The sequence below is a fragment of the Spirochaeta dissipatitropha genome (assembly GCF_054657935.1).
In genome coordinates, this window is record NZ_BAAHXT010000015.1 from 1 (window position 1) to 57,671 (window position 57,671).

Annotated in this window: 50 protein-coding genes (1 of these 50 running past the window's edge); 10 read left to right on the forward strand and 40 right to left on the reverse strand. The window is 47.6% G+C overall.

Features of this window, described 5'->3' with window-relative positions; genetic code table 11:
- The 9 genes from ACYQ2L_RS14770 to ACYQ2L_RS14810 all read right to left on the reverse strand — a co-directional run.
- Positions 1–224 (reverse strand): hypothetical protein (locus ACYQ2L_RS14770; protein WP_460057294.1); only part of this gene is annotated, 224 nt, incomplete at its 3' end.
- Positions 221–1,558 (reverse strand): hypothetical protein, encoded by a 1,338-nt coding sequence (locus ACYQ2L_RS14775; RefSeq protein WP_460057296.1) that lies wholly within the window; start codon positions 1,556–1,558, stop codon positions 221–223. The genes ACYQ2L_RS14770 and ACYQ2L_RS14775, both read right to left, overlap by 4 nt.
- Before the next feature lie 10 nt (positions 1,559–1,568).
- Complete coding sequence (locus ACYQ2L_RS14780) at positions 1,569–2,408, reverse strand: hypothetical protein (protein ID WP_460057298.1); 840 nt, start codon at positions 2,406–2,408, stop codon at positions 1,569–1,571.
- A 377-nt stretch (positions 2,409–2,785) separates the two neighbouring features.
- Entirely contained in the window at positions 2,786–3,442 is a 657-nt protein-coding gene (gene aat / locus ACYQ2L_RS14785; RefSeq protein ID WP_460057301.1) for a leucyl/phenylalanyl-tRNA--protein transferase, read from the reverse strand.
- Between the two features lie 70 nt (positions 3,443–3,512).
- Positions 3,513–5,813: an ATP-dependent Clp protease ATP-binding subunit ClpA gene (clpA, locus tag ACYQ2L_RS14790; protein WP_460057304.1), complete on the reverse strand. Its 2,301-nt coding sequence runs from the start codon at positions 5,811–5,813 to the stop codon at positions 3,513–3,515.
- A 15-nt stretch (positions 5,814–5,828) separates the two neighbouring features.
- Positions 5,829–6,134: an ATP-dependent Clp protease adapter ClpS gene (gene clpS, locus ACYQ2L_RS14795; RefSeq protein WP_460057307.1), complete on the reverse strand. Its 306-nt coding sequence runs from the start codon at positions 6,132–6,134 to the stop codon at positions 5,829–5,831.
- 19 nt (positions 6,135–6,153) lie between these two features.
- The gene (locus ACYQ2L_RS14800; protein WP_460057309.1) at positions 6,154–8,208 is read right to left on the reverse strand and encodes a hypothetical protein; all 2,055 of its coding nucleotides are present in this window, start codon (positions 8,206–8,208) and stop codon (positions 6,154–6,156) included.
- Positions 8,209–8,213: 5 nt separating this feature from the next.
- Complete coding sequence (locus ACYQ2L_RS14805) at positions 8,214–8,897, reverse strand: tetratricopeptide repeat protein (protein ID WP_460057311.1); 684 nt, start codon at positions 8,895–8,897, stop codon at positions 8,214–8,216.
- A gap of 42 nt (positions 8,898–8,939) precedes the next feature.
- Positions 8,940–10,121, reverse strand: coding sequence for a galactokinase (locus tag ACYQ2L_RS14810; RefSeq protein ID WP_460057313.1), 1,182 nt, complete (start codon positions 10,119–10,121; stop codon positions 8,940–8,942).
- 78 nt (positions 10,122–10,199) lie between these two features.
- Here ACYQ2L_RS14810 and lnt (ACYQ2L_RS14815) point away from each other — a divergent pair, with 78 nt between their 5' ends.
- Positions 10,200–11,759, forward strand: a complete 1,560-nt coding sequence (lnt, locus tag ACYQ2L_RS14815) for an apolipoprotein N-acyltransferase (protein WP_460057315.1) — start codon at positions 10,200–10,202, stop codon at positions 11,757–11,759.
- Positions 11,760–11,835: 76 nt separating this feature from the next.
- On the opposite strand, the gene ACYQ2L_RS14820 is transcribed toward lnt (ACYQ2L_RS14815), so the two are convergent.
- The 8 genes from ACYQ2L_RS14820 to rpsT form a co-directional block, all read right to left on the reverse strand.
- Positions 11,836–12,081 carry a type B 50S ribosomal protein L31 gene (locus ACYQ2L_RS14820; RefSeq protein ID WP_460057318.1) on the reverse strand — a complete coding sequence of 82 codons (246 nt, stop codon included), beginning with the start codon at positions 12,079–12,081 and terminating at the stop codon, positions 11,836–11,838.
- A gap of 20 nt (positions 12,082–12,101) precedes the next feature.
- Positions 12,102–13,889, reverse strand: coding sequence for a transcription termination factor Rho (gene rho / locus ACYQ2L_RS14825; RefSeq protein ID WP_460057320.1), 1,788 nt, complete (start codon positions 13,887–13,889; stop codon positions 12,102–12,104).
- A 118-nt stretch (positions 13,890–14,007) separates the two neighbouring features.
- The gene (locus tag ACYQ2L_RS14830; RefSeq protein ID WP_460057322.1) at positions 14,008–14,424 is read right to left on the reverse strand and encodes a bactofilin family protein; all 417 of its coding nucleotides are present in this window, start codon (positions 14,422–14,424) and stop codon (positions 14,008–14,010) included.
- Positions 14,425–14,452: 28 nt separating this feature from the next.
- A complete protein-coding gene (locus ACYQ2L_RS14835) occupies positions 14,453–14,674 on the reverse strand; it encodes a tetratricopeptide repeat protein (RefSeq protein ID WP_460057324.1) in 222 nt (73 codons plus the stop codon).
- A complete protein-coding gene (locus ACYQ2L_RS14840; RefSeq protein WP_460057326.1) occupies positions 14,674–15,417 on the reverse strand; it encodes a response regulator transcription factor in 744 nt (247 codons plus the stop codon). Before ACYQ2L_RS14840 ends, ACYQ2L_RS14835 begins: the two co-directional genes overlap by 1 nt.
- A 9-nt stretch (positions 15,418–15,426) precedes the next feature.
- Positions 15,427–17,049, reverse strand: coding sequence for an apolipoprotein N-acyltransferase (gene lnt, locus ACYQ2L_RS14845; protein WP_460057328.1), 1,623 nt, complete (start codon positions 17,047–17,049; stop codon positions 15,427–15,429).
- A 3-nt stretch (positions 17,050–17,052) separates the two neighbouring features.
- Positions 17,053–17,355 carry an HU family DNA-binding protein gene (locus ACYQ2L_RS14850; protein ID WP_460057331.1) on the reverse strand — a complete coding sequence of 101 codons (303 nt, stop codon included), beginning with the start codon at positions 17,353–17,355 and terminating at the stop codon, positions 17,053–17,055.
- 18 nt (positions 17,356–17,373) lie between these two features.
- Positions 17,374–17,643, reverse strand: a complete 270-nt coding sequence (gene rpsT / locus ACYQ2L_RS14855; protein WP_460057333.1) for a 30S ribosomal protein S20 — start codon at positions 17,641–17,643, stop codon at positions 17,374–17,376.
- Positions 17,644–17,751: 108 nt separating this feature from the next.
- Here rpsT and ACYQ2L_RS14860 point away from each other — a divergent pair, with 108 nt between their 5' ends.
- From ACYQ2L_RS14860 to ACYQ2L_RS14870, 3 genes are read left to right on the forward strand one after another with little or no spacing between them, the layout of a single operon-like run.
- On the forward strand, positions 17,752–18,495 hold the full coding sequence (locus ACYQ2L_RS14860; RefSeq protein WP_460057335.1) for a lysophospholipid acyltransferase family protein: 744 nt from the start codon (positions 17,752–17,754) through the stop codon (positions 18,493–18,495).
- Positions 18,492–20,243, forward strand: a complete 1,752-nt coding sequence (locus ACYQ2L_RS14865) for an ABC transporter ATP-binding protein (RefSeq protein ID WP_460057337.1) — start codon at positions 18,492–18,494, stop codon at positions 20,241–20,243. Before ACYQ2L_RS14860 ends, ACYQ2L_RS14865 begins: the two co-directional genes overlap by 4 nt.
- Positions 20,240–22,351: an ABC transporter ATP-binding protein gene (locus ACYQ2L_RS14870; RefSeq protein ID WP_460057339.1), complete on the forward strand. Its 2,112-nt coding sequence runs from the start codon at positions 20,240–20,242 to the stop codon at positions 22,349–22,351. Before ACYQ2L_RS14865 ends, ACYQ2L_RS14870 begins: the two co-directional genes overlap by 4 nt.
- A gap of 16 nt (positions 22,352–22,367) precedes the next feature.
- Here ACYQ2L_RS14870 and ACYQ2L_RS14875 read toward each other — a convergent pair whose 3' ends face one another.
- The 4 genes from ACYQ2L_RS14875 to ACYQ2L_RS14890 are packed head-to-tail and all read right to left on the reverse strand — an operon-like array spanning position 22,368 to position 25,186.
- On the reverse strand, positions 22,368–23,267 hold the full coding sequence (locus ACYQ2L_RS14875) for a PSP1 domain-containing protein (protein ID WP_460057341.1): 900 nt from the start codon (positions 23,265–23,267) through the stop codon (positions 22,368–22,370).
- 29 nt (positions 23,268–23,296) lie between these two features.
- On the reverse strand, positions 23,297–23,791 hold the full coding sequence (locus ACYQ2L_RS14880; RefSeq protein WP_460057344.1) for a YaaR family protein: 495 nt from the start codon (positions 23,789–23,791) through the stop codon (positions 23,297–23,299).
- Positions 23,792–23,804: 13 nt separating this feature from the next.
- Positions 23,805–24,266 carry a bactofilin family protein gene (locus tag ACYQ2L_RS14885; RefSeq protein ID WP_460057346.1) on the reverse strand — a complete coding sequence of 154 codons (462 nt, stop codon included), beginning with the start codon at positions 24,264–24,266 and terminating at the stop codon, positions 23,805–23,807.
- An 8-nt stretch (positions 24,267–24,274) separates the two neighbouring features.
- The gene (locus ACYQ2L_RS14890) at positions 24,275–25,186 is read right to left on the reverse strand and encodes a M23 family metallopeptidase (protein WP_460057349.1); all 912 of its coding nucleotides are present in this window, start codon (positions 25,184–25,186) and stop codon (positions 24,275–24,277) included.
- 254 nt (positions 25,187–25,440) lie between these two features.
- Here ACYQ2L_RS14890 and ACYQ2L_RS14895 point away from each other — a divergent pair, with 254 nt between their 5' ends.
- The 5 genes from ACYQ2L_RS14895 to purD all read left to right on the forward strand — a co-directional run bounded on the left by ACYQ2L_RS14895 (position 25,441) and on the right by purD (position 30,597).
- Positions 25,441–26,208, forward strand: a complete 768-nt coding sequence (locus ACYQ2L_RS14895) for a TatD family hydrolase (protein ID WP_460057352.1) — start codon at positions 25,441–25,443, stop codon at positions 26,206–26,208.
- Between the two features lie 114 nt (positions 26,209–26,322).
- Positions 26,323–27,750: an amidophosphoribosyltransferase gene (gene purF / locus ACYQ2L_RS14900; RefSeq protein ID WP_460057354.1), complete on the forward strand. Its 1,428-nt coding sequence runs from the start codon at positions 26,323–26,325 to the stop codon at positions 27,748–27,750.
- Between the two features lie 20 nt (positions 27,751–27,770).
- A complete protein-coding gene (gene purM / locus ACYQ2L_RS14905; protein ID WP_460057356.1) occupies positions 27,771–28,727 on the forward strand; it encodes a phosphoribosylformylglycinamidine cyclo-ligase in 957 nt (318 codons plus the stop codon).
- 3 nt (positions 28,728–28,730) lie between these two features.
- Positions 28,731–29,324 (forward strand): phosphoribosylglycinamide formyltransferase, encoded by a 594-nt coding sequence (purN, locus tag ACYQ2L_RS14910; RefSeq protein WP_460057358.1) that lies wholly within the window; start codon positions 28,731–28,733, stop codon positions 29,322–29,324.
- A 13-nt stretch (positions 29,325–29,337) separates the two neighbouring features.
- Positions 29,338–30,597, forward strand: a complete 1,260-nt coding sequence (purD, locus tag ACYQ2L_RS14915) for a phosphoribosylamine--glycine ligase (RefSeq protein WP_460057360.1) — start codon at positions 29,338–29,340, stop codon at positions 30,595–30,597.
- Here purD and rlmB read toward each other — a convergent pair.
- The 16 genes from rlmB to ptsP all read right to left on the reverse strand — a co-directional run bounded on the left by rlmB (position 30,575) and on the right by ptsP (position 53,731).
- On the reverse strand, positions 30,575–31,375 hold the full coding sequence (gene rlmB / locus ACYQ2L_RS14920) for a 23S rRNA (guanosine(2251)-2'-O)-methyltransferase RlmB (protein WP_460057362.1): 801 nt from the start codon (positions 31,373–31,375) through the stop codon (positions 30,575–30,577). The genes purD and rlmB overlap by 23 nt on opposite strands.
- A 35-nt stretch (positions 31,376–31,410) precedes the next feature.
- Entirely contained in the window at positions 31,411–31,842 is a 432-nt protein-coding gene (locus tag ACYQ2L_RS14925) for a hypothetical protein (RefSeq protein ID WP_460057363.1), read from the reverse strand.
- 49 nt (positions 31,843–31,891) lie between these two features.
- On the reverse strand, positions 31,892–33,019 hold the full coding sequence (gene dnaJ, locus ACYQ2L_RS14930; RefSeq protein WP_460057364.1) for a molecular chaperone DnaJ: 1,128 nt from the start codon (positions 33,017–33,019) through the stop codon (positions 31,892–31,894).
- Between the two features lie 38 nt (positions 33,020–33,057).
- On the reverse strand, positions 33,058–34,986 hold the full coding sequence (gene dnaK, locus ACYQ2L_RS14935) for a molecular chaperone DnaK (RefSeq protein ID WP_460057365.1): 1,929 nt from the start codon (positions 34,984–34,986) through the stop codon (positions 33,058–33,060).
- Between the two features lie 47 nt (positions 34,987–35,033).
- Positions 35,034–35,654 carry a nucleotide exchange factor GrpE gene (gene grpE, locus ACYQ2L_RS14940; RefSeq protein ID WP_460057366.1) on the reverse strand — a complete coding sequence of 207 codons (621 nt, stop codon included), beginning with the start codon at positions 35,652–35,654 and terminating at the stop codon, positions 35,034–35,036.
- Between the two features lie 91 nt (positions 35,655–35,745).
- On the reverse strand, positions 35,746–40,869 hold the full coding sequence (locus ACYQ2L_RS14945) for a SpiroCoCo family coiled-coil protein (RefSeq protein ID WP_460057368.1): 5,124 nt from the start codon (positions 40,867–40,869) through the stop codon (positions 35,746–35,748).
- A gap of 37 nt (positions 40,870–40,906) precedes the next feature.
- Positions 40,907–41,566, reverse strand: a complete 660-nt coding sequence (locus ACYQ2L_RS14950; RefSeq protein ID WP_460057371.1) for an HAD family hydrolase — start codon at positions 41,564–41,566, stop codon at positions 40,907–40,909.
- A 6-nt stretch (positions 41,567–41,572) separates the two neighbouring features.
- A complete protein-coding gene (locus ACYQ2L_RS14955; protein ID WP_460057373.1) occupies positions 41,573–42,607 on the reverse strand; it encodes an energy transducer TonB in 1,035 nt (344 codons plus the stop codon).
- A gap of 2 nt (positions 42,608–42,609) precedes the next feature.
- Complete coding sequence (locus ACYQ2L_RS14960; protein WP_460057375.1) at positions 42,610–43,020, reverse strand: ExbD/TolR family protein; 411 nt, start codon at positions 43,018–43,020, stop codon at positions 42,610–42,612.
- Positions 43,020–43,628: a MotA/TolQ/ExbB proton channel family protein gene (locus tag ACYQ2L_RS14965; RefSeq protein ID WP_460057378.1), complete on the reverse strand. Its 609-nt coding sequence runs from the start codon at positions 43,626–43,628 to the stop codon at positions 43,020–43,022. The genes ACYQ2L_RS14960 and ACYQ2L_RS14965 overlap by 1 nt, the downstream gene beginning before the upstream one ends.
- A 28-nt stretch (positions 43,629–43,656) precedes the next feature.
- Complete coding sequence (locus ACYQ2L_RS14970) at positions 43,657–45,354, reverse strand: hypothetical protein (RefSeq protein WP_460057380.1); 1,698 nt, start codon at positions 45,352–45,354, stop codon at positions 43,657–43,659.
- A 2-nt stretch (positions 45,355–45,356) separates the two neighbouring features.
- The gene (locus ACYQ2L_RS14975) at positions 45,357–48,272 is read right to left on the reverse strand and encodes a tetratricopeptide repeat protein (RefSeq protein WP_460057381.1); all 2,916 of its coding nucleotides are present in this window, start codon (positions 48,270–48,272) and stop codon (positions 45,357–45,359) included.
- Positions 48,273–48,354: 82 nt separating this feature from the next.
- Positions 48,355–49,254: a hypothetical protein gene (locus ACYQ2L_RS14980; protein WP_460057383.1), complete on the reverse strand. Its 900-nt coding sequence runs from the start codon at positions 49,252–49,254 to the stop codon at positions 48,355–48,357.
- 52 nt (positions 49,255–49,306) lie between these two features.
- Entirely contained in the window at positions 49,307–50,617 is a 1,311-nt protein-coding gene (locus ACYQ2L_RS14985) for a MerR family transcriptional regulator (RefSeq protein ID WP_460057386.1), read from the reverse strand.
- Entirely contained in the window at positions 50,617–51,993 is a 1,377-nt protein-coding gene (gene der, locus ACYQ2L_RS14990; RefSeq protein WP_460057388.1) for a ribosome biogenesis GTPase Der, read from the reverse strand. Before der ends, ACYQ2L_RS14985 begins: the two co-directional genes overlap by 1 nt.
- A complete protein-coding gene (ptsP, locus tag ACYQ2L_RS14995) occupies positions 51,971–53,731 on the reverse strand; it encodes a phosphoenolpyruvate--protein phosphotransferase (protein ID WP_460057391.1) in 1,761 nt (586 codons plus the stop codon). The genes der and ptsP overlap by 23 nt, the downstream gene beginning before the upstream one ends.
- A 27-nt stretch (positions 53,732–53,758) precedes the next feature.
- Between ptsP and ACYQ2L_RS15000 the strand changes: the two genes are divergently transcribed.
- Entirely contained in the window at positions 53,759–54,616 is an 858-nt protein-coding gene (locus ACYQ2L_RS15000) for a GerMN domain-containing protein (protein WP_460057393.1), read from the forward strand.
- A 34-nt stretch (positions 54,617–54,650) separates the two neighbouring features.
- Here ACYQ2L_RS15000 and ACYQ2L_RS15005 read toward each other — a convergent pair whose 3' ends face one another.
- The 3 genes in view from ACYQ2L_RS15005 to rny are tightly spaced (at most 8 nt apart) and all read right to left on the reverse strand, a layout consistent with a single transcriptional unit that may run on beyond the window.
- On the reverse strand, positions 54,651–55,391 hold the full coding sequence (locus ACYQ2L_RS15005) for an SAM-dependent methyltransferase (RefSeq protein WP_460057395.1): 741 nt from the start codon (positions 55,389–55,391) through the stop codon (positions 54,651–54,653).
- 8 nt (positions 55,392–55,399) lie between these two features.
- Positions 55,400–56,194: a TIGR00282 family metallophosphoesterase gene (locus tag ACYQ2L_RS15010; RefSeq protein ID WP_460057397.1), complete on the reverse strand. Its 795-nt coding sequence runs from the start codon at positions 56,192–56,194 to the stop codon at positions 55,400–55,402.
- Positions 56,191–57,671 carry the 3' portion of a ribonuclease Y gene (rny, locus tag ACYQ2L_RS15015; RefSeq protein ID WP_460057399.1) on the reverse strand. Its footprint extends 49 nt past the window's final position, so the window shows 1,481 of its 1,530 coding nt (coding positions 50–1,530); its start codon lies off the right edge, out of view; the stop codon is at positions 56,191–56,193. Before rny ends, ACYQ2L_RS15010 begins: the two co-directional genes overlap by 4 nt.

Below are 57,671 nucleotides of genomic sequence, written 5' to 3' on the forward strand. Positions count from 1 at the left end.
TCCGGATCCAGTGCCAGAACCCGGTGGCCGAATACATCGGCATAATACAGCACACCGTCTTCCAGCATAATCTGTTGATTAGAAGCCCCTCCCACATCAACACTCCAGAGCACAGGCAGTCGGGGATTCCCGACTACCTCCTCTCGGCCCAGAAAGTCACAGCCAGACAGGCACAGCAAGAGTACTATGACACAACAGGCTGGGAATATAATGGCCTTGATCATTTAACTATATCTCCCTTCATGGTCCCGGCTATATCACCCAGAATACGCAATCGATCAAGAAACTCATATAGCACACCACCTTCTTCGATCTCTCCACCATTCATTCCCTTGAACTGGGTAGCCCCTTCACCCCAGACATCTTCATGCCACAAGGCAGATGCATGATTAATAGTATCCAGCTCAACATGTCCATTCTGAAAGGGAATCGGGCGTCCACCGATCTCGTTCAGGGGCCAGTATTGATCATTGGCAGTAATAAAACCATCGCTTTCTTGCTGCCCGATGAGGTCTCCCCAACGTTTTGTAATCTGATTAGGATCCATCCAAGCTCGTGCATTAGCGGCATATCCGGCATATTGCTGATAGCGATTTGCCCGTCGTATATGGGTATGATACGGTTTTCTATTCCAAAACGCACCCCATGCAACGGCGGCTAATCCTCTTTCCTGAGCAGATCGGCCAGTCCAGTAGGACTGAGCTGACGCCATCTGCCCCCACACAAGCACATGTCCTGCACGCAGTGCTGCATTGTTGGAAACAACATTAAACTCCCCTAATGGTCCAAGATTAACAGGTGGAACCAGATTATCAGAACCCATATGGTCAACAATCAGGTGTCGAGGATGATTCTGCTTACCGACAATCTGTCCGACATAGATAGTTTCAGGAATACCCGGAATTACGGCACGAGTACCGGGTATACGGATACGTATAAGACGGCCAAATAAAGTGTACTCATGGTAATCCCAGTCGATATCAGAAATTGCACTTCTAATAAAATCACTTTCAGGATGTAGGTCTGCGACACCAGCAGAGGCTACCAGATTCTCTACCATGGCTGCTGGGCCTGCTTCTGCACTGAACCCCATTCCAGCCAGCCCGTCACTCACACCCTTACTTATAACTGTGCTGGAATTCAGAGTGTTTTTTCCCATACTTTGAAATGATCTAAAACCCATATCGAATGTTCGATATACCGAATTGAGCTGTGCAGCCAATACACTAGAACCTCTTGACAGAGCAGAATACCCACGTACAGGTGCAGTTATGGCAATTGCAGCCTTGACGTCATTGCTTTGGCCTTTCAAACCGGCGTAACCAAGGGCTCGTAATCCCCCCATACTCTGGCCAATAATAACCTGGCTGCTGGCATCCCCGTATTCTTTATGAATATAGTCAACCTGGCTAGCCATGGGCATGTTATCAACTTTCTGTCCATCAAGACTTGAACCAACACCTTCCAGAAACAGAAGTGTGTCAGTATCCTGACTAAAAACAGATCCCCCGAGAACACAAAGTGCCATTACAATAAGAATTAGTGCTATTTTTTTCATTGATTACCCCTTAAAACAAACGAAAATAACGTTCCTGCACGTTATTCAGACGAATATCATCGTACTCACGGATATAATAGGTGGTTGAATTCAATGATGACGGATCTCCTAGTGACAGCTCCATATCATATATAGCATAACCTGCCTGTATGAACTCATTCAGCTGTTCCTCTGTAATTTCTTCGATATCATCAATACTTTCATACCATGGCATTGTACGATCAGAAATATCCAGAACCTTTTCGTCCTCAACAGCCACTGCCATTGTTTCTCTGATTGGAATCATCAGACCATCGAACTCCTGGTATTCAATGGATGTTGTCGTTGTTTCAGTAACACCATCTATACGGACCACTGTTTCGTCACCGGTATATACCTGATCAGTTATACTGAAAAAGAGACGGTGACTTAGCAGTTGTTCTCCAATTTCCGCACGTAATTCATCGACGGGAAGCTCAACCGTCAGGGTACCTGAGACGGGATCTTCCAGCAAACGATATTGCAGTCGGTTGAATTCATGTTGAATTTCTTCCAGAGGTATACGCTGAAACAATCCAACTGAATCAGCATCCGATACCTCATGTCCGTCATCCAGTACTTCGCGGTAGAAAACTTCTGAGGAATTCCGGTCAAATATGATAATTTCCTCTTCGTTCAATATAACTGAACGCATTATAAAATTATCAGTCGGATCAGCTTCAAAATCCAGTCTGGTCAAGAGCTGATTATCGACTATCTTTTGATGGATAGAATACGTAGATTCTATTTTTGAACCAGGCAGCCTTGCATTAAATGTTACCTCGCGGACATTTTGTGAAAAGCTGTGTACAGGATCTCCCTTAGTACCCAAATTAAGAATAGCTACTGTATGAGGGTCAGATTCAATCTGCTCGCCCCCCCCCAGCTACCAACATCACAGCCCAACACTACTGTGATAACTAAAACGAGAAAAATACCTTTTTTCATACAATCCTCCGCAAAATAGTATATCGCGTCCAGCAAGAGCCAACACTTTTTCGAATAAATTTTATTAAAAAAATAAATAAAGGTGCGGTAGCATGTTTTTTATTAATGATGGAGCTTTTTGCAAAATTACATTTTGCATGGGCATTCGCAAGATTATAAATTCTCAAGTTGTTTACATAAAACAACTTGAGAATTCGCTACTAATGCGAGGAGGAAATTGCACGTAATTTTGCAATTTCCTCGATGGTTTATTAATATATTTCAGCAAAGCCTGCAGGGCTGTAAGGGAATGAAGCGGCTTCTGTGCTTTGAAAGAAAGTCAAAGTATTCTTCCCGGGGAATCTCGTCAGCGCCGAACAGAGAGAGATGATCGGAATACACCTGACAATCAATCATGCTGAATCCCTGTTCGAACAGGTGTGAAGCCAATACTGCGAAGGCAGTTTTGGAAGCGCCAGGTAACAGCGAAAACATTGAATCACCTACGAAAATGCTTCCTGTCCTGACTCCATACAGACCTCCGGCAAGTCTACCGCTTTCCCGACACCAGGCTTCAGCCGACCAGACATATCCGTGCCCGGCAAACTGTACATATGCCTCGACCATTTCCTTAGTGAGCCAGCTGCCGTCCTGTCCCGGTCTGGGGACCTCCATGCAGGCCTGTATTACTGCCCGTGTATCCTGATTCAGTGTTACAGAAAACTGATTATTTTTGAGTTCACGACGTATCGATCGGGAGAGGCGGAAGGTATCTGCCTCTATGACAAAGCGCATTGCCGGAGAGCACCAGCCCAGCGGATTTCCCTCCCAGGGAAAGAATCCCTGCCGATAGGCTGCAGCCAGACTCACGGGGTGAAGGTCTCCTCCGGTGTACCACATATCCTTATCCTTTGCCTGCTCAGGAACCGACATCGGCATGTACTGCTCCGGGGGGAGTGGATCAGAGGGTAATGCTATAAAACCAGGAAGTGGCTCATAATCAAGGGGGTCAAACAGAGCTGCCCCCGTCGCTTTCGAATTCGAACACAAATTCCGATTCCTGATTGAGATCTACAAGAACTGAACCACCTTCGGAGAGTTTACCGAACAAGACCTCATCGACAAGCCGGGATTTGATATGTTCTTCCACATAGCGTCCTATAAAACGTGCACCGAACTCAGGGGAATATGCCTTGAGTGCAATGTAGGAGACGGCCTTGTCACTGAGCTGAATACTGATGTTGCGATCAGATGCCTGCATGGCAAAGCCCGTGATTTCCTTGCGGACAATATCCTCAATGACTTCCTGTGGCAGCCGCTCGAATACAACTGTCTTGTCGAGCCTGTTTCTGAACTCGGGACTGAAGGCTTTCTCGACCGCATCATCAATAGCAGCACTGGTTATGGTCTGATTGCCGAAACCAATCATGGACTTTCCGATTTCACGTGCCCCTGCATTCGATGTCATAATCAGAACAACGTTCCTGAAATCGGCCTGACGACCACTGTTGTCAGTCAGCGTTGCATAATCCATAATCTGCAGCAGGATATTAAAAACATCCGGATGTGCTTTTTCGATTTCATCCAGCAGTACAACGGCATGAGGAGTTTTTCTCACTGCATCTGTCAACTGTCCGCCTTCCTCATAACCTACATAACCTGGAGGACTCCCGATCAGTCGTGAAACTGTATGTTTTTCCTGATATTCACTCATATCAAAACGCAGTAGTGCTACGCCAAGCTCATCAGCCAGTGATTTGGACAACTCGGTCTTCCCTACACCGGTAGGACCGACAAAGAGAAAAGAGGCTACCGGTTTGTCAGCGGTTCTGAAACCGGCTCTGGAACGCTTGACTGCCTGAACGACCGAATGCACAGCTGCATCCTGTCCGAATATTTTCTGAAGCAAGCGTGCCTCAAGCTCCTTGAGCTGGACGCGTTCATCGCTGCTCACCCGGCGCTCGGGAATCTTTGCCATTTTGGCAACGACCTTTTCAATAAGCTCGGAGCCAATCAGTACTGGATCACCTTCAGTTTCGTTCTGCAAACCCTGGATTCTGGTATAAGCACCACACTCGTCTATTACATCGATTGCCTTATCCGGCAGCGATCGTTCAGCAATATACAGTGAAGAAAGATGCACCGCAGACTTCAGGGCATCCGGTGAGAATTTCACCCCGTGGAATTCCTCATATTTCGGGGCAAGTCCCTGCAGAATTTCGACGGCTTGCTCTTCTGTTGGTTCAGCAATTTCGATTTTCTGGAATCTGCGTGTCAATGCACGGTCTTTTTCAAAGTGCTTTCGGTATTCCTCATAGGTTGTGGAGCCAATAACCCGCAAATCACCCTTCGCCAGGGCAGGTTTCAGCATGTTGGATGCATCCATGGAACCGCCTGAAACAGCTCCTGCGCCGACTATCGTATGGATTTCATCAATAAACAGTATAACCTTCTCTTTTTTCTGCAGAGCGCCCAGAACCTGTTTCAGCCTTTCTTCAAAGTCTCCACGGAATTTGGTACCAGCAAGCAGGGAACCAAGATCCAGAGACAGCAGGGTATAATCCCGCAGGAGCATGGGTACACGCTCTTCAACAATAGCCTGTGCCAGGCCCTCCGTGATAGCGGTCTTTCCGACTCCAGGGTCGCCGAGATGAACCGGGTTATTTTTCATTCTCCTACACAGAACCTGAATCGTCCTTTCAAGTTCTTCTACCCTGCCGATAAGAGGCTCGAGCTTTCCCTGTCTGGCTTGTTCGGTGAGGTCATCAGTATATTTCAGAAGTGGGTCACGTTTGTTCCGTCGCGACCTGCTATGTTCATCTTCGTCATATTCTTCATCGAATTCTTCATCTGAATCCGAGGGAAAATCCATATCATCTTCCTCGAGCTCTTCCATACCATGTGCGACAACCTGAAGGAGATCAAGGCGGCTGACTCCGCTGCTTTTTATAAAATACGCGGCAAAGGATTCTTTTTCGTCGAAAATAGATACAAGTATTTCTGCTATATCTACAATTTCTTTTCCGGCAGACTGGCAATGAAATACTGCCCGTTCGATAATATTCTGAAAACCCACGGTCTGTCCGGGGTCAACATTACTGACGACGGGGACTGCATCCACGAGGTGGTAATGAAGTGATTCCCTGAGTTCCTCGGGATCAGCTCCTGCTTTTTTCAGAATAAAACAAGCCGATTCAAAATGTGTTGCTGCGTAAAGAACATGTTCCGGTGTCAGATACTCATGTTTTCTCTGCTTGGCTTCCTGATAGGCCTGATTCAGGATTTCCTGTACTTCGGCATCTATATGCATATAATAATATCCTTGTTAGGCTTCTTCCACACTGGTTTTCAAGGGAAATTCCATTTTACGTGCAAGTTCGCTTGTCTGACGCACCTTGGTCTGAGCCACGTCATAGGTATATACACCAACCTGCCCCCGCCCCCGCTCATGGACCTCAAGCATAATCTTCGTTGCCTGTTCACTGTTTTGATGAAATATTCTCATCAATACTTCGACAACGAACTCCATCGGTGTGTAATCATCATTGTGCAGCACAACCCGGTACATTCGCGGTTTCTTGACACGGGTAGAGCTGCGTTCCTGTACATTAGTACTAAAATCACTGCTCATAACTACTGTAATATACTCATTAAAACTCTAGTGGGGCAAAGTATCCGGACTCATCTCGACCTGACTGCTGCATCAGCAAAGTCTCGATCGAGACAGGCATATACCTGCGTCCAAAATCAGTATCGGACTCAGTAATATATCTGAGTGTATACCAGCCACTGGGCTTATTTCGAATGTGATCGACAATTGGCTGTACTCCGCGAGGATTCGAGTTTCGGATGATGATTCCGCCGGTTTCTTCACTGATGTACCGCAGTTTGTCATCAATCATGCCTTCACCTATGGCTAACACGGATAAGGTAATATTATTCTGCGCATAATATGCGGCAAGTTCAATTGAACCATAGTTCATGAACTCCGGAAGCTGCCTACCTGATTCACTCAGCAGTATCACATGACGGCGTCCCCGGGTACGGATTACTTCATCAGCAGCATAACGCAACGCCGAATCAAGCGCACCGGGACTCTCACTATTCAGGGTCTGAAGCAGTCTGTTGGCAGCAGTATCCCCGGCAATCCGGGTAGATGCCAGAGTTATCGGATTAGCTGCATTTGCCACAAGCCGGAATGTATCATTACCCTGGGACAAAGCGTAGAGATTACGAAGCGCTGATGCGGATGTATCAGGGAATCCCCCGGATATATAATCAATATCGATGAGTAGCGATGTATGCGCTGTTTGATTTCTCCATCCCTGATAAACCATTTCTACCTGCCGGCTTGTGCTTACCGTATCAGAAATAATAAAATTCCTGCGATCAAGTCCGACGACCGGATTTCCGTTTCGATCCTCGACTATCAGATCAATGATCAGTTCGGGGAAATTATCGGCATGAATTTTCTGTACTGTCACATGCATTCCGGAGTATAGCTGTGAAGCCCGGGTAAACAGGAAAAGATTCTCTGAATGATGATCAACTGCAACAATGTTTCCGTTTCTGTCCTTGACGGCTGCAATCAATTTCTCTGCAGATGAATCGGATATCCGGGTAAAACTTCCATTATCCGGCTGATACTGAATAATCCGGTTATTCTGTACCAGTAGTAGTGTATTATGATCATAGATTTCCATAAAATCGATATGACCAAAATCAGGATGAGTAACAGATCTGAGGTGGTTACCTGAAGAATCGAATACCTCAATCTGCTCGCGTCCTGAATCGGCGACCCACAACTCGTCCCGCCACCAGATCAATCCGGTTGGACGCTGAAGACCCCTGAAATTTCCAGCTGCCGAGCCTATGGAAAAAAGGAAATTTCCATCCAGATCATATTTATGTACCCGTCTATTACCCCAGTCGCTTATATATACATGATCAAACTGATCCATACTCATATATTGCGGACCGAGAAAATTACCATTTCCTGTTCCACGCTCACCGAAACTGGAAATACGGCTTCCCGAAGGATTCAGCAGAGAAATTCTGTCAGCCAGAAACTCACTTACCAGATAATTCCCGTTGTCCAGCGGAAGAACATCGTACGGGCCATCAAGGCCGGTTATTCCACCCAGTAATTCCAGCCGGCGGTTACCGTTCACGTCGACCTGCACAATCCTGTGATTTCCGAATGCAGTTACAAGCGTAGACCCGTCGGGTAGAGCCCTGACCGAAGTAGGGCGACGGAATATAGTATAATCCGGATTATGTCCACTGATTGCAGCCGACATTATATAGCGGTCTGCCGTAGATAAAAGCCGGGAAAGCCCCATGCGTTCCCGCAGAATTTCCATACGCTGCTGTAACGCGATTCCGGCATCACCGAGCCGCTGCATCTCCTGCCATTCATCGAGAGCAGCATCCAGAAAGCCGGCCTGGGCATAAGCCCTTCCAAGCCAGTTTCGTACGAGAACATCGTCAGGAGAGGCCGTTAACGCACGCTGAAAGGCAAGTATCGCATCATTAAAGTATCCGGCATGAAATGCCAGTACTCCATAACGAAATTCCTCCTGGGTTTCCAGTTCAGCAAAGGAAGGGAGCTGCTGGGAATGTGCAGCAACTGTAATAAGTACAGAAATAACCATTGTGAAAAAAAGTCGTAAAGCTAATGCCGGAATTGTTCTCGTTCTATTCATACCAGCTATACCTTTTCTGCAGACCGGGAAACCTCTGCCCAGTGCTTTTCGACTTCTGCTCTGCGTGATTCTGACTGATCAGCAAGAAGCTTACGTGCGGTACCAAGATACCGCAGGGCTTCACGTGTATTTCCGCATTTGTAGTAGGCCCATCCCAGGGAATCAATATATGCGGAGTTCTCCGGATAGGCTTCGTATGCTTTTCTGCAGTACTGCAGAGCGAGCTGTACCTTGATCTCCTGATCTGCGAGAATGAAGCCGAGAGAATTCAGGGCATTGGCGTTTTCAGGATCCAGCTCCAGGGCTTTCTCCAGCAAACTGATGCTCTGTGCTATTTTTTCCTGTTTATATAACGCAAAGGCTAGCGCAGAAAACACCTTGGGTGATTCATAGCCCTCCTCTATCAGCTGTGAGAATTCGAACTCTGCCAGACGATAGCGTCCGGTAGTTGCATATATAAAACCAATTACCAATCTGCCCTGAAAAAGACGGGCAAAATCAAGATCGGAAGCAGCCACCTGCTCGAGATAAAGCAATGCCTCATCGTATTGCTTGAGCTGGGCATAGCACAGACCGAGATAGTAAGCTTGTTCCGGATAATCATCGGGCTTGGCATCAATTCCCAAAAAGTAATTCAGTGCCTGTTCAATCTGCCCTTTCTTGTATAAGCGGATCCCCTCCCGCATCATATACGCTCCCGCTGGTATTTTAGTAGTGAAAAAGCAACTCCGTCAATCAGCTCCTGCTTTATCTTCGGCAAAGTAATCGCTTTCAATCAAGGCACCGCCGGCCAGCGACAAGAGACGCCAGTTCGGCGTGAATCCAAAAATCCGTTCATATTCCTGCAGCTTCTCCATATATTCATCAATAGCGTCATGCTGAACCAGAAGAACGATGGAGGCAGATGCGTTTATACCTGTGCGTCGGCCCCCGAGTACACCCGAGACAGCATCGCGCCGTCTGACCAGCCAGTCGATCTCAGGGTTTGATATTTCGTACAGATCCCTGAGACTGTCATGAGAACGATACAGACAACGGCCGAATCTTGCAGCATCACGCTCCTGAAGAGCGAGAATAGCCTCGGATAAGCGTTGTTCATCATCACGCAGATGCTTGCAGCCTCTTCGTACATCTTCCGGCATGGAGCCCATGCCCTTCGGAATTCCGGTTTCTCCGGATCTCAAAAGCCCGTCAGGGATCATTCGCTCGTTCAATATATCAACACAGCCCTGAGCTTCCTTCAGCCGTTGTTCCACCATTTCCCGCTCTTCAGCGGTTATAGGTACCTGAGGATCAACCCAGAGTATTTTCGTATCCGGAAGTACAAATGGCACAGTACTGCTGGAGTCACTGCTTGAATCCCAGATCATAAGAGAACCGGGCTCGGAAAGAAGAGCCGCTGCACACGAAGCCTTACCGGAAGACAGATCCTGGAACACAGATTCAGCTTCGACTGAAATTCTGATTAATTCATCAGCACTCATTGAAGTCTGCAGAAGTCTGTCGAGAGCAACCGCAGTAGCAACACAGATCGCACTGGAGCTCCCCAGACCGACCTGATTCGGGACGTCGCCGCCTATTGTCACCTCAAGGCCCGGAACCTTGATCCCCCGCTCCATAAACCCGAAGATGACCCCTTTGCTGTTATTAGCCCAGCGATCTTCCCTCCGCCATTTCAGAGTACTGATTGAGGTTTTCTTGCGTTCATCGAAAGTTTCCGAGTAGAAGCGAAGACTGGTATCCTTGCGTACGCTGACAGCCACGGTCATTCTTTCTTCCAGCGCACCGATAAGCACCCGTCCACCGGCTGATTCGGAGTGCTCACCCAAGAAGGAGATTGTACCTGGTGCAGAGATAGCGAGATCCGGAACTGCGGAAAACTCGCGACGATGTGCCGTGACTACTTTGTTCATGCTGTTAGTACTATACCTGATTTCAGAACTTTTTTCAAAACTATAGATGAATTTTCAGCTTCTGGTATACTACATGTCATGACTATATACCTGCTGACAATATTTAGTGCTGTTTTGCTGCCCTTAGGCCTCCCAAACCCGATATTTTCCTTCGGACATCCCCTTATCGGAATTTTTTCACTTGTCCCATTATACATTGCTTTACGGAAATGTAACAGTTACCGTAGTGCAAGTTTTTCCGGGATACTTTTTGGTGCTGTTTCGACTGTATTAGGCAGCTTCTGGCTGGCTTTTTTCAGGGATTTCGCATTCTGGACAATCGGCGGAGCTGTAGCCGGTTATATGATATACAACGCCCTGCTATTCCCCTTCCTCTATCGGAGCCTGAAATCCCGCCTCCCCTTTCGTGCAATCTGGTTCACCATGATATGGACTGCATACGAGCTACTGAAATCGACGGGCTTTCTGGCGTACCCCTGGGGTCTGGCAGCCTACAGCTGGAACGAAGTCATGCCTATGATACAGCTGGCATCTATAACGGGGGTATATGGCATCAGCTTTCTGCTCGTACTGGCAAACAGCAGCATTGCGGAGTGGATAATGAGAGTCAAAGCCTCGGAACAGCGTCAGCTGCATGAACTGACTGCGTTTCTGGCTGTTGTTTTTTCAGCAGCCATTCTTTTCGGTACTTTCCGCATGGCCCTCATTCCAGAGCCTGATACAAAACTGGACATGCTGCTTGTGCAGAATAATGGAGACTCATGGGAACCAGGCGCATTCCTGGACGAGCTGACAGATCTTCAGAATCTTACCATACAGGGGTTGCAGCTCAGGGAAACAGATCCGGATCTGATCGTCTGGAGCGAGACAGTACTCAGATACGCTATTCCAGAGAGTCTGAACTTCTACACGAGGAATCCTCAATCCTACCCCTTCACTAACTTTATGGCAGATCTTCCATCTGATCTCCTCACCGGAGCTCCTTTTGCCATTGATGCATCGCGCGGTGATTTTGTAAATGCAGCAATACTACTGGATCGAAATGCTGTAGTACAACAGGTTTACGGCAAGCAGCAACTGGTTCCATTTGCGGAAACAATTCCTTTTTTCGAGTATCCAGCTGTCAGAGACTTCTTTATAAATGTTATTGGCCTGAGATCCATGTGGCTCAGCGGAAAAGAAAACCGGCTCTTTGAAATCAGTGATCCTGAGGGCCGACTTCTGAATTACGCAACGCCAATATGTTTCGAGGATGCCTTCTCAAGTATTACCAGAAGTATGGCAAGAGATGGGGCCGATTTTTTTATTAATATTACGAACAACTCCTGGTCACAGACTGACAGTGCCCAGACACAGCACCTGGCAGCAGCTCGATTCAGAAGCATAGAAACAGGCAGAACCCTGGTGCGATCAACGAATTCCGGCTATACAAGCATAGTAGATCCATGGGGAAGAGTTACTGATTCACTGCCGATGTTTGAACAGGCGGTCATGCGAAGCGATGTAGCGCTGTATCTGCCTCAGAGAGAGACAGTATTTATGCTTACAGGGGAATTGTTCGCCATACTCTGCCTCGTCATCTCTATTGCAGCACTTTTTGGAGTAAGAAAAAAGCCTTCAGGGCTTTATCAGCTATGAAGGCTTTATCGTAATAGGAATCAAACTATATTAGAATATTGCAGATATTAATTCTGCAATATTCTCATCCGAGATTCTATTTTTTGATATTGTATTTGCGGTTAAATCGCTCAACACGACCAGCAGTATCAACAAGCTGCTGCTTGCCTGTGAAAAACGGATGGCTAGCACTGCTTATATCAAGCAGATACATGGGGTATTCCTTACCTTCGTGCTTAATGCTTTCTTTTGTCTCAACTGTAGATTTAGTGACAAATATAGTACCGGTGGCACTGTCTTTGAAAGCTACCTCACGATAGTTCGGATGCAGATCTTTTTTCATAATACATTAACTCCTTACAGCTATTCCATACTTCCCGAAGTATTCATGGATCTCAGGAACGCGTCATTATTCTTGGTTTTCCTCATTCTGTCAATCAGCAGCTCAAGAACTTCGGTATCATCCATTGGATTGATTACCTTACGAAGAACCCACATTTTGCTCAACTCTTCTTCGGTAAGCAAAAGATCTTCTCGTCTGGTACCCGAGCGTTTAATATTGATCGCAGGATACAGCCGGCGGTCAGCAAGACGTCTGTCAAGACTGACTTCCATGTTACCGGTGCCCTTGAACTCTTCAAATATAACCTCATCCATCCGGCTTCCGGTATCTACCAGAGCAGTTGCAACAATGGTCAGACTGCCGCCGCCTTCGATATTACGGGCAGCTCCGAAAAAGCGCTTCGGTTTGTGTAGAGCATTGGAGTCAACACCACCGGAAAGTATTTTACCGGATGTCGGAACAGTCTGGTTATACGCACGTGCCAGTCTGGTTATGGAATCAAGCAGAATAACAACATCCCGGCCATGCTCGACTAGACGTCTGGCTTTTTCCAGAACCATCTCAGCAACCTGTACGTGCCGGGTTGCCTGTTCATCAAATGTAGAAGCAATTACCTCTGCATCGACATTTCGCTGCATGTCAGTAACCTCTTCAGGCCGCTCGTCAATCAACAGAACGATCATATACACTTCAGGATTATTGATGGTTATTGCATTTGCGATTCGCTGAAGCAGAATCGTCTTTCCGGTACGGGGAGGTGACACAATCAATCCGCGCTGTCCCTTACCAATAGGGCAAAACAGATTGATCATTCTGGTAGACACCTCACCATCTGTAGTCTCCATATTGAGTCTGGCGTCTGGGTACAGAGGAGTCAGATTGTCAAATGGGATTCTGGTCTGTGCAACACTTGGCGGATCATAGTTAACACTTTCAACGCGAAGCATTGCAAAGAATCGCTCACTGTCTTTCGGCGGCCTTATCTGACCATATACAGTATCACCTGTCTTGAGGTTGAATAGCCGTATCTGGGATGGACTGACATAAATGTCATCCTGTCCGGAAAGGTAGGAGTTCTGGGGAGACCTCAGAAAACCATATCCGTCAGGCAGAATTTCCAGTGAGCCATACGCATAAATGGTGCCGTTTTTATCGGTATGTGCCTTGAGAATTGCAAAAACAACTTCCTGCTTCTTCATAGCCATGAAGTTTTCCTGGGACAGACCAAGCTTGGCTGCAAAATCCCGGAGCTCCTTCATGCTCATATTGATCAGGTCGTTAATGCTGAGGGCGCGATCCTTGGAAGCGGCGTCCTCATTATTCCTTGTACCATGATTACGCTGGTGCTGATTTCCTGCCTTTGATCGGGCTTTTTTGGTGCCGCGTGACTGCTGGCTTCTCTCTTCACCGGAATCATTCGAGGATTCATCATCGGAAGAACTGTTATCGGAATCAGCAGGAGCAGAAGCCTGACTGCTTCTGGCGGAATCATCCTTCTTGAGTTCAACCCTGATTTTCTTCTTTTTTACACGCTTTTTTTCGAGGGGCTGTTCGGATACGTTATTAGCGCTTTCACGAACAGAAGTATCCGGGGCAGCCTCGGGTTTACTGCTGTCTGCAGCCCGGGCTTCATCTAGGGATTCAGATTCATCAGAAGTCTGGTCGTTGCCTGAGGCTGTAATTTCGGCCTCAATCGGTTCAGATTTCGCTGACTGATCATCCTGGCTTAAATCAAGCTCGGCCTGATATTCTTCGGAATTGGAAGAACCTGTCTCGTCTTCTTTCCGTTGTCGTCGAATAACTGCCATTCAATTCTCCATTATAATTGGGGTATCTCAAAAATTGCAGGAACAATAAAAATCGGGTTTAGTTTGAGTACTAGCTGCAGAGCCATAACGATACTTATTCCCTCGATATTTGTCAATATCAGGATTTACTGAATCCCTGCACTGATTCCTTGAGCTGTCCAACAGGCGCAGAAAAAATATCTACAGCATCACTGTTTTTGATCATCTGGCATTTTCCTTCAAAAGAAACGCCATCCTCAATCCGTACGGCTGAGGTCTTAACATTACCATAAATCCTGGCTGAAGGCAGCATTTCAACACGCTGACTGGCCTCGATGTTACCACGGATCATGCCTCCGACTATTACATTCTCGGCTTTAACGTCGGCAATAATCTCTGCTCCATCGTCTATGTACAATAAACCTCTGGATTCAATCTGTCCTTCAAAACTACCCCTGATCAATACGGATTCGGAAAAACTGAGATTGCCTTTCATCCGGACTGTCTTTCCGATTCGGGTAGCTGTTTTAGGTATCATTCGATTGTCGTGGGACACTCATTGCTCCTTGCAATTTATCGGGTATTTACTTGCTGGTCATCACGAAAACACCGTCCCAGTCTTCCGGCGGCGGATTTTCTGTATAAAGCTTGCATCTGGCATAATATACCTGGGACGGTCCGTCATTCGGATCAATCTTGAGCGCTCTGGAAAAGCACTTCAAAGCCTCGGGAAACATCATCATTTTGTAATGATTCCGTCCTTCTGCAAACAGATCAAGTACCTGTTTTTTTTCTTCGGAGATCATCATCCCTCCCCGTTCAACCCCATTTTCGATTGGGCCATGTTCGAGATATGCTCCTGATATTTCTGTTCAAGCATATCCAGAGTCACCTCACTGGCTTTAATCAGATTGTCCTTGCTGGTAAGCTCATCTATTTCTTCATGCAGGGCATCGAGGGTTGCAATAGTCTTGTTTGCCTCGAGCTCAACCAGTTCACAAAAGGCCCGCACACGATTCTCGTCAGACACATCGAGAGTAGTTGACTCACGAATCAGGACCTCTATGGGTTTCCTGAGATGATTCGTAAAATACACCAGTGAATTATTCAGGGACTCTATAAGAGCCAGCCTGCGTTCCCGCTGTACCAGCTGCCGAGCAAGATCCCGCTGCCTTAATACAGCCTTGATCCTGGCAAAGACCTCAGAAAAATTGAAGGGTTTGGTAATATAATCTTCGATTCCAAGCTCGAAACCCTCTATCTTGTCCTGAACATCCTGCATGGCGGAAAACATCATGATCGGAATATCACTGTACTCGGACCATTCAGGATCGGTTTTCAATATTCTTGTTACTTCCCAACCATTCATCCGCGGCATAATATTATCGAGAATAATAAGATCAGGAGTGCTCTCCCGAACCTGCTCTAAAGCTTCTTCGCCATTTTCAGCAGTCAGAACATCGAATCCGAGCTTGCTCAGCATTACATTAAAAAAATCAAGGTTAATCTTCTCATCATCAACGATGAGAATCCGCTCTTCGTTTTTCATACCATTCCCTTATTCATTGTGTCCCTGTTTCAGTGTTTCTGTCAATTGCAAGATTTTGATTACTGCAGCGATAACCAACAGTACTGCAGCCGTGATAACAAACACGTAAGCAAGCCAGTCACCATAAGCAGTATATACGGTATCCGAGCTGGTGTATACCGGAACATCAACAATCAGATGCCCCTCCACAAAAGCTGGCAGTGTGTCTACTATTCTGCCATTCGGATCAATAAGGGCTGTAATCCCTCCATTCGTTGAACGCACCATGCTACGTCGCGTTTCAGCGGCTCTGAACACAGCCATCGCCATATGCTGCATTGCGGACGCAACTGAATGAGCCCAGGAGTCATTAGTCAGATTAACCAGTACCTCGGCTCCGTTCCTGACGAACTCTCTGTTCAGATAGCCGAATGTATCCTCAAAGCAGATCGGACTGGAAAAACGGATACCGGCAGCTTCGAATACCGTGTATTCACTACCGTGTTCCCAGAATGTTGTGTCGTTCTCGACAAGCAGCCGGTGAAGCCACGGAAACCGGCGCTGGTACGGAAAATGCTCGGTAAAAGGTACAAGATGTGTTTTCCGATAGGTGTCAAGAATCTGCCCCTTCTGCATGAGCAGAACCGCGTTATAATCATAAGCTTCAAGCTGCCCTGCCTGGTTGCGCCGCAACTGACGGTCACCGTTGCCGATGACAAATGGAAGATCGACTTCAGACTGAAACGCAGTTAATCTCCTCACCAGCTCATAGGTCTCTATTTCACTTCGATTCCGTCGATGAAAATCTATACTTGGAACAAATGACGTCTCGGACCAGACAATCATGTCAACATCAGGATCTGCCTGCACTGCAGACGCAGTTTCGCGAAGGAGAATATCAAGGCTCCTTCGATACGCAGTGACACCTCCAATCCAGGGATCAACATTTTGCTGAACAAGAGCCATCCTGACTTTTGGTGAATAGCTGGTATCGACTGCAAGCAGACTGCCTCCGACTGGAAGCAGAACAGCCAATCCCCCAATCAGGACGAGACTTACACGTCGGGTTTTCAAGGCGCTCAGAATCTGCTTGAAATCTATTCTGTTATCAGAGTCCTGCAGATCGGAAATTATCCACGCAACGAAAATCGAGGGTAGAATCACATAAAGAGAAACTGCCCAGACACCGCCCACTGCCGATATACGCACCAGAGATGACCACTGATACTGGCTATACCCGATTATTCCGTAGCTGTATCCAAGAAAACCGAGAGTTCTCAGGTATTCATACGCCAGCCAGACCGCTGCCTGGGCCAGCCAGCCCCAGCGGGGAAAAGCGCCCCTCATCAAACGGAGCACAGGAAGCATCAGCATGTAGTAGACTGCATAAATCACAGGTACAATAAAAATCGCAAGCGGATGAAAATTGATCAGCCAGTAGTTGAATAGTGCATAGGTTATAAATCCGGTGAAAAGGCCCCATAGCGGGGCGCTCCACCAACTGACTTTGTTCGCTGCAATGAAAAAGGGAATCATTGCAAAAAAAGCAATGAATGGCAGCCCTGTGTCATGGATTATTGAAGGAAAAGATAGAGAAAAAAGTATTGCTGATGCTGTGAACAAGCCCAGATGAGCCAGAAGCCTTCTCGCCATGACTCAGCTGCGCAGGTTCCAGGCCGCCTGTTTCAGTTCCTTACCAGGCCTGAAAGCTACGACCCCATGATCCTTTACGGCGACTAGCTCGCCGGTTCGTGGATTACGGGCTTTCTCCCGCCCTTTCCGGGTTCGCAGTTCAAACGTACCGAAACCGCGGAATTCAGCCACTTTATCATCAAGCAGAGCAGTTTTCACCTCTTCAAAAAAAGAGTCAATTACAACCTGCACATCGCGACGATTAAGATCATGCTGTTCTGCAATGCTTTCTACAAGTTCGGCTTTCGTTAGTTTCTCGGACCCCATTGTATCTCCAACAGCTGTTTACGCTGACTGTACCTTCTGAAGTTGTTTGAACATGCGGGATTTTTTACGGGAAACAGTGTTCTTGTGGTAAACATTCTTGCCTGCAGCAGTATCAAGCAGCTTCTGAGCGGCTGTGAAGGCCTGCTGAGCCTTGGTGCTGTCACCTTCTGCAACTGCTGAATCAAAATTCTTGATTGCAGTCCTGACAGTTCCGCGAATACCCCGGTTATGAAGCCTGCGTTTAACTGACTGTTTATGCCGCTTTGCGGCTGAAGCAATATTTGCCAATGTGTATCCTCCGAATAAAGATTTACTTATTGTGTCTGCGAAAACTACCCCATTACTTTTGTTCTGTCAATGGTTTACCATGCGAATGAATTCAGCTATCTTATCGGGATGAGTTCACTGCTCTTCTATATTATCATGATCTGCCTGCTACTCTTATGGGAAATCGAAATTCTGATCAGGTTCAGTTTTGCATATCATAACACCAGAGGCAAAACTGACCACATTGTATCCACCAGATCACTGCTTTTAATCCGTCTTGCCAGACAACTCACTGGATTCAGGGTGATCATGGACACAGACACCGGAAATCCGCTGCCACATAAACTGCTGTTTATCAGCAATCATCAGAGTCTCCTGGATATAGCCATACTTGTAGCTGCTTTTCCCAATCACAAACTCAGATTCGTAGCCAAAAAGCAGTTGGCACACTGGTTCCCTGCAATTTCACCTATATTAAGGATGCAGACCCATGCCCTGATTGATCGCAAACAGAATTTCTCTGAAGGCAAGAAGAAGCTGGACAGATTGGGAAAACAGGCTGCATCATCCGATGTTTCGCCGACAATATTCCCGGAAGGGACACGGAGCAAAAGCATAGTCCTTGGAACCTTCAATGCCGGAGCGGTCAGAACAATCCAGAAATCCTCAGAACTACCTACAGCCGTCTGCGCCATCGACGGCGGACTTGAACTGGGTAAATTTCACAATTTATTCCACCTGAAAAACAGGATTTACCGGATCAAGCTCCTGACTGTACTCCCGGCGCCGCAGAACAAAGATGAGGTCGTCAACCAGCTCGGTCTGGCCAGAGAATTAATTCAACAAGAACTGAACACATGGAATAATAAATGATTCAAGAATACAAAACACTCGTTCCTTATCTGAAAAAGTACCGTTATTACTACATTTTCGGCAGTCTCGCACTGATTCTGGCTTCAGGAAGTCAATTGCTGATTCCCCAGTTTATCGGCACTGCAGTCGATATAATTTCCTATGGCGAATTCAACCTGACAGAAATTCTGGTTCCCCTCGGCAAGATGATGACAGCAGCTATGCTGATAGTCCTGGGACGACTAGGATGGAGATTCCTCATTCATGGAGCCTCCAGAAATATTGAGGCTCAAATCCGGACCTTACTTTTCAGACACCTACTTAAAATGTCCTCATCCTACTTCAACCGCACATCAGTCGGAGATTTGATGGCCAGAGCAACCAATGACATGAACGCCATAAGAATGGCTTCCGGTATGGGACTTGTTGCAGCAGTCGACGGCATTTTTATGACGGTAACAATCCTGATAATTCTTTTTACCCAGTCACCCAGACTGGCAGTTTTCACTATCATCCCATTCCCGCTGATTACAATTTTTATTCTTACGCTCGGCAGCATGGTAGGCAAGCTGTTCCGCGGGGTTCAAAACAGTTTTTCTGATGTCAGTACCCAGGCTCAGGAGGTTCTCAGCGGAATTGGAGTGGTCCAGGCCTATGCCAAAGAGGATCACTTTATCCAGCGATTTGACGAGGCAAACCTGAAATATCAGCAGAAAAACATGCAGCTGGTTCGAATATGGGGCGCTTTTATGCCGGTTATCACCTTCCTCAGTGGCCTGACCACACTTCTACTGCTGCGCTTTGGCGGTGAACAGGTAATTCTCTCACAACTAAGTCCTGGTGAGTTTGTTGCAACCCTGAGCTATCTTCAGCTGCTGGTCTGGCCAATGATGGGTGCTGGCTGGACTGTTAATCTGATCCAGAGAGGAGCAGCAAGTCTGCAGCGGATCAACGAAGTACTGAATACAAAACCGGAAATAGTCGACTCAGAGCACGCAGTACTGGTCGAAAAACCGATAAAATCGATTCAGATTCGCAACCTCAGCTTCAGATATGAGCCTGAAGGCCCTGAAATTCTTTCGGACATCAATATGGAAATCCAGAATGGAAAAAGCATAGGGATTCTCGGAAGAACAGGAAGCGGAAAAACAACACTCATCCAGTTGTTCTGCCGACTGTACAACCCTCCTCCAAACAGCCTTCTGGTCAACGGCCATGACATACTGAACGTCAGCAAAGAGTCTCTGCGGTCTGCCATAGGAGTAGTTACCCAGAACTCCTTCCTCTTCTCGACAAGCATGCGGAAAAACATTGCATTCGGACTCTATGAACATGAGCACGAGCAGCTTCAGAAAGCGGCTGACATATCTACTATAACCCGCGACATGGCTGATTTCCCACAGGGCTGGGAGACTCAGATCGGCGAGCGCGGAATCAGCCTCTCCGGTGGTCAGAAACAACGTACGAGTATTGCACGGGCTATCGCGGTTGACCCCGAGATACTTGTCTTCGATGACGCTCTCTCTGCTGTAGATACACATACAGAAGAACAGATTCTTCAGAGGCTTTTTGAAGCCAGATCCGGCAGAACAAACATTATAATCAGCCACCGAATCTCCACACTCTCACACACTGACTATATCTATGTAATGGACGGGGGCAAAATTATCCAGACCGGAACACATGAGGATCTCAGCGCCACTCCTGGACTGTACAGTGATATCGTAAAAATGCAGAAGCTGGATTCTGAACATGAAGGTACAACATGATTGAAAACGAAAAAATTCTGACTGGTTATAACCATGATGTAATGAGCAGGTTATTAGCTTATGCAAAACCCCATAGAATTGCCCTCGGCATAGCTCTGACAGCATTGATAATTGCATCCGCAGGCCAACTCAGCCTACCTGTAATAATACAACGGGCTGTAGACCGGCACATGATAAGCAACTACACCGAAATACACCCCGCCACAGCCGAAAATACAGACGAGACTGTTCAGCGCTATTACCTGGAAATTCTGGATAAGGCAATTGAGGCAGGAGACAATCGTTATATTCCACGTGAAGAACTGCGTCTGATTCCGGGCGCGGTCATCGAGGAACTCACAGGTATCGGAATAATCGGCAGATCCGGATTCCAACTCTACGAACATGAGGATTTCCCTCAGGATACCCTTGGGGACATGGAAATACATGCCATGAGCAGGGAGCACATAGTCGTAAGCTCGGACTTACTGCGTGAAACAGACGAGGAGGTACTCCGACGTATAAGACAGAGCAATATACGAGATCTCCATCAAAGCAGCATGATTTTCCTGATGGTCCTGCTGGCAGTACTTATCTCAACCTTTCTTCAGGTGTATCTCATGACATACACCGGCCAGCGAATAATGAGAAGCCTGAGAATGCATCTCTTTTCCCACACCGTTCGCCAGAGCATTGCACATCACAGCACCCAACCCATAGGCCGTACTGTCAACCGTATCACAAATGATGTGGAAACCATTAATGAATTGTTCACCAGTGTTCTGATAACCATTATCAGGGATATTATAATGATGTGTGGCGCAGTAGCTGCGCTGATTCTGGTACACCGTACCCTGGGCTTTATTACTGTTACCACCCTGTTTCCGGTATTTATTGTAACAGCCGTCTTCCGACATAAATCACGCACAGCCTTCAGAAATGTCCGCCACTGGGTTTCACAGGTAAACACCTTCCTGTCCGAGCATCTGGGCGGAATGACAATCGTACAGATGTTTGCCAGAGAAAAGCGGACGAGCGATGAATTTGATGAAATCAACGGCTCACTCCTCAAGGCCAGTCTGGCAGAAATGAAGGTATTCGCAATTTTCCGCCCGATAATCGATCTTCTTTCGTCTACCTCAACAGCAATCATGATATTCTTTGGTGCCAGCCTTTTTCTGGACAACATGATCTCACTAGGTGTCCTTATTGCATTCGTAAACCTGATCAGGGAATTTTACCGCCCGGTAATGGAGCTCTCCGAGCAGTTCACAATCCTGCAGTCTGCACTCGCTGGAGGTGAACGCGTATTCGAGATGCTGGATAATGAGCAGAGAATCCCCGATGACGGAACAGTAAAACCAGATCAGCCAGAAGGAAATATTCGATTTGAATCAGTTGATTTCAGCTACATTCCAGGTGAACCGATCATTCGAAAACTCAGCCTGGATATTAAGGCCGGTGAAACCGTAGCAATTGTCGGCTACACAGGCGCGGGAAAAACAACTATTACAAAGCTGCTGACAAGACTGTACGATATTGACTCTGGAAATATCTATCTTGACGATACTGAGCTGAGGGACATGCCACTGCAGGATCTCAGGAATCTTGTTCAGCCGATCCAGCAGGACGTCTTCCTTTTCAAGGATACAATTGCCGAAAACATCAGTCTTGGAAGGGACGCAAAGGGCATTTCAATCGAACAGGCGGCGGTCCTGGCTCAGGCAGCACCGTTTATCGACCAACTCCCCCATGGCTACCAGACGGTTATACAGGAAGGTGGCGCAGACCTTTCTACCGGTCAACGGCAGCTTCTTAGTTTTGCAAGGGCGCTGTATCATAATCCGCGTGTAATTATTCTTGATGAAGCAACAGCAAATATTGACACAGAAACAGAACAGGCAATTCAAAAAGCGATGAAGACTGTGCTCCAGGGACGGACCAGTATCGTGATTGCTCACAGACTCTCAACAATTCAGAGTGCTGACAAGATTATCGTACTGAGTCACGGTGAGATTGCTGAACAGGGAACACATGCAGAACTGCTCAGAGCTGGAGGAATGTACATGTCGCTCTACAAGCTGCAATACAAACTCCAGGAACAGCTTCCTTCATCATCCCCGGCATAGCATAAAGGGAATCGGATTACTCGGTTGCGACGGTACTGAGCGGGGTTTCCCGCTCACGATTTCCGCAGCATCCTCCGTGACATTCCTCGACTGTCCATAAGCGCTGAACTTCGTCGTAGCCGAGACGGCAGGCAGAAATATTCCTGCGTACACCTTCACGGTTCACCACCTGTATTCGCCTGGCAAGAATATTCACATCACATACCGTGTACTTCTCACCTTCATCGATGACTCTGGAGCCGGGGTGAGGGAACAGCTTGCTGTCTTCAGCATAGGCCTCGTACTCGAAGTTAAGACAGCATAAAAGCCGACCGCAGGCCCCGCTTATTTTCGATGATGAAACCGGAATATTCTGTACCTTGGCCATTTTTATGGAAACCGGCTTCAACCGGTCACTTACCGTATTGCAGCAAAAAGGCCTGCCACATACCCCGAGACCGCCGATAAACCGGGACTCATCACGAACACCGACCTGCCGTAATTCTATCCTGGTCTTGAAATGCGGTATGAGATCCGAAATCAAGGCCCGGAAATCGACACGGTTATCGGCTGTAAAATAAAAAAGCAGACGAGGATCCAGCAGAACATAATGAGCAGACACCATGTTCATCGCCAGTCGATGAGTCTTCACAAGATCCCGGCAGATTTTCAGGGCTTCCTGCTCCCTCTCAAGATTCATATCCCGCTGTTCCAGATCGGACTCTTCAGCCATTCGGGAAAATTCCCATTCAGGCAGAAGAGCAAGATCTTCAGGATTTTTAGGAACTCCGGTAATCTTTGCAAGATCACGCCCGAAAGGACTGTCGATAATGCAGAAATCACCAGTTTGACACTCAAGATCCACAGGCACTTTCGTAAGCCCGGATTCATTTGAGTGAAGCATCTTTATTGCATATGCAGTGCATTCAGCACTCATAACACTTTCTCCATTTGCCCAAACCGGCATTAGTGAAGCAAATCAACGATCAAACCCTGAATTTCATCTACTTTAGCAAGCAGTTCCATTTGATCTCTTTGAGTTGCAAGCATCCCTTCCGCCAGCTGAGCCAGTTTTGAATCAATAACTGTCAGTAAGGAAAAGCTTTTTCTTTTCAGAATGTGAGTGCCGGAACTATGTTCCTCAACAATGATCCCTTCTCTCACAACCCGCTCTACCAGACTCCTGACCAGCCGCTTGTAATCATTAACATTTTCTGCACCAGGAAAACGTTTCAGTTTCTCTCCTGCAGACTGAATCTGCTGAAAAAGCTCCTCAGCATCATCAATATGAATCGGCGAATTTTCCACAGTCGCAGCTGTGGTTTTATTTTCTTCTGCTTCAAAAAGCTTCTGAAAAATTCCGCTTTTTTTCTGACTTTGCTTTTTTTCATCAGTTTTTTTCTTCAGGTCCGGTTTGACTAACGGAAAATATGCTCCGGGCTGAATATCTATCCGCTCCATCACCCCTCCCCTGTTAACTGATCTGTGACTTCAGCTCTTCCACAGACTCTTCGGCAGATCCGGAATCTCCCCGCAGCCATGACAAAAGGCCTCGCCTCTTTTTAAGAGCAGCCTCTTCCATTTTCATCTCCATGGGTATGCCACTCACCTGAAGCAAGCCATCAATAAGGGCGCCTTCTTCAGCCACAAGCCTGGGAGCATAAATGTCCCCCAGCACGACGGCGCTCGAAAGTAGAATCACTTTCTGACTGGCTTCAATTACTCCCCGCACAGCTCCACCAATCACAACTGTTGCAGCCTGTACTACGCACTCAGCCCTGCCGTTGGTACCAATCAGTAGTTTACCGTTGGTCTTGATATTGCCGGAATAATCACCGTCAATACGCAATAACCCGCGGCTGGTGATATCACCCCTGAAAAAAGAACCTTCGCCTACAAGTGAGTTAATTACTAATTCATCAATATCCTGTGCCATTCAGTATCCTATGTACCAGATCGGCGGTAACCTGTCCACCGACCGGCAGTTATCTGTAAAAAATCTGCTGGATTCAGAAAGTCTGATCCTATCATAACGGTAAAACCTAGCTGCGGCTGAACCGCATAACCTGATTTTCCGACAGTTCCTATTTCCTGTCCCTGTGAAACACTCTCACCTTCACCTACAAAAATAGCACCCAAATGCTCATATCTTGTAGTAAAGCCATACCGATGATTCACCACGACAAACCAGCCCTTGTCAACCGGATCAAAATCGACCCTTGCTACTATTCCGTTCGCAGATGATACTACATGATCACCAACACCATTCAGACTGATGACCAGTCCCCGGTTTACAACCCATTGATCGTATACCGGATGAAGTACCGGCCCGAACATTGAGGATATGGTCCCCCGATTCCCTCTGACCGGCCAGATATGAGGAATATCTTCAAGCAGATCCCTGCTGCTGGTAACAGTTCGGTAAATTCTGTCAATCGGAGACAGAGAAGAATCGACCTGTTCTCTTATGTACTGCAGATCATACAACTGTCTGAAGTCGCCTTCCTGAACCTCCTGCAGTCCAAATAAATCCCCCAGATCTCCATCGGCTGGTCTGATTGACGAAGAATCTGAATCAGGAATACCAAGCGTATCCATTGTATTGCTCATTGCTGACTGAAACCGCCGTGCAGCTAACTGCAGGTTCACAATGTCTGAAACAACCTGCTCCAGCTCATCCTGTGCCTGCTGCTCCGCTGCTCTCCGCTGAACCTGCAGGCTGTCACTGGTACTATACTCGGCTGCGAGCACAAGAAATGCAAGGGTAATCGAAACAACCAGGACCAGAGCCAGCAATATTGCATATATGTTAACCCGAAGATTGAATCCTTTTCTGTGGGAGTGAGGTAAAACCATGATCGTGATGGTACGCGAGGATGAAGAAAAAACCGACCCGAGAAAAGACAGAAAAGATTTCCTGTTTTTCCTCCCCCCACTGCTTTCCTTCTGCAATATTCGCTCCTTTTTTAACAATACTGTAAGCTATCATGCGCGGGATTGGTTGTCAAACCTGGAAGAAATGATTCATTGGTTGACCTTTCTGCTTCCGGGTGCTATCCTATGCTTTGAGACCTTCGGTCATCGCCTTATCATAATTAACGGAATTAGCCATGAGAATGTTTGACACTCACGCCCACGTTGGGTTGATCCACGACGACCCAATTGAACAGCTTATTATTGTACAGGAAGCCCGTCAGGATGGTATAGATGGTATACTCAGCATCTGCAACAATCTGCGAGACTTTTTTACAGTATACGAAAATCTAAAAACTGCATCAAATGTGTATTTTGCTGTAGGTGTTTCCCCGTCAGAAGTGACAAACCCGGGCCGAGACTGGGAGGAGCAGCTTGAAAAAGGCGCTTCATTCGATCGTGTTGTCGCAATCGGAGAAACCGGCCTCGATTACTTCAGGAAATTTGGAGACAAGAACTCGCAGATCGAGCTTTTTATCCGTCAGCTGGAAATTGCTGACAGATTGCGGAAACCTGTTGTTATCCATAACCGCGAAGCCGGTCAGGACACCCTTCAGATTCTCAAGGAGAAACTTCCCGACAAGGGAGGTGTACTCCACTGCTATTCCGAAGACTGGACCTTTGCACAACAAGCGCTTGAGCTTGATCTGTACATCTCCTTTGCAGGTAATGTAACCTACCGGAATGCCAGAACACTGCATGAAACTGCACAGAAAATGCCGATTGAGAAAATGCTGGTTGAGTCGGAAAGCCCCTTTATGGTACCGGCACAGCACCGCGGAAAACGGAACAAGCCAAGTTATATGAAAGAAACAGTCTCTTTTCTGGCAGATCTCCGCGAACTGCCTGCCGAAGAGATGGCCGAAATTCTATATCAGAATGCAAGCCGATTCTTCGGAATCTGATAAACCGCGACACCTGTCAATAGAGGCAGATTTCGCTTTCAATACCAGGCCCTGAAGCCTTCGGCATCAGGGCTCATATTGACCCTTTCCCCTCCTAGTGATATACACAGAACCGTGGATAATACGACAGAAAGTTTAAAACACTTTTGCGGGGTAGTTGGAATATATTCCGACCATCCTGTGAATTTACCCGAAAAATTGTTCTTCACTCTCTTCAGTCTTCAGCACAGAGGACAGGAGAGTGCCGGAATTTCCTATAGAAAAGATGGCCAAACCACCGTATATAAAGACATTGGTATGGTAAGCCAGGTTCTCTCCCGCTATCTCGATAAGGAACGGACATCAAAGCTTGGAATCGGCCATGTACGATATTCGACCAAGGGCGGGAATAAAATCGAGAATGTGCAGCCAATTCATGTGCAATGCAACAAAGGCGATATAGCACTGGCTCACAATGGAAATCTTTCCAACTCCAACATGATCAAACACAACCTGTTTCAGGGGGGCTCTATTTTCCAGACCACCTCAGACAGCGAGTTGTTTGTCCACCTTATCTCCCGCTCCATACAACCTAATTTCCATTTCGCGCTGATCGATGCCTTGAGTCAGATGCAGGGTGCATTCAGTATGGTTCTTACTCACGAGGACAGCCTTTATGCTGTGCGCGATCCTTACGGGTTCCGACCGCTGTATATCGGAACCAAGGATGGGGTTACGATCGTCGCAAGTGAAACGTGTGCCCTTGATATTCTGAAGGTTACAGAGCGTCGAGAAGTACGTCCCGGGGAACTGATTAAAATCGATGAAAACGGAATATCCTCAGAAATATATGCGCCAGCTCAGCAGTCACAACGCTGCATATTTGAACTTATCTATTTTGCCCGCCCAGACAGCCAGGTATTCGGAGAATCGGTACATCTCAAACGCAAACTTATGGGAGCAGCCCTCGCCAAGGATGATACCGTAGGGGCAGATGTTGTCATTCCTGTACCAGACAGCGGCAATAATGCAGCCTTGGGTTATGCCGAAGAATCCGGCCTGCCACTCGACTATGGACTGACAAGAAACCATTATGCCGGCCGGTCATTTATTATGCCTACAACCGCCGAGCGTGAACTGGCAGTCAGAATGAAACTTCATCCGGTTCGGGAAGTAATTGAAGGCAAGCGGATAATTCTGGTAGATGACTCATTAGTTCGAGGAACCACTGCCAGAATTCTGGTAAATCTACTACGTGAGGCCGGTGCAGCAGAAATTCATTTAAGATTAAGCTCCCCCGAGGTCCGCTGGCCGTGTTTCTTCGGGATAGATATTCCGACAAGGAACGAGTTGATATCAAATCATAAGACTCCAGAGGAAATCGCTGAGTATATCGGCGCCGACAGTGTGCACTTCCTCACCCTTCCCAGGCTGCTTGAATGCTTCAAGGATCCAGAAGGCTACTGTAATTCCTGCTTTACCGGAAAATACCGTCTGCCAGTGACTGTACCCGAGGATGAACTGAACATGCCACGGGATAATGAAAAAACAGCAGGTCAGTAATCGGCCAAAGGAGAATACAGATGGATTATGCATCCGCAGGCGTCAGCATAGAAAAAGGCGACGCATTTGCTCATTTTATTGCAAATCAGAAGTCTAAAGCAGTTTCATCACAAATCGGAGGATTTGCCGGAGGAATTCCGCTTGACCTGAGCGCATACTCCGAGCCGGTAATGCTTTCTACCACCGATGGTGTCGGAACCAAACTTCTCGTAGCAAAAAAAATCGGTGACTACAGCAGTGTTGGAATCGACCTTGTCGCTATGTGCGTCAATGATCTTGCTGCAGCTGGCGCAGATCCTATCAGTTTTCTTGACTATATCGCCTGTGGAGCCATTCAGGAGGAACTGCTCCAGAATGTAATTAAAGGCATAATAAAAGGCTGTGAACTTGCAGACTGTACCCTCGTCGGAGGAGAAACCGCCGAAATGCCTGACATGTACAAGAACGACGATATTGACCTGGCTGGCTTCGCTGTCGGTATTGCTGATAAAAAAGAGATCCTCCCCAAAGAGGGCATTGCAGATGATTGTGTAATCCTGGGGATTGCCAGCAGCGGAATCCATTCCAATGGGCTCTCACTGGCGCGCAAAGCGGTGCCGGATAATAAGATCGATCTCTGGAAAACAATGCTTGAACCCACACGCATCTACGTAAGAGAACTCAGAGCCCTCAGAGAATCCGGAAAACTTCTTGCAGCAGCGCACATTACCGGTGGAGGTCTGATTGCGAATACCGAACGCGTGCTTCCAGAGGGATATACTGCAAGAAGCAGTTTTGACTGGTCAGTACCGGATATTTTTACAGAAATTCAGAAATCAGGCAACGTAAGCACAGAAGAGATGCGGAAAGTATTTAATATGGGAGTCGGAATGACGCTCATAGTCCGCAGTAAGGACGCCGCAGATCTAGAAAGAATTGCAGACGACAACAATTTCCAGCTTATTTCCGTAGGAACAGTAGTCAAAATAAAGGAATAAATTATGGCCAACTGTGCTGTATTTGCATCAGGAACAGGCAGTAATTATGTCAAGCTGCAGGAAGCTTTCAATCTTCAGAATCGACATAGCATCCGCTGCCTGGTTTGCGACCGAACAGCAGCGGCTGTTATCCCGAAGGCCATAGGATTCGGCACAACAGTTGTTCCCATGATCTACAGGAAAAATGCTGAAGGAAAACTTGACAGACATTCCGCAGAAGAACATGTAATCTCCATCCTGCGCCTCCTTGAAGTAGACTGCATTATCCTTGCCGGCTTCATGAGAATTATCAGCCCGCTGCTGCTTGATGCATTCCCGGGACGCATTGTCAATATTCACCCCAGTCTGTTGCCCAGATATCCCGGCAGCAGGGGAATAGAGGAAAGCATTGCTTCCACTGATCCTGAACTGGGAATAAGCATACATCTTGTTGATTCCGGCGTAGATACGGGACCGATCATCACCCAGAAATCATTTGTCAGGATCCCTGGTGACAGTTTTGAAACTGAAAAGGAAAAAATACACCAACTGGAACATACCTGGTACCCCAAAACCGTTCTGAAATTTCTCGAAAAAACCGGACAGACCCGAACTTAAAAAGGAGCATAAAATGAATATACTGGTAATCGGAAACGGAGGAAGAGAACACGCTATTTTATGGAAGCTCTCTCAATCGGAGTCAGTACGGAAGCTCTATGCCTACCCGGGAAATGCCGGAACCGAAGACATTGCCCGGAATATTCCAGCTCCCTCAGTAGACCCCGAATGGAAATCCCTGATAGCAACCTGCCGGGAACTATCAGTTGACTGGGTCTTCATCGGCCCGGAACAGGCTTTGACAGAGGGTGTAGTTGACGCACTGGCAGCGGCAGGTATCCCAGCATTTGGACCGCATGCTTCAGCAGCACGGCTTGAAGGAAGTAAAAGCTTTTCCAAGGATTTCATGCTTCGCAACAATATTCCAACTGCGCGTTCTGTTACGGTACATACGGAAGCAGAACTTGAAAAAGAAATTGCAGGCCGGAAGGGAATGATAGTCCTGAAAAAAAGCGGACTGGCGGCCGGAAAAGGTGTATTCGAATCTGACAACAGCACAGACCTGCTGGAATTCGGTAGAAAAATCATAGATAGCGACAGCATTGTGATTGAAGAATATCTGAAAGGTTACGAGGTTTCAGTATTCACTCTGAGTAACGGCAGAGATTTCTTCGTACTTCCAGTATGCGCAGATTACAAGAAAGCCGGGGATAATAACACCGGACCGAATACAGGCGGAATGGGAGCAATCTGCCCGGTTCCATGGTTTTCCGATGAAGAACTGCAGAAAGCAGTCAACAGTATTATTGTTCCCACACATAAAGCCCTGGAAAAAGAAGGCCTGAATTACACAGGAGTTCTCTATTTCGGACTGATGATAGACGAGTATGGCGCTAAACTGCTTGAATATAATGTTCGCTTCGGTGACCCCGAGGCACAGATATTAATGCCTTTGATTCAGGGGGATTTTGCACAGATCTGTCAGGATTTGATTCTACAGCGGGAAACAGAAATATGCTCCTCAACCGGAACTGCGGTAACTGTAGTTGCAGCAGCACCGGGATATCCGGGAGATTACCCCAGGGATCTTCAGGTCAGAATCAACGAGACAAGCGCTGAAAACAACAGTATTTTTCATGCTTCCACCTACAGAGCAGATGACTCCACAATCCGGACCTCAGGCGGCCGTTGCTTTACCGCGACAGGCTGGGGAGCTGATGCAGAAGAAGCGAGAAAAGCGGCTTATGAATGCATTACGCATATTGATTTCAAGGGAATGTGGTACAGAAGCGATATCGGCAAGCGAATAATTACCAGCCCTGCTGTCTCCTGACCTCATACATGAGAACACCGGCGGCAACTGAAACATTGAGAGAATCCACATGACCTTTCATCGGAATTGAAATTATATGATCACAAAGACTGGCTGTATGCTGATGCAGCCCCTTCCCCTCACTCCCGAGAACAAGTCCGACCTTCCCTCCGAGATTGAGTGCTGAGGCTTTTTCACCACCCATATCCGCCCCATATATCCAGAACCCCTGCTCTTTGGACTCTTCCAGCGCTCTGTTCAGATTACTTACCTGAAAAACCGGAACATAATGTGCGGCACCGGAACTTACCTCGATTACACTGCTAGTAATACCTGCACTTCTCCTGCCCGGTATCACAACAGCATCAACCGAAAAAATATCTGCACTTCGTAAAATGGCCCCTAAATTATGCGGATCGGTTATACCATCGAGGAATAATATCAACGCAGACTCAGCGTTTCCGAGAGCCTTGATGCGGTCACCGAAATCTCCCGGCACATGTGCCACCGGCATTCTACTCTTATCCCTGCTTTTGTCCTTGCTACTGTCCCTGTTTTTGTCCGGTGCAGCATCTACAGCTCCGGAATCCATCAGCTGAAAAGCAATACCACGCTGCCTGTCTCCGGCAATAGACTGCAATTCCCGGTCACTGACAAATTTAACCTGAATACCGGATGACTTTGCTTTCTCACTCAAGGTTTGAACACGCGGGCTGTTTTTACCTTTCCGAATAAACAACACACCCTTACGACCGGCCTTTAATGCTTCTGAAATAGCCTGGAAATTAAATAATAACAATGAGCTACCGCCTGTTAATCAATTGAGTAAAAAAATCATTCATAATTGCGAATAAAATCTGCAACACCATCAGCGTTGGTATCCCGTCTTATTTGCGTGACAAGGTATCCCAGGTCAAGTTCGACCCATACATCTATAAGACCGTCATGTGTTGTATCAAGTTCTCTTGATACAAGCTCCCCGTCATCATAAAAATAAAAGTCATCAAATAATCCATTATGACTGTAATCGTAAACTTCCTGCACTTTACTGCCGGCAGCATTGAAGAGCACAACATAGTCTGTCATACCATCATTATTTCTATCCCAATGCTTCCAGATACCCTCTGGATAATCCGAGGGATCAACAGAACGTACATACAGCTTTTCTCTATCTGCATCTGCCCGCTGATTTTGGGCTGATACAAGAACTGTGGGTACCAGCGTCAATAACAGACAGATCAAGATACTGCGGATGACTGTAAACATAATAAACCTCCGATGTAAATCATCGGAGGTTTGATAGAAAAAATGAGCTTTAGTCCAGATCTTTCAAAGCCAGCGGCTTTGGTTTTCGATCAGTGTCTTCCTGATCAAGAAGCTCCTGATACAGCTTTTTCTGTTTACCGGAAAGCTTGGCAGGTGTCTGAACCCTGAACTGGATATACATATCACCACGCCTCGTCGTACTGTGCAGATAGGGTACGCCTTCACTTCGTATTCTCAGCATTTTTCCATTCTGGGTAGCAACAGGAACCTTTACCTTGACCCGTTTTCCATCCAGTGTCTCAACAGAAATCTCATCACCTAGCGCAGCCTGCGCTGGACTGATAGGAATTGCACAGTAGATATCATTTCCCTTCCGCTCAAAGAATTCATGAGGGCGTACAATAATATAAACATAAAGATCACCGGAAGGACCGCCATTTTTCCCGGCATCGCCCTGCCCCGGAATATGAATACGTTTCCCGTGCTCTATGCCGGCAGGTATTGTGACCTTGATGCGCTGTCTTTTCTGACTGAGACCGTTTCCACCGCAGGATTTACAGGGTTTATCAATTACCGATCCACTACCACCACAGGACGGACAGGGTTGTGCGATCGAAAAGAAGCCTGAGCTCCTTCGTACCTGGCCACTGCCTCCACAGGTGTGACAAGTAGTAAACCCGCCTCCGCTCTCTGCACCGCTGCCTTTACATGTGCTGCAGTGCACCTGCTTGGAGTACTCGATTTCTATCTTGTCTCCGAACGCAGCTGTCGTGAAGGGAATCTCCAGATCATAGCGCAGATCCGATCCCGGTGCATGACCGGGTTCCCGGGAACGCCTGGTTCGCGAGCGGCCGCTGTTTCCGAAGAAGGATCCGAAAATATCCCCGAAATCGCCGAATATATCCTCATAATCCCGGGTAGAACCACCGAATCCACCGCCCTCACCCATACCTTCCAGTCCAGCAAATCCGAACTGATCATAGGTCTGACGCTTCTGCGGGTCAGCCAGCACCTCATAGGCTTCACTGGCTTCCTTGAATTTGCTTTCGGATTCGGAATCACCCGGATTCTTGTCTGGATGATATTTAACAGCAAGTTTGCGGTATGCTTTTTTTATCTCGTCGGGGCTTGCCGATTTCGCAAGCCCCAGTACTTCGTAATAATCACGCTTTGACACGTATGATGCTCCCTTCAGCAGTCATTAATACTGTGAACCTATTTGTCGTCGTCGACAACTTCATAATCAGCATCTTCTACACTGTCGTCGTCTTTTGATTTTCCTGCATCTTCACCCTGATCTGTATATGACTCAGACTGGCCCTCAGCACCCTGCTGCTGAGCCTGACTGTTCTTGTAAATCTCTTCAGCGAGCTTGTGAGAGACTTTCTGCAGCTCTTCGGATTTACCCTTGATTTCATCTACAGAACCGCCCTCTATGGCTGTCTTGAGGTCTGCAAGGGCTTTTTCGATTGCTTCCTTGTCCTCGGCACTAACCTTGTCACCATAATCTGCAAGCGACTTTTCGGTAGCATACACAAGATTATCGGCTTCATTACGGGCTTCTGCTGATTCACGTGCTTTACGATCCTCTTCAGCATTAGCCTCAGCATCCTTGACCATGCGTTCGATTTCATCCTCGTTGAGTCCGCTGGAAGATTCGATCCGGATCTTCTGTTCCTTGCCGGTACCCAGATCCTTGGCGGAAACATGCAGTATTCCGTTAGCATCAATATCGAAGGTTACTTCAATGCGCGGTACTCCCCGAGGAGCTGCTGGAATTCCTACAAGATCAAAACGACCAAGGCTTCTGTTCTGACTTGCCATTTCACGCTCACCCTGAAGCACATGAATGCTTACAGCGGTCTGATTATCTGCTGCAGTAGAGAATTCCTTGTTCTTGCGGGTTGGAATCGTTGTATTGCGTTCAATAAGTTTGTGGAATACACCACCAAGCGTCTCAATTCCGAGACTGAGCGGAGTAACATCGAGTAGCAGAACATCCTTTACATCGCCGCCGAGAATACCACCCTGTACAGCAGCGCCCATAGCAACAACCTCGTCGGGGTTTACACCTTTATGAGGCTCTTTCTCGAACAATTCTTTTACCATTCTCTGAACAGCTGGCATTCTGGTAGAACCACCGACAAGAATGACTTCATCGATCTGTGACGCTGTAAGTCCCGCATCCTTGAGTGCCTGTATACAAGGCTGCTTGGTTTTCTCAACAAGATCACTCACCATCTGCTCGAACTTTGCACGGGTCAATGAATACTGCATGTGTTTCGGACCGGTGCTGTCCGCTGTTATGAATGGAAGGTTGATTTCTGTCTGCTGGGCAGTAGAAAGCTCTTTCTTGGCTTTTTCTGCTGCTTCCTTCAAGCGCTGCAATGCCATACGATCCTTACTCAGATCGATGGAATAGTCCTGGTTAAAACTCTGGATAAGCCAGTTGATGATTTTCTGGTCGAAGTTGTCACCACCGAGATGAGTGTCCCCGTTCGTACTTTTCACCTCAAAAACACCATCCCCGAGCTCAAGGATAGAGATATCAAATGTACCACCACCAAGGTCGAAAACGGCAATAGTTTCTTCATTTTTAGCCTTGCCCAGACCATATGCAAGAGCAGCTGCAGTAGGTTCATTTACAATACGCTTTACATCAAGGCCCGCTATTTTACCAGCGTCCTTGGTCGCCTGCCGCTGACTGTCGTTAAAATAGGCTGGTACAGTGATAACTGCTTCTGTTACTTTTTCGCCGAGGTAATCTTCTGCAGTCTCCTTCATTTTCTGGAGGGTTGCTGCTGATATTTCCGGTGGTGAAAACTGTTTGCCGTTAACATCAATACGGGCACCACCATTACTATCTTTAACAACATGATAAGGAACCATGGATATTTCTTCAGCTACCTCTTCAAAGCGCCGACCCATAAACCTTTTTATAGAAAAAATAGTATTTTCCGGATTGGTGACCATCTGATTCTTGGCGGGTTGGCCGACAAGTCTCTCTTCTTTTTGTGTATATGCAACGATTGACGGTGTGGTGCGCTGTCCCTCGCTGTTAGGAATAACTACGGCTTGATCGCCATCCATAACAGCGACACATGAGTTTGTAGTTCCCAGGTCAATACCAATAATCTTTCCCATTTTTTATTCTCCTTAAATAATTAATTAATCAGTGTAATACTTTGCCACTAGGGCATTGATACCTTTACTTTTGCCGAACGAATCACTCTATCGTGAAGCAGGTAGCCTTTCTGGAAAACCTCTTCCACTTTCGCGCTCTCCTGCCCTTCTGCCGCAGGTGCAGATGCGACAGCCTCATGACGCTGCGGATCGAACTCCTGACCTTGATCATCGAATCTTGTCAGGTGATATCGGTTCTCCAGCATACTTACCAGTTGTTTTTCAATCATCACGATTCCATCGTGAAAGGACTGAAAATCATTTGAGCCGACTGACGAACTTATGGCCCGCTCGAAATCATCGATTACAGATACCAGATCAGAAAGAATCTGCTGATTGGCATATTTTGCAAATTCTTCTTTCTCTCGCAGCATCCGCTTACGGAAATTTTCGAAATCTGCGTGCTTTCTGAGGTATTTATCCTTCAGTTCGCTGTTTTCTTCCTCGAGCTCAGCAATCCTGGCTTCAAGCTTTCCGAGTAAGTCATCGCTCTGGATAGCTTCATCACCTTCGGCCTCTGAAGTCTCGATATCCACGCTTGAAGCAGAATCCGTGTCTGCTTGCTCTTCTGCTGCAGAGGATTTACCGCTTCGGCCAAGATCCTCTTCACATACTTCATCTCTGTCCATTCTTTTCCTCGAGTTAACTTGAATTGTGTGCATAAGATACCGATATATGCTGCCAATCGTCAAGGGATACTGGTTTTATACATGGGCCTGCTCATTTATGAGCAATCTCAAGTATCAGTTCCACCTCACCCGGACTGAGTTTTGTAGCTTTTGCAATTTCATCGACCTGCCAGCCGTTTCTTGACAACTTGATCACCGTATCCCTCGCCTGTACTGAGGGCGCCTCATTTGACTTACGCTTGTTATCGTCAGGCTTCTCGCGCAACAGACTTCCAAGAAGTCTGAGCTGCTCATCGGCCTCCCTGGTAAGCTCATCGAATCTTGTTTCAGTTCTTGCAAGCCATTCACGCGCGGTCTGAACCTTGTTTATCCTGGCCTCTACATCATTCATGATCGAGTTAAGATTTGCCAGCTGATTTACCGCCTGCTCAACACTTTCTTTCTCGCTGTGCAGAGACCCTATCATCTGCTTGATTTCATTGATCTGACCGGGAACGGAAGACAATTCGGCTTCTATATCCTGCATAGCAGTTTCCATTTGAGTAATTTTCTGGAAACCCTCATCTATCGCACGGGCTGTTCCGTTAATGACATCGCTCTTGGTCTGCATTCGCTCATATCGCTCATTTACAGATTCCTGAAGCTCTTCCAGGCTACGGATCTTGATCTGCATATTCTGCATGGTATCATGACTGTCAGTCAGCATCTGCACCTGAGCATCAACGGCCTGGGAAAGACGCATAAGCTCTTGATATCCACTCTCCAACTGATCAATCCGTCGTTTTTCCTGCGTAAAGCGGCCCATTTTCTCGATCGCTTCATCTCCAAGCTTACGCAGTTTCTGGAACTGTGTCTCCATTTCTCTAAGTTCTTTTCTCTGGTTTTCAACTCGCTGCAGATCAGTTTTCAGTTCCTCTATTGATTCCTGCAGAGAGATTTTCAGTGAATCGGCCCGTTCAAATATCTTGGTCTGCTCAACAAATGCTTTCTGACGCTTCTCGATTTCAGTCACATTGAGCCCTAACAGATTAGCCCTGTCCTCAAGCTTGCTGAACAGCTTGTCTTCCATAGAATCAAACTTCTCACGTGTATCCTGAACAAGTCCACGGAATTCGCGGAAACGGGAATCTATTCCCTGCTCGCGCTCCTTCATACCTGAAAGGAATTCACTCTGATACTGTTCATATCGAATAGCGAAGCTTTCCAGAGCATTGCTGATCTCACTGCTCAAGCGCTGGTCCAGTTCTGCAGCCTGACTAAACATTGCCTGCATCTGATTCTGCAGGTTTTCACGTTCCTGCTCTGTCTGGGTTATGAGAATATCTCTCTGCCTTGCAAAATCATCCCTGACAGATGCAATGCTGTTTTCTGTTTCAAGCTTCAACCCGGCTATGTCAGAGTCAATATTCTTTTCCGCACTCCCCAACTTCTGGAGCACTTCTGTCTGCCAGAGGGTAACATCAGCACGCGTTGCATCCAGAACAGTTTCCAGCTGTAGTTTTCCAGCCTGGGCGTTTTCCTGCAGTCCCCTCAATTCTGTCTGAAGTGACTTCTCGAACTCCCTGATCTGAGCTGAATATTCATCGGAATGCTGCCGCAGTTCATGAACAAGCTGCTCTCTGGATTGCTGCCTGATTTCTTCGAGCTCCGTCCGGATCTGCTCCTCTGCGCCTTCAGCCTGCTGTTCTATATCAGCATAATGCTGTCGAAGGATCTTCTCGGTTTCCTGCAGCTGTTCCGAAAGCCTTTCATACTGCTGATTGCTTTTCTGCTGCATATCCGCCAGTGAATTCTTGAGAGAATTCGTATACTGCTGTTCGAGCAACTGACGCTCCTCGCTGTAAGCGACAGTATGCACTTCTATTTTTTCAGCAATCGAATCCTGCCAGTCAGCGAGCTGGCTCTCCATGGAACTGGTTCTACTGCGGAGATCATTAAAGAAGTCATCCTCGAACATCTGAAGCTTGGCATTTACACTGTCATAAGCCTGTTTTTTGAGTTCATCCAACCCGCTCTCAAGGGCCTGCATTTCCTGTCTGACAACACCCATATCCGTCTGTGCTGCGAGAAGATCTTCCTTTCTCTGTGAAATAAGCTGCTCACCCAGAGAACTGATCTCATTATGCAGGGCTTCACCCGAGCGCTGTATCATGTTCCGAAGCTGATCTTCAAGCTGATCGATATCGTCAGCCACCAGATGTATGCTGTCCAGTCTGGCTCCGACCATTGTCTCGGTTTCACCTATGCGTGACTCGACCAGTCCCAGGAGTTTCCTTTCCAAACCGGCAATTCCACTGTCCATTTTACTGTAGGCATCCTTATGCCGTTCCTCAAGATCCTGATGAATGTTCTCATATGCTGTCTCAAGCAATTGTTGAAGATCCGTGCTTCGCCTGGACCAGGATTGCTCAATCTCCTCAGTTCGTGAAGAAAGGCTCTCTTCGATTTCCCGGGTCTTCTCTGAGAAACCCAGCTCGATCTCCCGGCCCCGTTCTGTAAGTCTGTTTTCCAGCAATCCCAGATTCTGAGCCATTTCGGATTCAAAACTGCTGCTCTTCTGCAGACTGATCTGCTTGACTCCCAGAAGCTCCTCTTCAATCTCCTTGCTACGAGCAGACATGCTGCCTTCAAGCCGGCTCAGGCCCTGCATAAGCTCTGCCTCGATTCTGCCGGCGTTCTGCTGACTTTTTTCTCTGACCTCAAGAAGCTCATGTTCAATCTCGGAACTTCGATCAGTCATGCTGTTTTCGAGCAAACGCAGGCTCTGCATAAACTCTGCCTCAACCTGACTGCTCTTCTCCCGGCTGTTTGACTGCACCAGGTTGAGTTCCTGATCGATATTATCCCTGACAACTCCCAGTTCCTCTCTGATCTCTGATTGAAATCCGGAGAAATCATTCTGAAGATTCTCTTTCAGGGATGTAAAACTCCTGAAACTTCCATCGCGCACAGAAACAAGTTCCTGGTTCAAGGAGCTGCGAAGATCAGCAAGCCGTTCACGTAATGCAGTGGCTGCATCCTCCAGTGAAGCTGCTGAATCCAGCTTATACTGTTCGGCTGACTGTACAGCTTCCTGTACATATTCTCTCATCTCCGAGAGTTTTCCCTGAAAGAAATCTCCCTGCTGTTCTACCACTGAAAGCCGCTCGTTATAATCGCCTTCTGCTGCACCAAGCCGAGCCTCGACATCAGATAGAATTTCTCTGGTCATATCGGAAACAGAATCACTGATCAAGAGACTCGAACTCTGACGCTGCTCGGACAAGGATTCTGAAAGCTCACCGGAAGCATTCAGGAGACTTTGTTGAATATGCTGTAGTTTCTGGTTGAATCTATCCTGCAGTCCTTCACAGTCCTGACCCCATTGATCCTGCAGGACAGCAAGTCTTCCCGGAAGCTGAGAGTTCACATCCTCAATAAATCCGTCAAGGACTTCCTGGAGTTCATTTTCCTGATTCAGGATATCCTGCTGGAACTGAATAAAACCTTCCCGAAGCTCACTCTGCTGACGGAGAAGATCTGTACCGAACTCATTTACACGGGAGTCCAGTCCTTCAGCAGTACTGTTAAGTCCGATTTCAAGATTGTATATCTGAGTTTTGAGCATTGACTCTTTTTCTTCAAACTCATGAATATCAGCCTTGATGCCACCCAACCATTGCTCTACCTCATTCTTCAAGCCCTGAAACATTGTATCAATGTTGTCATGCTGATCCTGGGTTAACTGCTGAAGTTGTGTTACTCTGTGATCCAGGCTCTCTCTCAACGCACCTGTTTCCGCATCGATATCATTCGTCAGCTTGGAAAACCTGACATTCATATGTTTATGGGAATTCTGCTCACTGAGCTGCAAAGCCTCGGAAAATTTCTGCTCACTGCTCTCAATTTTCTCATTCAGTTCTGAAAAAAGCGTCCGGATGGTGGAATCAGAATCCTCGGTATACGACCCCAGACGTGCAATTATATCGTTATAATTCAGAGACAGCATTTCTTCAGCACCGGAAAGACCATTCTGAACAGCAAGTATCTTCTCGTCAATTTCCTGCGTGCCTCGCTGGAAACGGCTCTCGAGACCTCGTAAAAACTCATCTGCCGCTTTTGCTATCTCCTGCTGCTTATCCATATATTCTTCTGAAAATGCACGAATTTCTTCTGACAGATCCTCGCGCTGAGCGAGAATACCGGACTGAATGCTGGATACTGAGTCTGCAAGCAGCGATTCCACTGATTTGATATTTCCGGAAATTCGCTCACGTATACCCTGCAATGCCGCAGTTTCCATACGCTCACCACGTGCTGCAACATCTTCAAGTTTGCGGGTGTAATCTTCTTCCGCTTCAGAAAAACGAGCAAGCAATTCAGCAAGTGATTTTTCAGCTGTATTTTTAAGCTCGGTAACCCGGTCAGCAGATGTTCGGATAACAGCATCAGCATTGTTTTCGAGAGTCTCGAAGGAGTCTGCTGCTTTCTGTACATTCAGCTCGATTTCCTCACTGAATTCATTAAGCTTTCGATCGGAAAAGCTTTCTGCCTCATGCGCAAGTTCTTCGTATATGTTTCTGATCGAGTTCTCGACATCGCTCTGTAGTGTTGCACCACGGGCTTCAACAGATTGAACATGATCCTGAAAATCATGGATTCTCTCGTGCATACCTTCTATATTCTGTGAAAAATCCTCGAGCTGCTGTGCAGTATATGCAACCAGAGACTTTCTCTCCTTCTCCAGTTGAGCAGCATTGGTTTTCTGAAACTCAAGAGTGATTCCCGGTATTCTTTTTTCAAGCTGTTCAAGCTGTCCTGCTGTATTTTTAATACGCTTACCGACTTTATCGATATATTCGCTTTCATCCCGAACTCTACCGATATTCTCTTCAGCCCTGTGCGTCATCTCAAGCAGTTCATGCAGAGCGGCATCATATTCCTGAATCCGTCGTGAGAAGCTTTCAAATTGTTCGGATTTAGAGTTAAGTTCATCCTGGGAAGCGACCAGGCGCTTTAGAACCTCAACTGCAGATTTTTGATGGACATCGACTTCGAGAGCCATATCCCTGATTTCTGTTGCTTTCTGGGCAGAAATTCTGTCAAGATCCTGTTGAGCCTTATCAGAGTATCTCCGCACTTTTTCAAGCGTTCTGTTGTTTACATCAAGCTGACGGTATACCGCCAGGATTATCAATACCACAACCAGAACAATTGCATCGCCAATAGTAAACATGTAGTCCCCTCCCTAGGTATACATGATGGATTACAAGTCAGTTATGCAATCCGCTAAAAACCCACCCCTCCAGCTGAGAATAGTCGGTAAATGTAAAGTCTGCAATAGAATCCTTGTATGTTTTTCTTGAGAGATGAGCTGCCTGCATACCAGCTGCCTTGGCACCAAGAACATCATATGAGTAGGAATTCCCCACATACAGTATTCTATCTGCCGGAATTCCGATTTCATCAGCTGCGGCATGGAAAGGCCGGATGTCCGGTTTCAGATACCCGATTTCCTCGGTTGACATAGAGCATGACCATCCTTCACCAAGTCCGATAATATCCAGTTTGCGTTTAACCGGGAAATCAGATAATAATCCTCTTGGAATTCCTTCCTTATCGAGTCTATGCAAAAAGTTCTCGATACCGGAAACAAATCGTATACCGGCAAGCCGGTCTTCCCATTGCCGGACTTTTTCATTGATAAGAGAAAGTGTCTGTTCTGTAGTTTTACCTAACCTCCGGGCAAGCAAATCGGCCTGAAGCTGATAAAAGTCATCGATTTCCGAAAATTTGCGGATGTCCTTGCGGATCTGAGAAAAGTTCCTGAAAAAGAAAAAGTTTCTGATTACATACAATGCACTGTGTCGGTACATTGCAGAATTCGGATACAGTGTTCCATCCACATCAAAAATTACTGCCTGTATACTCATGATCCCCTACTGTACTCTTCGAATTGTATACGTGATCTCACCCCTTGCGTTACGGGCATCCGGAACCGGAGTAAATCTCCAGGATTGAACCGCTGACCGAATACGAGCGTCTATCTCATTATTACCTGAAGACTTCTCGAATTGCAAGCCAACAACCCTGCCGTCGGCATCAACGATGAAACTCACCATTGCCGTGAGCACCGGGGGATCAGTAGATCGAAGAACAGTAGACCCGAGAACTGGATCAGAGCCGCTTATTCTGGTCCTGTCCCCGCCCAGCGTCGGAACAAATCCATCCTGGACGCCGGAATCGGATCTGTCATCGTCTGAAATATTTATTGAGCTTACCTGCTGCTGCGGTCCGGCGATCTGAGAGAGGACCCTGTCAATTTCGCGCAGCCGCTCTTCAGAGAGGGCTGATGTACGGATTTCCGGAGAAGTAGCATCAGTGCTTGCAGGTGAACTCATATCCTCCTGTGAATCAAGCCATGATTGAAACTCCTCAAGATTCTGTCTGCGGAATGCTATTTCCGACTCAGTTGGTCCATCGGGAACGCTGACAGTCGGAGCAGGTGCAGAAGGCGCTGGATCGGTCTGGGTGTCAGGCCGAACGAGTGTTGCGTCAGGAACGGGCTGCTGAAACTGGAACTCAAGCTGCTCCTCCTCCTGGACTGGAGGGGGCTGCGAAGGTGGAGGTGTGTGCTGTACAGGCGGAGAGGCTGGCTGCTGCGGAGCCGGCTCACTGGGCGGAGCAGGTTCAGGCACAGTCTGCGGTACAGGAGGCGGATCCGGTTCAGCCTCGGGCAGCAACTCGGGCGAAGGTTCAGCAGGAGGATCTACAATATCTTCCGGAATCGGTTCAATAGGCTGATAATCAAAATCTGCCAGTTCGATGAACACTATCCCTGCGTATTCCGGGACAGAAGTACGCTGTATGCCGGATAGATGTATCAGGAGGAAAACGAGAATATGCAGCAGCAACGAAATCCCGAGTCCCCAGAAAAAGCGGCTGCGTGAAGTCTGATATACAGTCTTTACCACGCTTACTCCGCCTCTCTGGTTTTCAGACTGACGCCGCGAAAGTCATTTCTTCTAAGTACATCAAGCACCTGAACTATACTCTCATAGCTGGTATTCCGATCTCCTTCTATGACTATACCTCTCGGTTCATTCTCCGGCCAACTTTCATTGAGCTCGGAAAAATACTGGTCAAGCCCGCTGAGACTAAACGGGTCTCGATTCACATAATATTCTCCGGGGCCAGCTACTGTTACAACTGTTGGTGTAGTCACAATAGACTCGGCACTTCCCGATTCAGGTAGATTTAATGCAATTCCCGGGGTCAGAACAAATGTACTGGATACCATAAAAAACACAACAAGCTGGAATACAACATCTATCATTGGTACCAGATCTACATTCGCATTAGGTTGTAGTCTTCTGCGAAACTGCATCAGGCCTTCCCCTTCAGAAAGAGTACGAGCTCTCCAACACGGTTTTCAAGTCTGATGATCGAATGGTTGACTTTGCTCACCAGGTAATTGTAGAAGATGATAGCGGGAATAGAAACTATAATACCGGCGGCTGTTGTGATCAAAGCCTCTGAGATTCCCCTCGCAAGCATAGCCGGATCGCCTCCCATACCGAATTCACCAAGCACTCCGAACGCCGCAATGTTACCGGTAACGGTACCAAGCAGCCCAAGCAGCGGGGTTATATGAGCAATTGTTCCAAGAAATGACAGAGGCCCTTCCATACGGGGTATTTCCATATTTGCGGCATCTGTAATTGCACCTTTAATTACCTCGGAGGAATACTGACGATGCTCGATTCCTACCTTCATCAGATTTGTGATGGGAGTCGGACTCTGCTCACAAATGCTCATCGCTTCTTCAATATGCCCTTTTTCAAGGCTGTTTTTAAGCCGGTGAAGCAGTTTATCTTCATCAGAACGTATTCGATTAAAAAACAGCAAGCGCTCAATAATAATTACAGTAGCTACCAGCGAGAGCAACATAATGAGAACAAGAATAATCCCGCCCTGACCAATTAATACCATCATAAAACAATCCTTCCATTAATTCCCTGACTCATAACGTAATCTCTGCAGTCAACTGCAGTCTGAAACCCGGTTCAATGAACGGTGAAAACATATTATCGCCTTGCCCGCTCTGTCCGAACACATACCTATTACCGTTTATCAGTAATGACAAAACATCAATCAATCCCGCACGTAACACAACTCCCTCACTTACATGAGTAAAACCTGTAAGATCAAGAAAAGGCATAACAGCATCAGAGTAGAACGGAAGAGAAAGATCTACTGAACTACCATGAAGACCATTCTCACTGGTAAAATGCAGTCTCGAACTGGCAGAATGCTGTGGCCGCATCGAATTCGCAGGACTATCAGCGAGAGGAATAGCGGCAGTGTACAGTAACTCCCCACGCAGCAGTCTGCTGAACTGGTATATGGTTTCCAGATCCAGCAGGATCTCGTTTCCGGAATCATACGCGACAGGATGTCCAAGAACAGGAAATACCTCGGTCTCCGTATCCTGATCAGAGTCCGGGTCAGTTTGAACACTGGTTTCACGCAGTCGTCCGGGATTCAAGCGCCCGGAATATGACACATATTCGAGTCCGAAAAGAACCCGCAGGTTGTAGTCAAGCAGATCTGCCTGTCCACGCAATGCCGAAAACCATTCACCGGAAATTGCCGGTGCAGCAGGAACAGAAAGCAAGGGCAATGTATTCCAGTATGTGCTGAGATGCTGGGTCTGAACACGCCTTCCGACATCTAATCCCAGGGAAAGCCAGTCCAGATGCCGGTACTGCAGACCGAAAACGAAGGGATACTCAAACCGGTTCTCTTCTACGATCCAGCCAGCTGCGGCAGAGCCATGCAGATCCCAGGTAGCGTGGGGCTGAGCATCGAAACTGAGGCCGATGGAAGCATCCTGTAGTGCTGAGGCAGTACCTGCCTCACCTGGTGAGAGCTGCTGAAAACCATAATCAATATCGATACCGATAGAAAAAACCGGCAATTCAATAGCAACCCTTGCTTCTGGTCGGATAAAGAGCTCGCCATCTGATTCCGGAGTACTGCCCGTACTGGAAACAGTAAATCTCCTGTTAGCAGTCCCTGCTTCAACAGAGGCGTACACACCTACCAACTCATCGGGTCTGAATCTGGCCGAAATCGATCCATCGAGCAAACGAATTACAGATGAATGATAGGTATTTGAAAATCGCTGCAGCCCATCCTGTGATTCAGTAAACGCAAGAGAAGCCTCATACTCAACAGGCCCCGCCGAAGATCCAAGCCATCCGTCAAGCTGTTGACGGGACATAAAGAAACCTGTGCCTGCAGGCTCGGTACCGTAGCCGTCCATTCCATTATGCAGAAATGTAAGTCGAAAACGCGGGTCCTGCCCGAGCTTGAACACTCCCAGTCGACCTTCAATGAGATTCCTTGTACCGGCTGTTATACTTCCGGTACTGAAAATTGAACTCTCTACCGAGCCCAGATCAAGCTCCAGTTCAGGCAGCAGGATTCGGGCTTTAACATCCATTTCCTGGAGCTCCGGCATCGGCACCACCATATCAGGAAGTACGATCTGGGAGCTTCCGGGCAGAATAGTCTCAACCTGGTCAAAGGGAATACTCTCAACCCGGAGCAATGCAGTCGGGAGCACGATCTCCGGTGCATCCGGACTGTTTTCCTGGGCAGCAGCTACGAAAGGCAGCGCCAATAGAATTATTATTAATTTCAGTCTACATTTCATGGTCAATCCTTTATCAGGCGGCCAGCCGCTTCACTCCACTGAGTCTGTGGAAAATTCTGCTGAATCCGGTCTACAAGATCTCTGGCGGCATTCATCCGGTTATCACGCACCAGGACTTCTGCACCGCGAAACAGACTTCTCGCCAGCAGGTCTCTGTCACTTACAACAGTTGATGCGGCCTCAAGAAAGGATTCTGCAGCCCGCTCAAGACTGTTATTGCGGAAATAATACTCTCCCAGCAGCAAATGGGCCTCTGCAGCCTGATCCGCATTCTCACCGGACATGCGCGACACAGCCTGCAATTGCGGCAGAATACGATCAACTGAAGCCTCTCCTTCAAAAGTGTCGTATGTAAGCAGGCGGCCGAGTTCAAGAATTGCAGCCCTGCCGTCATTACTGCCTGCCCCGCCGGATTGTTCGATCTGCACACGAAGCTCTGCCTCACGTTCGGACAAGCCGCCGACAAGCAGTACAAGCTCGTTGGCGATTCTCTGTCCGCCTGCTGCTGCCGATTGCTCCGGATACCTGGAATTTGCCTCGGAAACAAGATTGAGTGCACTTCGGTATTCGGCACGCGCACGATGCAGGCGGGCAGCATTCATCATGGCATCAAAGCGGTACGGACTATCGCGATGTTCCTGAACGAGTCTGTTCCATAACAATAGCGCACCTGATGGTTCAGTTAATTCCTCAGCACTTCGTGCTCCGAGGTACAAGGCTTCATCAATTCGGTTGCCGTCTGGATACCTTGTCCTGTACTGAAACAGAATTTCCTGGACCGAGCGGTACTCACCGTCCCGATACAGCAGCTCTGCCTGACGGAACAGGGCATCCTGACCTAAATAGCTATCTGGATAACGCTCATGTACGGCAGCAAATGCCTCAGCCGCCTGTGCCCGACGCTCGAGCCGCAGCAGCGTTTCCGCATAACCGTATCGTGCCTCCTGAGCGCGCCGCGATCCGGAATAATCAGCAAAAACATTCCTGTATGCATTAAGCGCATCCAGTTCCTTCCGCTGTTCCACCAGGGACTGGGCAAGAAGGTATTTTACATCTGCAGCGAGTTCAGTATCAAAATCGAAATCTGCAGATCTGCGCAGAATATTTTCGGATTCAGCAAAATTACCATCTGCAAATGCACTCCAGGCCGCCAGATACAAGGCCCTCGGAGCGATTGCAGAGCCAGGATGGTTTGAAATAATTCGCCGGAATAATCCAAGGGCGGAAGAAAAATCCCCGAGCTGATAATGAGACCAGGCGTGGTAAAAGAGATTGTAGGGGTACATCGCCTCAATATCACTGTCAGGCTGAATCAGCCCCGGATCGATCATGGAAAAAGGCTCAAAATGCTGGACTGCAGCTTCAAAATCTGCTGCAGTGACCGCAGAAAGTCCCCGCAAGTAGGATAGTTTGGCGTAATCTGTCGGTCTTTCTGTCGAGAGATCAGGAAATCTTTCAAGTACTGAACCTGCTTCCTGCTCTACGCTCAGAAACCGGTCCTGCTCGAACAGAAGGGTTATATATTCGACAGCAGCAGCTACATCTTCCGGACGCAGTGACAGATAATCACGAAAACTGTCGATTGCTCTGGCAGAGTCTCCGACAAAACGATGTGCCTGTGCCTCGAGTCTAAGAAGATCCTGATGGAGATTACTGGTTAACCCCCTGCTCTGGAGATCCCGGATAATTCCCAGGGTTTCCCTGTGACGACCCTGCTGCTGAAACACATATGCATGCAGATACGAAGCCTGCGGAAACAACGGGGATGAAGGATACAGGGTTCTGAACTGAGCTATACTATTCTGTGCACTCTCCCAGTTTCCGCTTTTAGCCTGTAGACTGGCCAGTCTGAACAGTACCGTGTCATTCATGTTCTGCTCGAGATATACCTGAAGCACAGAATTGGCGTATGCAACATCCCCACGCAGTTCAGCCAGCTCTGCAAGGTACAGAGGAACAACTGCATCAACAGGATGGATGCCCCGGAGATCCCAGACACGACGTAAATATAACTCTGCGATATCATATGACTTCGCCTGAAAACTGCTCAATCCAACCCTCAGCCAGAAATCCCTCAGAACATTGCTGCGTCCAGCGAGAACCTGCTCAGCACGCTGAATTACGGAGGCAACTTCTTCCAGGTTTCCTCCGCTCTGGGCAATAATAAACAAGCGCTGAAAAGCCACTGTAGCAATCTCGACACTCTCATTACTGATTGTTTCATACAGTTCCTTCGCTTCTTCCCAGAATCCCTCATGAAACAAGGCCTCGGCATAAAACAACAGAATCTGAGCACGCCACTCCTCGGGTACAGCAGAGATATCAGAGCTGTCTATAAACGAAATAACTTCACTGTATTCCTCGAGATCATTCAGAAGTGAGACATACAAAGCAGCGGAGATCCCGCGAATCTCTGGAGACAAACCGGATACACGCAGAAGGGATTCAAGACCATCGGCAGCAGCAGCTGTACGCCCAAGGGCAATCTGGCTCCGTATAATGTACAAGCGGGCTTCATGCCGTAATCCATCATCCCTCACCTGTACCATGGACAGAATATCAACAGCTTGCTGATAATTCCCTATCTGAAAATGAGACAAACCCTGATAATAAGGAACAAACTGCAGAAATCGGGTAGAGCGGTACCGGACCTGGATGCGGTCAAAAAGTTCAACAGCATCCTGATAGCGGCCGATTTGATAGTAGGTTACAGCTCTACGGAACTGTACATCCGGAATCAGCTCGCTGGAGGGATGTTCCCGCAATAACTGATCGTAGCGTTCAAGGGCTACCGTATAGTCTCCGCTACGAAAACGCTGTTCGGCGGACTGGAATAAAAACCTGTCAGCAGTCTGCCCTGACACCGGCTGTAATACGATGATCAAAAATAACGCAGTCATCGCGATTAATCGTTTCATGGCTTATAAGGTACACCAAAGACAGGAATAATTCAAAGGGGATTACAAACTAGCTGCAGGTTTATGTGTCTCATATACACCTTTAACGGGATAAAAAATCCGGACGATACACATCTCCTTCGAAATATGCCTCCGGGAACCTTGCCGCCAGAGCATGTAGTGATATCTGCCTGCCTGCAGAAAACACTGCCGTTCTGTAACGTCCTGATTCTTCCCTGTATGGAAAGATGTAGAGATCATCGGTGAGAACCTGCCTGTTTGAGTGCTCTGAACTGTATACTTTCCCGAAAAACATGACCCCGGGTTCAGCGACGTACTCATAGTAAATTCTTGATCGCAAGGTATCCATGGGGATTGTTTCTGTCGCTGCAGGTCTGCGGTAGGCAGCCGGCAACACCGCGCTGTCCCGAAATCCGGAGGCTGATTCCCTGGAAAATGCATCAAGGTCATCCGTCTTTCCAGGAACAAGCTTTTTCCAGGGCACAATATTCGATGTCAGACTTACTATCATATCAAAAGGTTCTATAAGTATCCGCTGAAAGGAGAGCGGAATTCTGACACCTCGATAAACAGTATCTCCGGCTATAATGACATCCATTCTACTCAAGCTATTGGACACCGGGAATATCCTGACAAAAAAATCAGGATCGGAGAGCAGGAAAATCTTGACCTGCTCGTACAAGCCTGTTTCCCTGTTTCGTTTGATTATGTAGTTTCCGGCACTGTCGATCGGATGATTGCCCCCGCGGCGAAAAAGAAAAAGCTGATAGACCGCATCATGTTCTGCGATTACTTCATACCGCAGGTACTCAAGATTTGTCCTCTGAAAATGCTCCCGGGACTGTCTCGAAAGGATCTGTCGAAGCGGCGCATCAAGTTCACCAGCATAGAGCAGACGTGTCTCGGATGAATCCGGAATAACAGATCCCCCGGGACGGCTCTGGAATACAACCTGAGCAGCAATAGGAGATGTCAGGAACAAACCGAGACACAGAAGATTTAGACAAAAAAGACTTATAGAGTTTAAAAAAAATTTATTTCTCGTAATAAACTGAAACATGTGCTGATTGTTTAACGAGGTCGGTTACTGATGCCCGAACCCGTCGCACCTCCTGTTGAATAATATCGTCAGGTTTGTCCAAACGATTAATAACAGGAATTTTTTCCCGTACTACTGAACAGCCGGTAAAACCATGAAGAAGCCCAGGACACTGCCCATCCTGTATTCTGAGAGCAACTACAGGAAGTATCGGTCTCCTGCCCCTTGCCCCCTGTGCGACTGGAACAACAGCAGAAATCTCATCATGTTGATCAATCCATTCAAGCATCGCTACTGAAGGAAGCCTGAATGACAGACCATGCAATCCAAGCGGGTGATACCAGACAAGTGCGTTATGCAGGATCATTCCACCGAGCACCGAAGACAAGGCAATTCCCGGACCCGGGTAATATCTGGAAATCACCTGATCAGGTGAAAGAATCAATCGGTTTTCCGGACTGATATCAGGAAATACAGGCAGGGGATGAACATGTATCCTCGAACATCCAGCCGCAAATGTCAAAGCCTCGTGAATATAATCCTCATCTTCACCGGGAGAACACAGTAGCACCAGATGCATGGAGTCCGAATCCTCGACAAGCTGCAGCAGTCCGGATACAGCTGCGACTGTATGAACACTGCTATAGACAGGAGCAATAATTACAAGCGGACGCGTTGGGCTTCCCGGGAATAAACCTTTACTGGAAGGCTGAATGATATTTACCTTCCGGCGCACCTCCCGGGCAGGTTCCGGAAGAAATCCGGCAGCTTCCGGATACAGAAAATCCTGCAAGGGAAGACGGAATTCGGAACGGAAAGCCGAATAATCCCGAAGAAGATGCAGCTGCGCATCAATCCCCAGCGACGTAATGCCGGGAAAGAAATCCTCTACAGGGTGCTTTATGCTGGCTGACTTCGCAGTATCGGCTTTACCTGCAGCAGTCTTACCTTCAGCAGCAGAGCCTGCTTCTACTACATCATGAAACGCAGAAACAGGATTTCTTTTCAGTGAGCCCTGAAGCTGGAGAAGCGAATACCTCAGAGGATGAAGCTTGCTCTTGATTTCAACCGCTGCTCCGGTATTCTCACTTATGAGCTGGTCAGCCGCCCCCTGCAGGGTAAAACCACGCGTTTCGACCAGGTATTTAAAACGAAACAGAAGATGCACATGTGATTCACTATATGCACGATGCCCGCCCATGCTCCTTTCGGGAGCAAGCCATGGCACCTGTTCCTCCCAGTATCGGAGAATATGCGGTTTGACAGATAACTCATCGCAAACTTCAGCAAGTGTTTTACCCTGCATTATTTTCCCCGCGCGTCTCGCAGCTCAATAGAAACAGGAACATCAGTCAGTCCGAACTGCTTGCGTATGCGATTAAGGATATAGCGTTCATAGCTTTCCGGAAAATCGCTGGCTCTGTTTACAAATAAAACAAACTGCAGGGGTGCTGTACTGACCTGGGTAATATAACGAATTTTCCAGCGCTTACCTTTTTTGGTAGGAGGCGGTGTTTCATCCATCCAGGCATGCAGGTATTTATTCAAGGGGCCGGTCTCAATCCTGGTATGAAGCTGCACGCGGATGCGTAGCGCCAGCTTCAGGAGATCCTGCACGCCTTCACCATTAATCGCTGACAGAGGAACAATCGGAGCAAATCCCAGAATCGGAAAGAAATATGCGATACGATCTTTTACAGCCTGAAGCTGGTTCTCGACCTGGGGCATAAGATCCCATTTATTCAAGACCATTATGACACCGCGGCCATGCTTCACAATCTGACCGGCGATTTTTTTATCCTGATCACTCAAGCCTTTCAGGGAATCAATCATCAGAAAAACCACATCGGCATCTTTTATAACACCGATTGCTCTGGTTACGCTGAAGTATTCAATCGATTCAGTGACCTTCCGCTTGCGTCGTATACCTGCAGTATCGATAATCGTCCAGTCAACACCGTCGTATCTGAAAACCCCCTCAACAATATCCCTGGTGGTACCAGCAATCTCTGAGACTATTGAGCGCTCTTCCTGCAGAATCTGATTAACCAGTGTTGATTTACCGGTATTGGGCTGACCGAGAATTCCGATTCGGATTGGCTCTTTGGGATCAAACTGCTGCTGGTTATCAGCATCAGGCTCGTAGGGATTAGCATCAAAATGGGCCGTCAAACGGGGCCAGACGGCATCCTCAAGATCATCGATTCCAAGGCCATGTGCTGCTGAAACCGATACAACATCCTGAAAGCCCAGCTCCATGAGATTCCAGACTTCCTGTGCCCGCTTCTCGTTATCAACCTTGTTGACTACCAGAATAATTCTGGAAGTGTACCTGCGGAGCTGCTCGATAATCTCATAGTCTTCCGGCAGCAGGTCTTCGATGTCCAGCATGAGCAGAACAACCTGGGCCCGTTCGATTTCCTCCATTGCCTTGGCAGTAATAAGCTGGGCCATGGTATCAGATAAATAGCTGACTCCACCGGTATCAACCAGTCTGACAGCTGAATTCTTCAGCTCCCAGATTGATTCAACCGGATCTCTGGTAACTCCAGGAGTTGGGTCTGTGATAGATCTCCGGGACTTGCTCAAGCGGTTGCACAATGTAGATTTGCCGACATTAGGTCTACCCACCACTGCTACCCTTGGTAGATTTTCCGCTTTATGTATTTCTTTTGTAATCAAATCGTTTCTCCATTACTTCGGTAATATAGGCATGAATTTCATCATGGCTTTTCATGTCCATGATAGTCCCGACCAGCTCCTCAGCCTCAAGCAGTGTCACGTTCCGGATTATCTGCTTAACTTCCGGAATAGCTGCCGCCCCCATGCTGAACTCATCCAGCCCCAGCCCAAGGAGTATCAGAGTTGCCAGCGGATCACCTGCCATTTCACCGCACATTGCAACCGGTATTCCCTGTGAGTGGGCACTTCGGATAATTGTTGTCAGCAATCGAATAACAGCCGGATGAAATGGCTCGTACAGGTAGGCTACCCGTTCGTTACCGCGATCCACAGCCATGGTATACTGTATAAGGTCATTGGTTCCAATCGAGAAGAAATCAACCTTCTTGGCCAGGATATCTGCAATAACTGCTGCAGAGGGTATTTCTATCATAATTCCGATCGGAATGGAATCAGCAATCGGGACAGACTCACGTTTGAGTTCCGATTTAACCTCTTCATAGAACTCAATCACTGTGTTTAATTCATCAAGACCGGATATCATCGGGAACATAATTCTCAGTTCCCCATGCACACTTGCCCGTAACAGGGCTCGAAGCTGCGTCCTGAACAAATCAGGTTCGGAAAGACAGAGGCGCACAGCACGCCAGCCAAGAATCGGATTCTTGTCCCGATGGTCAAACCTGTCAGAAAAAAGTTTGTCCCCGCCGATATCCAGGGTACGTATAGTAACCGTCTTGCCGGACATCGCATCCAGCACCCTTGAATACACCTCGAACTGCTCCTGCTCGGAGGGAAGATGACCGGACTTCAGAAACAGAAACTCTGAACGGTATAAACCAACTCCATCACCACCATGAGAAATGACAGATTCAACCTCTTCGGGAATCTCGATATTTGCCTTGAGATATAGCAGCTTGCCATCACGTGTTTCAGCCGGGAGATTCGTATATCTCATAAGCTGAACCTCACGCCGGCGCCAGTCCTTCCGCTTCTGCTCATAGAGCTTCAGGGTCTTCGCGTCGGGCCTGAGTATTACATCCCCGCTGTTTCCATCAATAATGACTGTATCGCCATGCCTGGCCCTGGTACTGATATCGCTGAGCCCCAGGGCAGCAGGGATTTCAAAGGCTCGGGTAAGGATTGCGGTGTGACTGGTTTTGCCGCCCTGATCAAGAGCAACCCCGAGTACATGCCGCGTATCCATACTGATCGCATCCGACGGCATCAGATCATCACAAATCAGTATGGTGTCCTTCTCCAGTCTCTGAAGATTAGGCAGCGCCCTTCCGATGAGATGATTAAGTACTCTTCGTTCAATATCACGGAAATCACTTCGCCGCTCTCTGAGGTACTCGCTCTGAGCCCGTCCCAGTTTTTCGACAAGTTCAATTATGACGCTGTGCAGTATCCACTCTACATTCTTCAGCCGGGCAACCATAAGCTTCTCGACCCTGTCTACAAGATCCGGATCCTGAAGCATCAATTTATGTGACTCCATAACAGAAGGACCATCGCCATCACTCTGCTCTTCAAGCATCCGGTCAATATCCTGGGTTGCTGATTCAATAGCATGTTTTAGACGAGCAATTTCGTCCTTGATATCATCAGCACTGATTTCATACTGCGGGATAGCGGCATCCAGCGAGGTAAATACCAGAGCCTTGCCGATTGCGATTCCCGGTGAAACAGGAATACCTTTTAACTGTTCCTGTTGAGCTTCTTGTTCATGTTTCATAGATCTCTTTCCGATAGATATAATATTATGGGACGCTCACGAACACGCAAGCGGGTATCACTGGGAATCATTTTCTGGATTGCCTTCATTTTATTCATCCTCGTTTTCTTTCTTCTAAGCCGTCAGAATATCCAGCAGGTTATGGAAACAACCGGACTGCTTGAAATACTGCAGGAGCGGCTTGGTGTCGGGGGTGATACACCGGATCCGGAGCTGGAAAATCTGATTCCACTTCCGGAAATCACTGTAAAACCCGGGACCGAAACAGAATCACCAACCCGGCCTGAAACACAACCAACTCAGACAACGGAGCCCAGCATCGACCTGCAGGATGACGGGGCAAGGCGTGAGACAGAAAAAACCACACCCGAAGAACCGCAAAGTCCGGACAGAACAGCAGATAAACCAGATGCTTCTACACCGACCGCATCCGATACACCTGTTCCCGCAGAAGGCAGTGATACCAGGGCAGCGCCGCTATATTACATTCTGGTCAATGATGCAGGCAACATCCTGCCCAGAAAGATAACACGAACAATGCCTGCGACCCAAACCCCGTTGACAGCCAATCTACAGGCCCTCATCGCCGGGCCGACTGCAGATGAACTCAGAGAAGGTGTATTAAACCTTATTCCCCCAGGATCACAACTGCTGTCAGCAAGCATCAGTAACCGTGTAGCATATCTGAACTTTAACGAAAATTTCCGCTTCAACTCCCTTGGGACTGAAGGAATTATAGCACAATTGCAGCAAATAGTGTATACGGCAACAGAATTCGGTACAATCGATCGGGTACAATTCCTGATCAACGGGCAGCAGCTTGAATACCTGGGCGGAGATGGTGTCTATATCGGGCAACCACTGGGAAGAAACTCCTTTCGGTAAAGCAGTCAGCAAGCAGTCGATAGTCCGAAACCTTTTACCCTGTCCTTAGAGACTCATAAAGGGAAACCAGTACAAGAAATTCCTGGTTTCCCGATTTACCGCGGATAGGAGAAGGAAGCGTCCCGAGTACATGCACTCCATTCTGCCGCCATTCATCAAGAACACGCGCAAGAATCTCATCGACATGATCCTCGGGAACAACGCCATTAAACCAGTCTGGAGGATCTCTCCATTCGAACTGAGGTTTCAGAAGAACTACGCCCCAGGAATACTGACACTGGGGAAGCACGGTAAGAATTGGCTGTAATGCTGACCTGAAAGAGAGATCCATGCAGAATGCATGCGGAGGCGGATCATAATCACGCAACTGCATGATATTGCAGCGCTCCCAGACATGCACTCTGTCATCAATGCGAAGCTTGTAATCCAGTTGATTATAACCCACATCGACGGCATGCACCGCAGCAGCTCCGTTATCCAGAAGACAAGCAGTAAATCCACCTGTACTGGCGCCTGCATCTAGCCAGACATGCCCTGAAACCGGCAACTGCCATGCATCTAGTGCAGCCTGCAGTTTATGCCGACCCCGTCCGCCTCCGGGGGAAATCCGCCCCAGAACAAGAATTTCAGCGTCCTCGGGAACACGTACAGCCCCGTCTCTCTCGACCTGACCGTTTACCGAAATTTCACCGCCGTGCAGCATGGCAAAGAGTCGATCCTTATTGATTTCAGGAAATAAACGACGGAGAGCATCACGGAGAAGAACCTTCTTCACCGCGCGGCTCATACCAGAGATACCTCTTGGATACGCTCTATTCCAAGAGCGGCACCACTGCCGGGATCAACCCTCAGAAATACGCCTTGAATCGTTGCCGGCGCATCAACTACGGCATTCTTGTGCGGAACAAGGGTAACACTGCGCTGAATACTGACCTCGGGCTCGAAACCTATCACACTGTCACGGGGACCTGTTGCGCCGACATCGGTAATATAGGCCGTGGATTTCGGAAGAATACGCTCATCCGCAGTCTGAATGTGGGTATGGGTTCCATACAGCAGACTGACTTTTCCATCGACCATGTGTGCCAGAGCTTCTTTTTCTTCTGTTGCTTCGGCATGGAAGTCTATGATGACAACATTGACCTTGGACAATTCCTTTTTCTGAAGTTCTCTGAATTTACGGAACGGGCAATCAATTGCCGGCATATGTTTTCTACCCTGCAGATTAACCACCGCAACCTTACTTCCTTTAACATCAAGCAAGGCTACACCACTGCCAGGGCTGCCTTTCGGATAATTCGCAGGTCTCAAAACCGGACGAGCCGATGAAAGAACATCAGCAATTTTCTCGTGATGCCACACATGATTCCCGCTTGTAAGGACATCCGCACCTGACTTGAAGAGCTGATCAGCTATTTCAGGAGAAATTCCGAAACCGTCATCAGCATTCTCAGCATTTACGATTACAACATCAGCCCGATAGTTTCTTCTCATACCGGATAATGCAGAAACGACCGCCCTCATTCCAGGGCGGCCGATTATATCTCCGATAACAAGTATTCTTAATTCAGAGCTCAACGGGCATACTCCACAATTCTGGTTTCACGGATCATGGTTACCTTGATCCTTCCCGGATACCTCAGCTGTTCCTCGATCTTGCGGGCTATCTGCTTGGCGACTTCGCGTGCCTGAGCATCAGTAACCTTTTCATGATCAACCATAATCCGAAGCTCACGGCCAGCCTGTATTGCATAAGCCTTATCTACACCCTCGAAATCTTCAGCTATCTTTTCCAGATTCTCGAGTCGTTTTATGTAGTTATCCAGCGTCTCTCTACGAGCCCCAGGCCTGGATGCGGATAATGCATCAGCAACCTGCACGATAACCGACTCGATACAACTGTGTGGAACATCCCCATGATGAGCTGCAATCGCATTGATTACCCGGTCGTCCTCACCAATACGTTTGGCCAGTTCTACACCGAGCTCAACATGGTTACTGTCCTCATCACATTCGATACCTTTCCCGATATCATGAAGAAGTCCGGCGCGAACTGCAATTTCGCGATCAGCACCGACTTCAGCAGCCAGCATACCCGAAAGAATAGCAACTTCCTTACTGTGAGCAAGTACGTTCTGACCATAACTGGTCCGAAACTTCAGTCGCCCCAGTCCACGGATACCTTCAGGTTTCATATGATGAACACCAAGATCAAACAGGGCTTTCTCACCTTCTTCGAAGATGCTCTGTGAGATCTCATGGGTTACCTTGTGGACAACCTCTTCTATCCTGGTTGGATGAATACGGCCATCCGAAACGAGCCTCTCGAGAGCCTGGCGTGCTATTTCCTTTCTGACTGGATCAAAACAGGATACCACAACCGCTTCCGGTGTATCATCAATTATAATATCAACACCGGTGAGGGTTTCAAGAGTTCGAATATTACGTCCCTCTCGCCCGATAATACGGCCCTTCATCTCATCATTCGGCAGACTTACCGAGGTTACAGTAACCTCAGCGTTAACCTCACTGGCGACCCGCTGAATAGTTGTAACCAGAATGTCTCTGGCAAGCTTATCAGCAGTCATCCGGGCTTCAGCCTCGATCTTGTTGACCATACCCTGTGACTCATGTCTGGCATCGTCTTCAAGCGACTTTATAATGAGAGTTTTGGCCTCATCTATTGTCAGGCCCGAAACGCGTTCAAGCTCATTGCGCAGATTTTCTTCAAGTACCTGCAAACTGCTTTCTTTATCTTCTAACGCCTTCTCACGGTCGGTGAAAGATTGCTGTCGATGTTCGACCTGCTCAATCTTGGCTTCTAGGTTTTCTTCTTTTTGAAGTAGTCTTCGCTCAAAACGCTGGAGTTCACCCCTTCGTTCACGAAATTCACGTTCCTGCTGATTTCGTTCTTCAATAAGTTCATCTTTTGTTTCTAACAAAAGCTGATTTTTAATTGAATCAGCTTCCTTTACTGCTTCCTGCTTAAGTCTCTCAGCCCGCTGTTCAAGCGAGGAGAGCTGAAACTTGGCATATAGCCAGCGAACCAGCCAAC

What these genes read in the sequence shown, in the direction of transcription:
- ACYQ2L_RS14775 (WP_460057296.1), bottom strand. Translation starts at nt 1,558, where the DNA reads ATGAAAAAAATAGCACTAATTCTTATTGTAATGGCACTTTGTGTTCTC.
- aat (WP_460057301.1), bottom strand. Translation starts at nt 3,442, where the DNA reads ATGCCGATGTCGGTTCCTGAGCAGGCAAAGGATAAGGATATGTGGTAC.
- clpA (WP_460057304.1), bottom strand. Translation starts at nt 5,813, where the DNA reads ATGCATATAGATGCCGAAGTACAGGAAATCCTGAATCAGGCCTATCAG.
- clpS (WP_460057307.1), bottom strand. Translation starts at nt 6,134, where the DNA reads ATGAGCAGTGATTTTAGTACTAATGTACAGGAACGCAGCTCTACCCGT.
- ACYQ2L_RS14800 (WP_460057309.1), bottom strand. Translation starts at nt 8,208, where the DNA reads ATGAATAGAACGAGAACAATTCCGGCATTAGCTTTACGACTTTTTTTC.
- ACYQ2L_RS14805 (WP_460057311.1), bottom strand. Translation starts at nt 8,897, where the DNA reads ATGATGCGGGAGGGGATCCGCTTATACAAGAAAGGGCAGATTGAACAG.
- ACYQ2L_RS14810 (WP_460057313.1), bottom strand. Translation starts at nt 10,121, where the DNA reads ATGAACAAAGTAGTCACGGCACATCGTCGCGAGTTTTCCGCAGTTCCG.
- lnt (WP_460057315.1), top strand. Translation starts at nt 10,200, where the DNA reads ATGACTATATACCTGCTGACAATATTTAGTGCTGTTTTGCTGCCCTTA.
- ACYQ2L_RS14820 (WP_460057318.1), bottom strand. Translation starts at nt 12,081, where the DNA reads ATGAAAAAAGATCTGCATCCGAACTATCGTGAGGTAGCTTTCAAAGAC.
- rho (WP_460057320.1), bottom strand. Translation starts at nt 13,889, where the DNA reads ATGGCAGTTATTCGACGACAACGGAAAGAAGACGAGACAGGTTCTTCC.
- ACYQ2L_RS14835 (WP_460057324.1), bottom strand. Translation starts at nt 14,674, where the DNA reads ATGATCTCCGAAGAAAAAAAACAGGTACTTGATCTGTTTGCAGAAGGA.
- ACYQ2L_RS14840 (WP_460057326.1), bottom strand. Translation starts at nt 15,417, where the DNA reads ATGAAAAACGAAGAGCGGATTCTCATCGTTGATGATGAGAAGATTAAC.
- lnt (WP_460057328.1), bottom strand. Translation starts at nt 17,049, where the DNA reads ATGGCGAGAAGGCTTCTGGCTCATCTGGGCTTGTTCACAGCATCAGCA.
- ACYQ2L_RS14850 (WP_460057331.1), bottom strand. Translation starts at nt 17,355, where the DNA reads ATGGGGTCCGAGAAACTAACGAAAGCCGAACTTGTAGAAAGCATTGCA.
- ACYQ2L_RS14860 (WP_460057335.1), top strand. Translation starts at nt 17,752, where the DNA reads ATGAGTTCACTGCTCTTCTATATTATCATGATCTGCCTGCTACTCTTA.
- ACYQ2L_RS14865 (WP_460057337.1), top strand. Translation starts at nt 18,492, where the DNA reads ATGATTCAAGAATACAAAACACTCGTTCCTTATCTGAAAAAGTACCGT.
- ACYQ2L_RS14870 (WP_460057339.1), top strand. Translation starts at nt 20,240, where the DNA reads ATGATTGAAAACGAAAAAATTCTGACTGGTTATAACCATGATGTAATG.
- ACYQ2L_RS14875 (WP_460057341.1), bottom strand. Translation starts at nt 23,267, where the DNA reads ATGAGTGCTGAATGCACTGCATATGCAATAAAGATGCTTCACTCAAAT.
- ACYQ2L_RS14880 (WP_460057344.1), bottom strand. Translation starts at nt 23,791, where the DNA reads ATGGAGCGGATAGATATTCAGCCCGGAGCATATTTTCCGTTAGTCAAA.
- ACYQ2L_RS14885 (WP_460057346.1), bottom strand. Translation starts at nt 24,266, where the DNA reads ATGGCACAGGATATTGATGAATTAGTAATTAACTCACTTGTAGGCGAA.
- ACYQ2L_RS14890 (WP_460057349.1), bottom strand. Translation starts at nt 25,186, where the DNA reads ATGGTTTTACCTCACTCCCACAGAAAAGGATTCAATCTTCGGGTTAAC.
- ACYQ2L_RS14895 (WP_460057352.1), top strand. Translation starts at nt 25,441, where the DNA reads ATGAGAATGTTTGACACTCACGCCCACGTTGGGTTGATCCACGACGAC.
- purM (WP_460057356.1), top strand. Translation starts at nt 27,771, where the DNA reads ATGGATTATGCATCCGCAGGCGTCAGCATAGAAAAAGGCGACGCATTT.
- purN (WP_460057358.1), top strand. Translation starts at nt 28,731, where the DNA reads ATGGCCAACTGTGCTGTATTTGCATCAGGAACAGGCAGTAATTATGTC.
- purD (WP_460057360.1), top strand. Translation starts at nt 29,338, where the DNA reads ATGAATATACTGGTAATCGGAAACGGAGGAAGAGAACACGCTATTTTA.
- ACYQ2L_RS14925 (WP_460057363.1), bottom strand. Translation starts at nt 31,842, where the DNA reads ATGTTTACAGTCATCCGCAGTATCTTGATCTGTCTGTTATTGACGCTG.
- dnaK (WP_460057365.1), bottom strand. Translation starts at nt 34,986, where the DNA reads ATGGGAAAGATTATTGGTATTGACCTGGGAACTACAAACTCATGTGTC.
- grpE (WP_460057366.1), bottom strand. Translation starts at nt 35,654, where the DNA reads ATGGACAGAGATGAAGTATGTGAAGAGGATCTTGGCCGAAGCGGTAAA.
- ACYQ2L_RS14945 (WP_460057368.1), bottom strand. Translation starts at nt 40,869, where the DNA reads ATGTTTACTATTGGCGATGCAATTGTTCTGGTTGTGGTATTGATAATC.
- ACYQ2L_RS14950 (WP_460057371.1), bottom strand. Translation starts at nt 41,566, where the DNA reads ATGAGTATACAGGCAGTAATTTTTGATGTGGATGGAACACTGTATCCG.
- ACYQ2L_RS14960 (WP_460057375.1), bottom strand. Translation starts at nt 43,020, where the DNA reads ATGCAGTTTCGCAGAAGACTACAACCTAATGCGAATGTAGATCTGGTA.
- ACYQ2L_RS14965 (WP_460057378.1), bottom strand. Translation starts at nt 43,628, where the DNA reads ATGATGGTATTAATTGGTCAGGGCGGGATTATTCTTGTTCTCATTATG.
- ACYQ2L_RS14970 (WP_460057380.1), bottom strand. Translation starts at nt 45,354, where the DNA reads ATGAAATGTAGACTGAAATTAATAATAATTCTATTGGCGCTGCCTTTC.
- ACYQ2L_RS14975 (WP_460057381.1), bottom strand. Translation starts at nt 48,272, where the DNA reads ATGAAACGATTAATCGCGATGACTGCGTTATTTTTGATCATCGTATTA.
- ACYQ2L_RS14985 (WP_460057386.1), bottom strand. Translation starts at nt 50,617, where the DNA reads ATGCAGGGTAAAACACTTGCTGAAGTTTGCGATGAGTTATCTGTCAAA.
- ptsP (WP_460057391.1), bottom strand. Translation starts at nt 53,731, where the DNA reads ATGAAACATGAACAAGAAGCTCAACAGGAACAGTTAAAAGGTATTCCT.
- ACYQ2L_RS15000 (WP_460057393.1), top strand. Translation starts at nt 53,759, where the DNA reads ATGGGACGCTCACGAACACGCAAGCGGGTATCACTGGGAATCATTTTC.